We start from the raw sequence: 55,190 nt of genomic DNA, 5'->3' as shown, positions 1-55,190 counted from the left end.
CGACCTCGGCGGCATCGAGGCCAGGGCCGAGGGGCACACGCTGCGCATCGACAAGCTGTCCGCGCAGTTCCACGACGTCGGGCTGACCAGCGACTTCATGTCCATCGAGAGCGCCGCCTCGGCGACCGGTACGGCCCGGATCAGCTACGCCGACCTGACCAAAGCGGCGGGCGGCGAGGTCAAGATCACTTACGGCGGGCAGAAGAACGGCCGCAGCCAGGTCAAGATCTCACCGAACGTCCCGCTCCTCAGCTCGCTGGACGTGACGGGCTCGATCAGCATCGTGAACGGCAACACCGTCCGGCTGCGCGCCGACGGGCTCCCCGGGATGTGCCGGGCCCTGCCGGGGTGCGAGTCGAAGGTGCGCGCCCAGACCGACCACGACTGGAAGCTGGACCAGCTGCCCGGCAACCTGAAGCTGGACGAGGTGTCGACGCGCACGGACGGCATCTCGATCTCCGCCTCCGGCAAGAACGTCAAGCTCCCGGGCTGACCGGGCGCACCCGGCGGGCCGCCCCACCGGCCCGCCGGCTCGACGCAGTCCACACACTGAGACACCCCAGTCCGTACGCCAGACCCCCCACCCGCGTACGCCCTCCGGCGCCCCGCCCGTGCGCACCGCGCGCGACCTTGCATCCCGCAATGCGGACAATCTCATCTCGCCATTTGACACGCCGGTGACACGCCCCGCTCCGCGTCCCTACGATCGGGGCCATGCAGAGCGCATTGAGCCGTCCCCGCCCACGGGGACTGGCGGTACTCACGAAGCGGCGGGCAGTCGACCTGTGCCGCGTCGCCGCCATGCTCTGTCGCCCTGTCTGACGGGCCCCTGCGCCCTCCCCGCGCCCTCAAGGAGCAGGGGGTGCGTCACCGGCCCGGCCGGCCCCTCAGGCCACACCCCGCGTGTCCCGTACAGCGCCACTCCGAACCCCCACGAAAGTAAGGGGCGCCCGGAACCGATCGGCGCGCACCCGGCGTACCCGCACACCCCCCTCAACCGCCCCCGCAACTGCCCCGGAGGAGAAGAACATGAGCCGCAGCGACGTCCTCGTAGACGCCGACTGGGTCGAGGCCCACCTTGAGGACCCGAAGGTCGTGATCGTCGAGGTCGACGAGGACACCTCGGCCTACGACAAGAACCACATCAAGAACGCGGTCCGCATCGACTGGAAGAAGGACCTCCAGGACCCGGTGCGCCGCGACTTCGTCGACCAGGCGGGCTTCGAGAAGCTGCTCTCGGCGAAGGGCATCGCCAACGACGACACCGTCGTCCTCTACGGCGGCAACAACAACTGGTTCGCCTCCTACGCCTACTGGTACTTCAAGCTCTACGGCCACGACAGCGTCAAGCTGCTCGACGGCGGCCGCAAGAAGTGGGAGCTGGACTCCCGCGACCTGGTCGACGGCTCCGAGGTCCCCAACCGCCCGGCCACCGAGTACCAGGCCAAGGCCCAGGACACCGCCATCCGCGCCTTCCGTGACGACGTCGTCGCCGCGATCGGCAACCTCAACCTCGTCGACGTCCGCTCCCCCGACGAGTTCAGCGGCAAGCTGCTCGCCCCCGCGCACCTCCCGCAGGAGCAGTCGCAGCGCCCCGGCCACGTGCCCAGCGCCCGCAACATCCCCTGGTCGAAGAACGCCAACGACGACGGCACCTTCAAGTCGGACGACGAGCTCAAGGCCCTCTACCAGGAGGAGTCCGTCGACCTGGCGAAGGACACCATCGCCTACTGCCGGATCGGTGAGCGCTCCGCGCTGACCTGGTTCGTGCTGCACGAGCTGCTCGACCAGGCCAACGTCAAGAACTACGACGGCTCCTGGACCGAGTACGGCTCGCTGGTCGGCGTCCCGATCGAGCTCGGCGCCAACAAGTAAGCAAGACGGCCTCTCCCCCGAACCCCTCAAGGAAGTACCGCTATGTGTGGAGCACAGGCAGGCGGCCCGGACGCCTCGACCATCAAGCCCGGTGAGACCACGATCCAGGGCAGCGTGACCCGCGACGGCCAGCCCGTCACCGGTTACGTCCGACTCCTGGACAGCACCAACGAGTTCACCGCCGAGGTCCCGACCTCCGCGACCGGACAGTTCCGCTTCTACGCGGCCGAGGGCACCTGGACGCTGCGCGCCCTCGTGCCGGGCGGCACCGCGGACCGCACCGTCGTCGCCGAGAAGGGCGGCCTGGTGGAGGTCGCCATCGCCGTCTGACGGCGCTCGAAACGTACCTTCCGTACGGCCGGAGGGCCGCACCCCAGAGGTTTGGACGCCTTGCGCGGGGGTGCGGCCCTTCTGCTTGCCCGGCGCCGGAACCGGGGCCCTCGCGCCCGCTTCTGTCCCGCCCGCTACGGATTTACCGTGGACGTATGTACGCGCACCGCCGGTCGCCCGCAGAGCGCCGTCACCGCCAGTACTTCGCGTTGATGGGCGGGTGCCTGGTGCTGTTCGTGCTCGCCTGGAGCGTGGTGCGGCTGTGGTCGGTGCCGGCCGCGGTGGCCATGTGCGTGGTCGCCATGGTCATCCCACCGATCGCGGCGGTCATCGGCAACCGACGGGAGCCCGGTGAGCGCTGGTGGGACGAGTCGGGCGACCCCGAGTCCGACCGCTGGTGGCGCGAGCTGGACGACCGGGGCGACACCAAGCACCCGCGGTAGTCCGGGCCCGCGGCATTCCGGCCCCCGGTAGTCCGCCCCCGCGGCGGGCCCGGCCGGGCCCGCCTCCGGGCGGGCTCAGTACACCAGCGCCTGGACGTCTTCCGCCATGATCTCGCTGACGAAGACCTGGGCGCCGGCGATGCCCGCCCCCTCGATCAGGTCCTTCTCCTCGACACCACGCCGGGCCGCGCACTGGGTGCAGACCGTGATCGCCCCGCCGCCCGCGCGGATCCCGTCGATCAGCTCCGGCAGCGGCGCGGCGTGCGGCAGCTCGAACTCGGCCGCCCGCCCCGGCAGCGCGAACCACACCGACTCCCCGGTCAGCCACAGCGACACCTCGACGCCGCTGGCCACCGCCACCGCCGCCACCGTGAACGCCTGCGAGCACCGCTCGGGCGCATCGGCCCCCGCCGTCACCTTGATCACGAGCTTCTTCGCCATAAGGCAAGAGTAGGCGGCAGGGGCGGGAAGGGAGGTGCGCCCTTACTCCTTCAGGGCCGGAGTCGGACCACTCCCGCAGGGCCGCGGCGGACCTCACAGCGCCGCCGTCACCGCCGCCGACTAGACTCGCAGGCGGTCCGTTACACCCTCACTCCGTCCAAGGAGCGCGCTCGTGCTTGAGGCATTCTTCACCACCCTGTTGGTTCTGGTCGCCGTCGGCGTGATCGCGTTCGCGGGTCTGACCTGGAAGAAGCTGTACCAGGGCCAGCGCTGAACGTCCCGAGCAACCCCTCCCCACTAGAGATCGTCTGAGCTCTCATGATCGAGATCCCGTCCGACCTGAACCCGGCACTGGTGCCGCTCGCCTTCCTCCTCGGCAACTGGGAGGGCGCGGGTGTCCACGACTTCCCCGGCTCCGAGAAGTGCAACTTCGGCCAGGAGGTCACCTTCACCCACGACGGCCGCGACTTCCTTGAGTACGTCTCGCACACCTGGGAGCTCGACAAGGACGGCAAGAAGGTCCGCCCGCTGGAGAGCGAGTCCGGCTACTGGCGCATCGACGCCGACCGCAAGGTCGAGATCGTGATGGTCCGCGACCAGGGCATCGCGGAGATCTGGTACGGCGAGCTGGCCGACCAGAAGCCGCAGATCGACCTGGTCACCGACGCCGTGGCGCGCACCGCCGCCGGCGGCGCGTACAGCGGCGGAAAGCGGCTCTACGGCTACGTCAAGGGCGACCTGATGTGGGTCGGCGAGAAGTCCACGCCGGACGTGCCGCTGCGCCCGTACATGTCGGCGCACCTGAAGAAGGTCGCCGACCTCAAGGAGTGGGCCGAGAGCCTGCCCGACGACATGCCGGACGGGGTGGCCTTCTTCAACCCGGACGGCACGCCGTACCAGGGCTGACCGGCCCACACTGCACGACGCGCCCCGCGGGGGAAGTCCGGTGAGAGTCCGGCGCTGACCCGCAACGGTAAGCGGAAGCCCCTTCCGCAAGCCCGATCGCCCGCGGCGGCGCCCGCTCCTGACAACTCGCCGTGGACTGCGAGGGGACGCCGCCGTTGCCCGGGCACCTCCGCCCGGCGCTCCGGGCCGCCGCTCCTTCCCCAGACGCCGCGGCCCGAGCCGAAGGCGTCCGTCCCTTGGCAAGCCCCGTGGCGGGCCCCGCCCGAACCATCCCCCTTGTGGCCGCGCTCGGCGCCGCCCTGCTCGGCTCCGTGCTGTGCGGCGTCGGCCTCGGCGCCGCAGGGGTCGGCTGGGCGCAGGTGCTGCGCTACCTCGGCGCCGGACTGACCGGCGGCACCATCGCGCCGGACGAGGTCTCCGCGTACACCATCGTGTGGGAGCTGCGCCTCCCGCGGGCCGTGCTGGCCGCGGTCGTCGGCGCCGGGCTCTCCGCCATCGGGGTCGCCGTCCAGGCCCTGGTCCGCAATGCGCTCGCCGATCCGTTCGTGCTGGGCATCTCCTCCGGCGCGGCCGTCGGCGCCAACGCCGTCCTGCTCTTCGGGGCGCTCGGCGCCCTCGGCGTCTGGGCGCTGTCGGTCTCGGCGTTCGTCTCCGCGCTGATCGCGATGGCCCTGGTGTACGCGGCCGCCCGCACCGTCCACGGGCTCACCCCGCTGCGCCTGGTGCTCACCGGCACCGCGATGTACTACGGCTTCTCCGCGATCACCACCCTGATGGTGTTCACCGCCGACCGCGGCGAGGCGGCCCGCTCGGCGATGATGTGGCTGCTCGGCAGTCTGAGCGGGGCCGGCTGGGGCTCGCTGCCGATCGCCGCGGTCGCGGTGGCCGCCGCACTGGCCCATCTGCGGCTCTCCGCCGGCCGGCTGAACGCGCTGGCGATGGGCGACGAGACCGCCGCCGCCCTCGGGGTGGACGCCGGGCGGCTGCGGCACGAGCTGTTCGTGGTCGCCGCGGCGGTCACCGGTGCGGTGGTCGCGGTCAGCGGTGCGATCGGCTTCGTCGGGCTGATGGTCCCGCATGTGACCCGGATGCTGGTCGGTGCCGACCACCGCCGGGTGCTGGCCGTCGCCCCGCTGCTCGGCGCGGTGCTGCTGGTGTGGGTGGACCTGCTCTCGCGGGTCCTGCTGGCGCCGGTCGAACTGCCGGTAGGGGTGATCACCGCCGTCATCGGCGTGCCCTGTTTCGTCCTGCTGATGCGACGGCGCGGCTACACCTTCGGAGGCGGCGCCTGATGCGGATCGACATCGAGGACCTGTCCGTGGACGTGGCCGGCCGCCGCCTGATCCACGACATCACGCTACGAGCCGGCAGCGGCCGCCTCGTCGGCCTGGTCGGCCCCAACGGCAGCGGCAAGTCCACCCTGCTGCGCTGCGTCTACCGGGCGCTGCGGCCGGCCGCCGGGGCGGTCCTGCTGGACGGTGCGGACCTGCACGCACTCGGCGCCCGGGAGGGGGCCCGGCTGCTGGCCGCTCTGCCCCAGGAGGCCGGTACCGAGTTCGACTTCACCGTCGCCGAGATCGTCGCGATGGGGCGGCTGCCGCATCAGCGCGGTTCGGGCCGGGCGAGCGCCGCGGACACCGCGGTGTGCGAACGGGCGCTGGCCCGGGTCGGCGCCGGCCACCTGTCGGGGCGGGGCTTCCTCAGCCTGTCCGGCGGCGAGAAGCAGCGCGTCCTGATCGCCCGCGCGCTGGCCCAGGAGCCGCGGGTGCTGGTGCTCGACGAGCCCACCAACCACCTCGACATCGCCCAGCAGTTGGAGGTGCTGGCGCTGGTGCGGGACGGGGGCGCTCCCCCGGCCACCGCCGAGGGGACCACTGGGGGGACCGCCACCGGCACGGAGTCCGCAGGCGGCCGGACCGAGTCCGGAGGCGGCCTCACGGTGCTGACCGCGCTCCATGACCTCAATCTGGCCGCCGTGCACTGCGACGAGCTCCACGTCCTCGCCGACGGCCGGATCGTCGCCTCGGGCCCGCCCCACGAGGTGCTCGTCCCCGAGCTGCTGGCCGAGGTCTTCGGCGTCCGCGCCCACCGCGTCCGGCACCCCGAATCGGGCGCCGTCCAGCTGCTGTTCGACCGCCTCCCCACCGCCCCCTGAGGACCCGTCATGCCCCGCCGCACCACCCCGTCCACCGCCCTCGCCCTCGGTCTCGTCCTCGCCGCCGCACTGACCGGCTGCGGCGCCGAGGTCGCCGGCGGTCCCGGGACCGGGCACGCCCCCCGCGACCGCTCCGACCACTACCCCGTGATCATCGAGAACTGCGGGGTGAAGACGGTGTACGACAAGGCGCCGCGCCGCGTGGTCACCAACGACGTCAACACCGCCGAGATCATGTTCGCGCTGGGCCTTGCGGACCGGATGGCGGGCTACGTCATGCCCGACGACAAGGGCGACGTCGACTCCGTGCCCTGGAAGGCCGCGTACGGCAAGGTTCCCTGGCTCTCCAAGAAGGCGATCACCAAGGAGATCGCCCTCGACGCTCAGGCCGACCTGGTCTTCGCGGGCTGGAACTACGGCTTCGGCGAGGACAACGGACTGACCCCCGCCTCCCTCAAGAAGCTCGGCATCGGCAGCTACGTACTGACCGAGTCCTGCCACAACGGCCGGGACGGCAGCGCCCGCGGCGTGATGCCGCCCCTGGAGGCGCTCTACGCCGACCTCACGAACCTGGGGAAGCTCTTCGACGTCGAGGACCGGGCCGCCGCCCTGGTCGCCAAGTACCGGCGCCAGATCGCCGAGGCCGCGGCCAAGGCCCCCGCGCCCTCGCGGCGCCCCACGGTCTTCCTCTACGACGACGGCCGCGACAAGCCGCTGACCTCGGGCCGGTACGCCGCTCCGCACGACATCATCACCAGGGCCGGCGGTGAGAACGTGATGAAGGACCTCAAGGACTCCTGGACGAGCGTCGGCTGGGAGACCGTCGTCGCCCGCAACCCCGACGTCATCGTCATCAACGACTACGGCGACACCTCCGCCGCACAGAAGAAGGCCTTCCTGATGTCCTTCCGGCCGCTCGCCGACGTCCCGGCGATCAAGCACCACCGGATCTACGTCATGGACTACGCCGACCTCGTCGAAAGCCCCCGCAACCCGGCCGCGATCAGCGATCTGGCCCGCTATCTGCGCGGCGTACGGCCGGCCGGCTGACGGCGCCGCCTCCGCGGGCCGCCGCGCGCCTCCTACACTGGCTGTGTGGTGACCACCGACTGGCAGAGCGACCTCCGCAGGCGCGGATACCGCCTGACCCCCCAGCGCCAGCTCGTGCTGGAGGCTGTGGACAGGCTGGAGCACGCCACCCCGGACGACATCCTGACCGAGGTGCGCAAGACCGCGGGCGGGGTGAACATCTCCACGGTCTACCGCACCCTGGAACTCCTCGAAGAGCTCGGCCTGGTCAGCCACGCCCACCTCGGGCACGGGGCGCCGACGTACCACCTCGCCGACCGCCACCACCACATCCACCTGGTGTGCCGGGACTGCACGGACGTCATCGAGGCGGACCTGTCGGTGGCCGAGCCGTTCACCGCGACGCTGCGCGAACAGTTCGACTTCGACACGGACATGAAGCACTTCGCGATCTTCGGGCGTTGTGCGGCGTGCCGTACCAAGGCCGCCCAGGCCGACGGCTGAGGCATCCGCGTTCGAGTCGTAGGCTGGCCCCATGCTGCGACATTCACCCGCCAGCCCCCTGCTGTCGCTGCCCGGCGCCGTCCCCGCCGAGGCCCCCGACGAAGGCGTCGCCGCGCACTACGGCGACCTCTTCCGAGAGCAGCGCGCCCTCGCCGACGGCTCCGGCTTCGTGGACCTCTCGCACCGCGGCGTGGTCACCGTCTCCGGGCCCGAGCGGCTGAGCTGGCTGCACCTGCTGCTCACCCAGCACGTCAGCGAACTCCCGCCCGGCCAGGCCACCGAGGCGCTGATCCTGTCCGCGCACGGGCACATCGAGCACGCCCTCTACCTCGTCGACGACGGCGAGACGACCTGGATGCACACCGAGCCGGGCAACCAGGAGGCGGTGATCGCCTACCTGGAAAGCATGAAGTTCTTCTACCGGGTCGAGGTCGCCGACCGCACCGACGAGATCGCCGTGGTCCACCTGCCGGCCGGCTCGATCACCGAGACGCCCGCGGACGTCGTCGCCCGCGAGACCGCGCACGGCCGCGACCTGTTCCTGCCGCGCGCCGACCTGGAGTCGTTCGCCGCGGCCGCGGGACCGGCGATCGGCGTGCTGGCGTCGGAGGCGCTGCGGGTCGAGGCGCACCGCCCCCGCCTGGGCCTGGAGACCGACCACCGCACCATCCCGCACGAGCTGGGCTGGATCGGCACCGCGGTACACCTCCAGAAGGGCTGCTACCGCGGCCAGGAGACCGTCGCCCGGGTCCACAACCTGGGCAAGCCGCCGCGCCGGCTGGTCTTCCTGCACCTGGACGGCAGCGAGGTGCACCTGCCGCCGCACGGCGCCCCGGTGCGGCTGGCCGCGGACGGCGAGGAGGGCCGCCAGCTCGGCTTCGTCACCACCTCGGCCCGCCACCACGAACTCGGCCCGATCGCACTGGCGCTGGTCAAGCGGAACGTACCGGTGGACGCCGCCCTGCTGGCGGGCGGCACGGCGGCGGCACAGGAGGTTGTCGTCGAGCCGTAGGGGGCGTCGAGCCGCAGGGGGCGGGGGCCGTTGGGCGTGGCTCAGGGGGCGTGGCCCCGGGGCGGGGTCAGACCTCGACGAGCACCGTGAACGGCCCGTCGTTCGTCAGCGACACCTGCATCTGCGCGCCGAAGCGGCCGGTCTCCACTGGGGCGCCCAGCGCCCGCAGCTGTGCGACGACCTCGTCGACCAGCGGCTCGGCGACCGGCCCGGGGGCCGCCGCGTTCCAGGTGGGACGGCGGCCCTTGCGGGCATCACCGTAGAGAGTGAACTGGCTGATCACCAGCAGCGGCGCCCCGGTGTCCGAGCAGGACTTCTCGCCCTGCAACATCCGCACCGACCACAGCTTGCGGGCGAGCTGTGCCGCCTTCTGCGGGGTGTCGTCGTGTGTGACCCCCACCAGCACGCACAGGCCCTCCCCGACGATCTCCCCGACCGTTTCGCCCGCCACCTCGACGCGTGCGCCGTCGACCCTCTGCACCACAGCTCGCATACCCGCCATCATGCCGGGCGACCGGGCGGCTTCGGACCGCCGTACCCCCACGGGGGCCGTTCGGGTGCCATGGCCCTGCGGAAGGAGCGCCCAGAGTGGCACGATGCGTGCACGCGGTGTGTTTCAGGGACAACATGCCCTGGACGCGGCACCGGACGAGGGGACGGAACGATCCATGAGCACTGTCGGCGCCGGACAGACACCCGGTCCCGTACCAACCGCCCGTACGACGCCAGACGCCCGTACGACACCGGACGCCCGTACGACGCCAGACGCCCGTACGGCACCGGACGCGCGGACGGCGCCGGACAGACGAACGGCCCCGGCCTGCCCCGCGCCGGACGCCGGACGTACCCCGTCCGCCCCACCGGCGCCGCCGTCCGCGTCCACGACGAGTACCGCCACCACCTCCCCGCCCACCACCACGGCATCGGCCCGCGACGAGCCGACCGGCACCAAGGACGACCCCATGCTCCAGGCAGGCCAGGCGCACCACCCCCGCCCCCCGCAGCAGCGCGACCGCTGCCGCCCGGCCACCACCCCCGATCTCGCCGGCCTGGGGCTGCCCGACCTACGGGTACTGCGGCGCGATGCGCAGCAGGAGGAGGCCGATCTGAGCTATCTACGGCGGTTGTTGCAGGGCCGGATCGACATTCTGCGGGCCGAGATCGCGCGCCGGAGCGCCCAGCACTCGCCGCTGCTCGACCGGCTGCCGGAGATCCTCACGGATCTGCCGTCGCGGCACCGCTCCTCGGCACGGCATGTGACGCTCGGCACACCGCACAGTGAGGAGTACCGCAGGCTCGCCGAGGAAATGCTGGGTGAGGTGGAGCTGTCCGACCTCACCGCGCGTACGGACCAGGAGCTGCACGACGCGATGGGGCGGCTGATCCGCCACGAACGGCAGGTGTCACAGCGCCGCCAGTCGCTTCAGCGCACCACCGACGATTGCAGTGCGGAAATCGCCCGCAGGTACCGTGAAGGTGAAGCACAAGTAGACGACCTGCTGTCCTGAGCCGGCCACAAGCCACCGGGGCAGGGGCCGCTCCCCACACCCGGAAGGCCGCCGATGACCTCGTCCCCGCCCGTCCCGATGCCCGAGTCGACCCCGGCGTCCGCAGGGGCCGTACCCGCCGTGGTCTCCCCCGTCCTCGCCGAGGTCGTGCGCTCCGGCTTCGTGGAGGGCCGGCACCGCGGCTCGCTGGTGGTACTGGCGGCCGACGGCAGCGTGGAATCGGCGCTGGGCGATGTGAACGCCCCGGTGTTCCCCCGCTCCTCGAACAAGCCGATGCAGGCCGCCGCGGTGCTGCGGGCGGGGCTGGAGCTGTCCGGTGAGCGGCTGGCGCTGGCTGCCGCGAGCCACTCCGGCGAGGCCTTCCACCTCGACCTGGTGAAGACCATGCTCGCCGAGCACGGGCTGACCCCCGAGCACCTCCAGACGCCGCCGGACCTGCCGCTGGACCCGTCGGAGGCGGAGGCCTACCTCGCCTCGGGCGGGGTCCGTGACCGGCTCGCCATGAACTGCTCGGGCAAGCACACCGCGATGCTGGCCGCCTCCGCGCTCAACGGCTGGCCGCTGGACTCGTACCTCGACCAGGACCATCCGTTGCAGCAGCTGGTGGCCGAGGGCGTACGCAGCGCGAGCGGCGAGGACGTCGCCCATGTCGGCACCGACGGCTGCGGCGCGCCGCTGCTCTCGCTCTCGCTGACCGGCCTGGCCCGCGCCTTCCGGCACTTCGTCCTGGCGGAGCCGGGCACCCCGGAGCGGCGGGTGGCGGACGCGATGCGCGCCCACCCGGAGTACGTCGCCGGCACCCGCCGCCCCGACACCTGGCTGATGCAGGCGCTGCCCGGGACGCTGTCGAAGATGGGCGCCGAGGCCGTCCAGGCGGTGGCCCTGCCCGACGGCCGCGCCATAGCCTTCAAGATCGACGACGGGGCCACCCGCACCCTCGGCCCGATCCTCGCCCGCGTGCTGCGCGAGATGGGCATCGACTCCCCCGTCCTGGACCGCCTGGGGGACGTTCCGCTGCTGGGCGGCGGCGTACGCGTCGGGGAGATCCGGGCGGCGTTCTGACGACCGCGCCGGTGCGGCGGCCGGGTCGTGCCGCGGCTCCCGCGCCGGCCGCCGCGGCCGGCCCCGCGGGCTCCCCGCGGCCGGCCTTCGCGGGCTCCCCGTAACCGGCCCCGCCACGGCCGCCACCTTCGGCCCGCGACCGCTGCCGCAACGGCCATGGCCTGCATAAAGTGGCGATGACAGTGCACACACACCACCCACCACAGCAGGAGGCCGGCGACCATGAGCGACGCGAATCCCGAGCCGCAGGGGCCCGAGGCGATCGAGCACGCGCATGACCCCGAGGTACTGCAACTCGCGGCGAAGGTCTTCGACCTGGCGCGGCATGGTGACACCGACACCGTCGCCGCGTACGTGGACGCGGGCGTTCCCGCCAACCTGACGAACGACAAGGGCGACTCGCTGGTGATGCTGGCCGCCTACCACGGCCACGCGGCCACCGTGGAGGCGCTGTTGAAGCGCGGCGCCGACGCCGACCGGCCCAACGACCGCGGCCAGACGCCGCTGGCCGGTGCGGTGTTCAAGGGTGAGGACGAGGTCGTCAAGGTGTTGATGGCCCACGGCGCGAACCCCGCCGCGGGCACGCCCTCGGCGATCGACACGGCCCGGATGTTCCAGAAGACGGAGCTGCTGGAGCTGTTCGACGCGGGGTGACGCGGCGACGCGCGTGACGGCGTGACGGCGTGACGCGTGGCGAGGTGGCGTGCGTGGCGAGGTGACACCGTGGCGCTCGTGGCGAGGTGGGCGCGGTGGCTCGGCATCGCAGGCCGGCGGCTGGCGGCCGGCGGCCTGCGGCTGGCGCTGCCCCCCACCTCGCTTGACCTCAACCTTTCTTGAGGTCCTAGCGTCGGGTCCCGACGACGGCACCGCCGTCACCGGTCACTCCGTCACCCATGAAGGGCCCGCGCATGTCCCAGCACCCCTACCGCCTCGCAGTGATCATCGCCAGCACCCGGGAGGGCCGGTTCGCGCCCGTCATCGCGAACTGGTTCACCCGGCACGCCGAACGCCATCCCCAGATCGCCCTCGACGTCGTCGACCTGGACGTGGTCCGCCCGTACGCACTCCGCCACGGCACCGAGGAGTACGAGTCCTACGCCAAACGCATCGACGAGGCGGACGCCTTCGTCGTGATCACCCCGGAGTACAACCACTCCTTCCCGGCCCCGCTCAAGCACGCCGTCGACCTGCTGCACTCCCAGTGGCAGGCCAAGCCGGTCGGCTTCGTCTCGTACGGCGGGATCTCCGGCGGCCTCCGCGCCGTCGAGCAACTGCGGCTGGTGTTCGCCGAGTTGCACGCCACGACGGTCCGCGAAACGGTCTCCTTCGCGCTCGCCGGCGCGCTCTTCGACGACGCGGGCCGACTGCACGACCCGGCCCCCGCCGCCAAGGCCGCGGACGCCCTGCTCAAGCAGCTGAGCTGGTGGGCCGTGGCTCTGCGCGAGGCCCGAGCCACCCGCCCCTACGGGGGCTAGTACTGCAACGGCCCCTGCCGTGACAGGCGGCCAGGCAATGGGACACCTTGCTGGACAAGACGTGGCCGCCGTCGAACAGGATCCTCCTTTGCGTTCGTAGCGGCGGTGCGGGCAGCGACGACCGAAGACGATCATGAACATGATATCTTTTGTCCGATCAAGATCGTCTTGGTCAGCTTCTCTACTCACACAGGAGTAGTTGTGACCTTTGCAGTACGGGGGAAGAACACCCGCAAGCGCGCCTTCGCGCTGACGGGCCTGGCGCTCGCCGCCGCCATCGGTGGCGCGACGCTGTCCACGCCGGCCTACGCCGACGACGTCTACGGCCACTGCACCGGGGACGGTGTGCGCATCCGCTCCACCCCAAGCACGTCGGGCGCGGTTCTCGGCCTGTGCTACACCGGCGAACGGCTGGCGCACCGGGACACTTCCAGTGACGGCCAGTGGGACAAGGTCTACGACGTCGACAACGGCGTCTCCGGGTGGATATCCCACGGCTACTTCAGCTGGTGATCCACCTCTACTGAGACCACGGTCGGAGCGGTAACGGGCTGCGAACCGCGGTCAACCAACCGGGGGGTTCTGGTGCAGGCACCAGAGCTCCCCGGAGTTGTCTCGGCGTCAGTCGTCAAAGGTTCACGGGATGGGGCCCCGAGATCGAACCCGACGGAACGACGCTCCTCGGCGACTGCCCCTGAAGACCATCTCGTAGCCGTGCCGGGCCGTGGGTGCCGGCCTGGTCGTGCAGGTGTTCCGAACCGCGTCGCCAGATCCCGCCACGGGATGCCGGTCCGCTGACAGAACAGGTTCCCGTTGATCACCCGACGGCGGTTCTTCCAACGCCCTCCGCGTCCGACGTCCTTCGGCAAGTGAGGCGCCAGATGGGCGGGACGGACGGAGAACTGCCACGTCGGCGTCTTCCTCGCCTATGTCACCGAGCGCCGACGGACGCCGATCGACCGCCGGCTGCATCTGCCCACCTCCTGGACCGACACGACGCGGACACAGCCCATAAAACTGCCCAACCATCAGCACGAACACCGTTGCAGTACCAGGCCGGTCGACCGTGACCCACGCCGCGCCGCCGCCTACCCCGCGTCCCCCTCCGGGCCGATCGCGCGGTCGACGAGTGCCGCGATCACGTCGCCGGTCTCCTCGTCCGGCACCACCCCGGGCACGGTGAGCTGCTCCAGCATCAGCCCGGTCATCGCGAGATACATCAGCAGCACGGCCGTGCGGTCGCCCGGCAACCCGCCGTCCACATGGAAGCGGATGTTGTCGTCGAGCGCCGCCCGGAAGGTGCGGGTCAACGCGGCCCGCAGCTCGGGCCGTCGGGTCGCCTCCAGGCGCAGCTCCAACATCGCGAGATAGCCGGTGCGGTTCTCGGCGACCCGGCGGTTGATCCAGTGCATCAGCTCGACGACCAGCGCCCGGTCGCGTGGCGCCGCCATCACCTCGGCGACCTCGTCCGGGTCGGGCGCGATCCGCTCGTGGATCTGCGCGGTGACCTGGGCCAACAGGTCGTCCCGGTTGGCGAAGTAGTTGGACGCGGTGCCGTTGGGCACGCCCGCGGCCACATCGACGGCCCGGAAGGTCAATCCGCGGGAGCCGTCCCGCGCCAGCACCTCGATCGCGGCATCCACCAGCGCCGCACGCCGTTCGGGGTTACGCACCATGCCACGGCCCTCCTCTTCGGGCTCTTCACGCTCTTCCACAAAGAACGTTTCCATAAAGGACTTGCAACCACTACGCCCAGAGTACTACAACTGGAGTTGTTGCCGCGGCCGGACCGGCCGGCCGCGAACGGAGAGGACCACCATGCGCTTCGCCAAGCTCGGCACCGCCCTGCTCACCGACGACGTCGCCGCCAGCACCCGTTTCTACGTCGACCACTTCGACTTCAAGGCACTCGTCGAACTGGACTGGTACGCCAGCCTTCAGCACCCCCAACACCCCGACTTCCACCTGGACTTCACCCTGCGCGGCCACGAAGCCATGCCCGAGGACTTCCGCAACCAGCAGACCGGCGGGGCGCTCCTCGGCTTCCTCGTGGAGGACGCCGAGGCCGAGGCGGCCGCCCTGCGCGCCAAGGGCGTGCCGATCGCCATACCGGTACGCGACGAGCCCTGGGGGCAGCGCCGTTTCAACGTCTGGGCACCCGAGGGCACCCTCATCGAGGTACTTCAGACCATCGACCCCGACCCGGAGTGGCTGGCCGCCCAGGGCCTGTGACGCCCCGGGCCGGATACTGGTCCGAGGAAGGACGACATCAGCGGCCAGATGACGTCAGAGGCCAGACGACGCCGGAGGCCAGAGGGGGGCTGCACCATGGGCGCACGCAAGGGTCCGTACGAATGCGGACTGGACGCCGCCGTGGACGTCATCGACGGGAAGTGGAAGGTCCTGCTGCTGTGGGCACTGGCTCAACGCCCCCACCGGTTCGGCGAACTGCGGCGGGAACTGCCGAAGATCACCGAAAAGGTGCTGGCCCAGCAGCTGCGCGAGCTGGAGGCCGACGGCATCGTGCACCGCGAGAGCTTCCCCCAGGTGCCCCCGAAGGTCGAGTACTCCCTCACCGCCGCCGGCACCTCGCTCAACGAGGCACTGGCCCCCCTCGGCGCCTGGGGTCGGGCCCATATGGCACACCTGGAGGCCACCTATCCCCAGCGCCACCCGGACCAGGAAGGCGCCCCCACGCCCCAGGAAGGAACTCCCGTCACCACCTCCCTCCGGCCCGCCACCCCCTGACGACCCCCTGTCCCCTCACGGCCGGCCAGCTCCTCACGACGTGCTACCTGCGAACCGTCGAGGCGATGTGCACGTTCATCGCACACGGAATCCGACCGTCCGGCAGTACCGACGCCGCCGACTCCGCCTCGAAGCGGGCACGTAGCTCCGCGACGATCGCGGGGTCGAGCGGACCGAGGTCGTAGAGACCGCCGACGGTCGCCCAGATCCGCTCCTGCGGGCCGGTCAGGTCGATCCGTACGGTCTCCCACTCCACGGGCTCGAAACCGGCCGGACCGAACACCGCGTCAAACCCCTCACGAGTCCGCAACCGCCGGTCCCCCAGCACAGGAATCCGCTGTTCCGCCGGCGCCGCCTCGAACAGCGGTCGCGCCACCCGCTGGAACGTCTCGTACGCCTCCCCGCCGGCCGCGCCGCCCCCGAGAACGGCGGCCAGCGTGCCGCCGGGCTCCAGCACCCGCGCCACCTCGGCCGCGACCCGCTCCGCCTCACCCATCAGCATCAGCGCCATATGGGAGACACAGCCGTCGAACTGGGCGTCCTGGAAGGGCAGTTGCTGGGCGCGGCCGACCCGTAGGTCGACCCGCTCACCCCCAGGCCGTCGGCGGGCCAACGCCAGCTCCTCCGGCGACAGATCGAGCCCTGCGAGCATCCGCCCCGAGCCCGGAACGCGGGCGTCCGAGCCACCCGCGCCACTCGCGTTCCCCTCCGCGCCGAGGAGTTCCAGCAGCAGCCCGTCACCGCACCCCAGGTCCAGCACTCGCACGGCCCCCGCCACCCGGTCCCGGAGGATCTCGTAACTGGACCGGCCGTCCTCGGCCCGGCCATGGGCCATCGCCCCTACGGTCACTGCGGGATGCGCGGCGTGGAAGGACCGCAGAAAGGTTTCCTGATCCGTCACCATCCCGCGATCGTAGAGCGCTCCGCCCCGCCCGGAGTCTCGTCCGAAAGCTCGTCCAAAAGCTCGTCCGGAAGCTCGTCCGGGACTCAGCCCTCCATCGGAGCTCAGCCCTCAGCCGGAGCTCAGTCTTCAACAGGCCGCTCCTGCAACGCCCAGCCGTTCCCGTCCGGGTCGCTGAAGTAGACGAACGAGTTCCACGCCCCGCCGGGGCCGTCCGCCATCCCCCCGTCCTCCAGGTGCTGTACGGGGCCGGCCGGGACGCCCCGTTCGATCAACTGGGCTCGCGCAGCCGCGATATCGGACACCACCAGTTGCAACCCCTGCACGGATCCCGGCGGCACGTCCGTGACGCCGGCGCCCGCCCCGATGACGATCGAGCAGTCCGACCCGGGCGGCGTCAGCTGGACGATGCGCGCCGCGTCGCCGATGCACATGTCGTGATCGACGACGAAGCCCACCTGCTCGCTGTAGAAGCGCTTCGCCCGCTCCACGTCGGACACCGGAATCGGCACCAGTTCGAGCTTCCAGTCCATGGCGCGCCGTCCTTCCGTAAGAGCGACGGCCCCTGTACAGCGACCGTCGGCACCGGCCTGGTCCGCGCTGCACGCGCTCTGCTGCACAAAGTCTAGGGAGCACGGGACGGATGCGCTCAGGGACGGATGCGCGGAGGGGCGGATGCAGGGAGGGGCGGATGCGCCGACCCATTGACGGAGTGAGTACTCACTCCGTACCGTGGAGCCATGACACCACCATCCGCTCAACCTCGTCGACGCGCCCCCGGCATGAGCGTCGAGGAGCGCCGAGCCATGATCGTGGCCGCCGCGCTACCGCTCGTGGCGGAGTACGGCGCGGCCGTCACCACCAGCCAGATCGCCCGCGCCGCCGGCATCGGGGAGGCCACGATCTTCCGGGCCTTCAAGGACAAGGACGAGGTGCTGGACGCCTGCATCGCCGAGGCGACCGGCACCAACCACATCCTGCGCGAGCTCGCCACCATCTCCCTGGACGAGCCGCTCACCGTCCGGCTCACCGAAGCCGCCGAGGCGCTGAACGCCCACATGGCGCGCATGGGCACCGTCATCGGCGCCCTGCACGCCTCCGGTCACCTGCGTGGGCGCGGGCCCGGAGCACGGAGCTCTGGTGACGGGCCGCCGCCGGACGCCCGTGCGCAGTCCTTCGCGGCGCTGAGCAACGCCGTCGCCGAGCTGATCGAACCGGACCGGGCCGCCTTCCGCTTCGCCCCCGAGAAGGTCGCCGCCACCTTCCTGAGCCTCCTCTTCACCCTGTCCCAGACCCGGCTCGCCCAGGCCGGCGCCCCGCTCACACCGCAAGAGCTCCTCGACACGCTGCTGCACGGCGTACTGGAGCACGACGCGGCGGAACGGGGCGTGGCGGAACGGAGCCTTCCCGGCCACGGCCCGCAACCCGACGTCCTCGATCAGCAGCCCGGGAGTGCCTGATGCCGGTATCCCTCAACCACACCATCGTGCCGGCCGCCGACCACCGTGCCGCCGCCCGCTTCTTCGCCTCGGTCATGGGTCTCCAGGAACTCCCGCCGGCCGGCCGTCTCGGGCACTTCGCCCCGGTCCGGGTGAACGACTCGCTGACCCTCGACTTCATGACCGTCCCGGACGCCGAGGGCCACCACCTCGCCTTCGACGTCGACCCGGCGACGTTCGACGCCATCCTCACCCGCATCCGGGACGCCGACATCCCCTACGGCAATGCCCCCACCACCCCGGACAACGGCCGCATCGACCATCCCCTGTGCGCCCGTGGCCTGTTCTTCAGCGACGACTCCGGCAATCTGTACGAGGTCATGTCACCGGCGTGACGCCACCCGCACGTCTCGGCTCGGGGCTCAGCGGTTGACGAACGTCAGGCTCACCTCGTCGTAGCGCGTCCCGGCTATCTGGGCGACCGGGGCGGCCGCGTCGATCGCGGCGAGTTCGTCGGCGGTCAACTCGATCGCGAGCGCGCCGAGGTTCTCCTCCAGGTACTTCTCCCGGCGGGTGCCGGGGATCGGTACGACGTCGTCACCGCGGTACTGCACCCAGGCCAGCGCGAGCTGGCCGGCGCTGACGCCCTTCTCCGCGGCGAGGTCGTTCAGCTTCTCGACGATGGCCAGGTTCTGCTCCAGGTTGCCGTCGGCGAAGCGCGGCTGGGTGCGGCGCAGGTCGGACTCGGGCAGCCCCTCGACCGAGGTGTAGCGGCCGGTCAGGAAGCCGCGCCCGAGCGGGGAGAACGGCACCAGACCGATGCCGAGTTCACGGCATACCGGAGCGATCTCCTGCTCCAGGTCGCGGGTCCACAGCGACCACTCGCTCTGTAGCGCGGCGATCGGGTGCACGGCATGCGCCCGACGCAGCGTCGCCGCGCCCGCCTCGGAGAGTCCGAGGTGCCGCACCTTGCCGGCCTCGACCAGTTCGGCCATCGCACCGACGGTCTCCTCGATCGGCACGTCGGGGTCGACGCGGTGCTGGTAGTAGAGGTCGATGTGGTCGACCCCGAGCCGGCGCAACGAGGCGTCGCACGCCTCCCGGACGTAGGCGGCGTCGCCGCGGATCACGACCTGCTCACCGAGCCGGTTGACGAATCCGAACTTCGTCGCCAGCACCACCTCGTCCCGCCGACCGGCGATGGCCCGGCCTATCAACTCCTCGTTGTGGCCCGCACCGTAGAAGTCGGAGGTGTCCAGCAGGCTCACGCCGAGGTCGAGCGCGCGGTTGATGGTGGCGATCGACTGTGCGTCGTCCGACTCCCCGTAGCCGTGGCTCATCCCCATGCAACCGAGCCCCTGCGCGGAAACGACCAGCTCGCCGAGCTTGCGCGAGGGAATGTTCGTCGTGGTCATGCTGCTGCCTCCTGAACCGGGCCATCCTGGAATCCCGTTCGAGACGGTATGAGTTGGAGTGCGCTCGAAGTCAACAAGGTTTCAGGGAGGCCGGACGACCGGGGATTGAGGAGGCCGGACGGCTGTGGAGTGCTGCGGGACAGTTCCGGTCCTCGGACGCGCCATCGCACCCCAGGTCAGGTACTGTTGCGGTCCCAGCAGTGGCCCGTTCGAGGAGGTGAGACCGATACCCCGCCAGACCAGGCAGGCGCTCCCGTCTCACGCCGTACGGTCCACCCGATCCAGGTGACCGTCCGGCACGGGTGACCCGGGAAGCGCCCTCGGCGCCCCGAAAGGCTCACATGTCGTCACCGCACTTCCCTTCAGCGCAGTTGCCTTCAGCGCAGTCGCCATCAGCGCAGATCCGTTCACCCCGGTCCCCGCAGGGCGTCGCACCGCTGCCCCGTTCCGTCGTCGTCACCACGCTGCGCGCCGCCGGCTGCGTCTTCGCCGAGGACGAGGCCGAACTGCTCATCTCCACCGCCGGTTCACCGGGCGAACTCGCCGCCATGGTGGAGCGCCGGGCCGCCGGCCAACCCCTGGAACACGTCCTCGGCTGGGCGGAGTTCCACGGGCTGCGGATAGCCGTCGATCCCGGTGTCTTCGTGCCGCGCCGCCGCACCGAGTTCCTCGTGGGGGAGGCCATCGCGCTCGGCCGTCGAGGCGCGGATCGCCGCACCGACGAGATCGACCGCACCGGCCGCTCCTCCAGTCACAGCAGCCACACCGGCCACCCCGGCCGTTCCCAGGTCGTCGTCGACCTCTGCTGTGGCTCGGGAGCGGTGGGCGCCGCGCTGGCCACCGGACTGGGCGCCGGGCGGGAGCCGGTGGTCGAGCTGTACGCGGCCGACATCGAGCCCGCCGCGGTGCGCTGCGCCCGCCGCAACGTCGGCGGCCTGGGGGGCCGGGTCTACGAGGGAGACCTCTTCGGCCCGCTGCCCGACGGGCTCCGCGGCCGGATCGACATCCTGGTGGCCAACGTTCCGTACGTGCCGACCGAAGAGGTCGGGTTGCTGCCCCCGGAGGCCCGCGAGTTCGAGCCGCTGGTGGCCCTCGACGGCGGTGCGGACGGGCTCGACGTGCTGCGGCGGGTGACCGCTGCCGCACCGCAGTGGCTGGCACCGGGCGGCCACCTGCTGGTCGAGACGAGCGAACGGCAGGCTCCGCAGGCCGTCGAGGCGTTCGCCCGCAACGGTCTGCTCCCCCGGGTGGCCACCTCCGACGAGCTGTATGCCACGGTCGTCATCGGGACCCGGTCCGCCGAGCCGGACGGCGTCGACGGGGGCGGCTGAGGCGACCAGGGCGACTGGGGCCACGGGGGCGGCCGAAGCCACGGGGCGACGGCGGTTCCTCGCCCCACCCGAAAAGGCGCTGAAGGTCGGTCCGGCAGCCTCTACGGTGGCGGCATGCCTTCGATGAGCTATGACCGTCATTGTGCCGAAATCGTCGCGCAGGCCGCCCTGTTGACCTCACGTCTCGCGGACGCCGACCTGGCCGCGCCGGTACCCACCTGCCCGGGCTGGAACCTCGCACACCTGCTGCGGCATCTGGGCGGGGCGCACCGCTGGGTGGAGACGATCGTGCGGACCCGGGCGTCGGAGCCCGTGTCCGACGAGCAGGTCAACAACGTCTCCAGCGCCACCGACGAGGACCCCGCGGCGCTCGGTGCCTGGCTCACCAAGGGGGCCGAGCAGTTGGCGGACACCCTGCGGGAGGCCGGGCCCGAGACCGCGGTGTGGACGGTGGCGCCCGGCGGGACCCCGGTCTTCTGGGCGCGCCGGATGGTGCACGAGACGGTCGTCCACCGCGCCGATGTGACCTTCGCCGTCGACGCGAGCTCGTCGGCACGTCAGGGCCCGGCCGGCGGTGCGGAGTTCGGTGTCGCCGCGGACGTGGCCGCCGACGCGCTCGACGAGTGGCTGTCCTTCGGCCCCCTGCCGGAGGTCTTCGAGGCCGGGCCCGAGCTGCGCACGCTGATGTCCGGCGGCCGCACGCTGTCCTTCCGGGCCACCGACCTCGTCCAGCAGCCGGAGGCAGCGCGGGCGAACGGCCCGCAGAACGCGGCGGAGTGGCTGGTCGGCTTCGACGGCGACGCGCTCACCTGGCGCCGCGGTCACGCCGAGGCCGACGTCACCGTCCGCGGCCCGCTCGCCGACCTGGTGCTGTTCGTCTACGGGCGGTGCACCGCCCGCGGCTTCGCCGACGGTCCGGGACGGGTCCGCGGCCCCGGCGGCGATCGGGTCGAGGTGCTCGGGGATGCCGCGCTCCTCCGCGCCTGGCTCGACGCCACCAGCTTCTGGCTCAAGGAGTAGGCCGACTCTTCGGGGTCGAGGAGTGAGCCGACCCTGCTGGTTCACCTCAGCCGAGGCCGAGCAACTCGCTGAGGTTTCCGCCGAGCACTCTCTCGCGCACCTCGCCCGGTACGGTCACCCGCTCCACCGTCGCCCGGGCGAGAACCGGATCGCCGTAGGGGGCGTCCGAGCCGAACAGGGTCCGGTCCGGGATCTCGGTGATGGCCAGCCGGACCGCGAAGACGACGGTGGCGGTGGAGAGCTCCAGATACATGGTCGGGGTGTCGCGGACCAGCTCAACGGCCTGCATCCAGTTCAGCCCGCCGAGCTGGCTGATCACCAGCGGAACGGCCGGGTACCGGCCCGCGAGCGTCGCAAGGGTCCGCAGGTCGTCCACCGTGGTCGGGGCGAAACCGTGCACGACCACGGGCAGGCCCCCCTGATCGGCCGCTGCCCGTAGCACCGGCTCGATGGCCCCCGCCCGTCCCGGTGGCGGCGTCAGCTCGCCGATCCCGCGCATCCCGCGCCCGACGACCTCGCGCTCCACCACCTCGGCGATCTGGCCCGCCTCCAGGTCCAGCGGTACGGACGCGAACCCGATGAACCTCTCCGGGTGGGCGGCCAGCGCAGCGTCCAACTCCCGCCACGCGGCCCGGTACCCGTCGACGCCGTTGGCCCGGCCGCCGATGGCCTCGTCCAACACCGCCATCTCGTGGCGGAGCGACGTGAGGTCGGCGGCCCGCTCGGGGTGGGCCCGGGTCGCGAACAGCACCGCGCGGTCCACCCCGGCCTCGTCCAGCAGTCCCACGTGCGCCTCGACCGGATCGTGCACATGGCTGTGCGCATCGATGATCAACGATCTTCTCCCTTCCACGACGGCCGGCCAGGAATCCGGCCGGTCCGGTCACTGTTGCCCCCTGACACTGTTGGAAGGTCAAACCGCGGGCGGGGTCGCGTCAGGGAGGGCTCGCGCCGAAGGAGGGGCCGTGCTGAAGGAGGGGCCGTGCTGAAGGAGGGGTCGTGCTGATCGGGGAGCTGTCCCGTCGTACGGGCGTCAGCGAGCGCCTGCTGCGCTACTACGAGCGGATGGAGCTGATCCACAGCGAGCGCCGCGCCAACGGCTATCGCGAGTACGACGACCGGACCGTGGTGACGGTGCGGAGCATCCGGGCGCTACTCGCCGCCGGCCTGCCCACCCGGCTGATCCGGCGGGTCCTGCCCTGCACCTCCGACGGAGCGACGGTGCGCCCCTGCCCTGGCGTGCTGGACGGTCTCCGCGACCAGCTGGACGTGCTCGACCGGCGCGCCGCCGACCTGGAGGCGGCCCGCCGCCTGCTGCGCCGGACGATCGCTGCCACCGAGGAACGCGCGGTGTAGCGGTGTTCGGCTCAAGCACTGAGCCTCAACCTGTGACTTAGCGCTTGAATTGGCCCCTTAGCGCTTGAGTCGGCCCCTGTGAGCGTCGGAGGTGGCCCGCTGTCCCGTCTCCGCTGAAGGTGAGCCAGTCTCGGTCTACCTGAACCATCTGGCCGTCCGTCTCGGTCAACCTTGCACAACGTGGCCAAGCACGGCTACGCGGCCGACCGAACCGAGGCCCGTCTCGGCCTCATCGCCTCCCATGAGACCGAGATCAACCGAAGGTGCACATATCGGCAGGCTGCTCTCTTCCCGAACATCGTCGAGGCCACCAGACTCTTCGCATCGCGCTTCTGACTCAGGAAGGCCCTTGGCGGCCCGAGGGAGATCGAGCACTTTCGAGAGGAGTTCGCGCGACGGCTTCCTGCCGAGCGGAGCCTGAGAACGAGCGCGATCCTATGGTTCGCACACGCGCTGACTGACGTCGCACAACGGATCGCGGAACAGCTCGACCAGGAAGAACGTCAGCTGATGCGGATCGCTGACTCGGATCAACGAAACTTGCTGCCCTACTTCATCAGGCGCCGGATCCTGCACCGCGCACCGTCCCACGCACGATGACAACCCATCGTGATCACGTGACGCATCCAGCCGTTTGACGGGAAGTGCGCGCGGGCTCCAGAGACACCTGGTTACTACAGCCCGGGTCGGCGCTCCTCGGGCCGATCTCTGGCATGGACCGTGAGGTAATCAGTGACCGTAGGGTTCAGGGAGCGGCAGGAACCCGCCACGTGGCGCGAACAAGCTTGTTTGAAAGGGGGATTGGGCTGGAAATTGGGAATGGGGAATCGGGACCATCACGCCACGACCCGGTGGGGTCGCCCGGTCCCCGGGACTGGGGGCAGATGTGGACGCACGGGACAGCGCATCAGTACCGTCCGAGCAACCACCTCCGCAACTACCGCTTCCCTCGTACCCTTCGTTCCCACCATTTCCCCCGCAGGCGCCGCACCTCTCGCCACCGCCAGCGAGCAGTCGGGCGTCCCGGGCGGCTGGAGCGCTTGTCCGGTTGATTAAGTCCAGTCGCTGGTACTGGAGTTGGGGCGTCCTGGTGCTGGTCATGGTGCTCGTCGCCGGTCTGATGACCTTTGTGCTCTGGCCGCGTGAGAAGACGCCCCCGCCCCCGCAGCTGGCCTCGGCGGCCACGAAGAGCCTGCGTGCCTGGCGCGGGGTCACCTATGCGGGGACCACGGTGGACGGCAACGGCGCGATCATCGGCTTCCGTCTGACGGTCGCCCGCGACGGCACTGCGTACGGAACCCTGAGCCGTGACTCGGGGGCGTACGCGGAGCTCGCCGTGAGCCCCAAGCGAACCCTTCTGCGCGGCAACAGCCAGTGGTGGTTCGAGCACGAGCCGGGCAGCGCCGAAGCACTGGCCAACATCTGGATGGCCGACCCGCCGCAGGGGGTGATCGGCCTGGCCGGGCTGTCCCGGATGGCTCCGACGGCGCTCGCCGAAGCCCTCTCGGGCAAGGACACCGACGGTCCGTCCGGGCGGCCGTCCAGGTGGCGCCAGAGCGGGGCCACGTCGGTGAACGGCCGTCCGGCGAAGGTACTGACCGACGGCACCCTGCGCATCGTGGTGAGTGCGTCCCCTCCGTACCGGCCGCTCTCGGTCGGCCTGCCGGGTTCCGCTGGATCTCAAGGAGCCGCCACACCCGAACCTGCGCCGGACGCCTCGGATGCGCGCACTGCCGTCTTCCGCTCCGGCCCGCAGGACAGTGCCGCACGGTCCGCGGGCCATGTGCAGTCCGCAGGTCACGTGTCGGCGGCGGCCGGTGAGCCCGCGCCCGCCCCGGCCCTGTCGTCCGCGGTCAGCGAGCCCGACGAGGCCCAGGTGCAGAGCACAACGGAGAACGTACGCCGGGTCGGCACCTCGCACGAGCAGGCCGAACCACTGAGCCAACGTGTGGCGGCCCAGACGGACGTGGCCGTACAGCTCTCGACATCGTTCTGCAGCACTCCGAGCTGCCCGGCCACCGTGAACGTGACCAACCAGGGCACCGCTCCGGCCAGCGGCACGGTGATAGTGACCGTAGCCGGACAGACGCCCCTGAACAGTCCTGTTTCCGTGCCTCCCGGCGGAAACCGCACGCTGACGACGGCGGCGAGGAATGTGGCACCGCCCGGCCAGACGATCCGGGTGAACTGGTCCGCGGTCTTCTACGAAGCGAGCGTCATGGGCGACGACCCGGCGCTCGTCAAAAGGCTGATGGGCCGCGGCTTCAAGCTCAATGAGCCACTGGGCAACCAGCGGGCCAACGACAGCAAGGGCAAGCCCGTCCTGCAGCTCCTCGACGCCATGACGGCCGACATCGGCCCGCGGACCAGCCCCGAGGTCCGCGAGAGTCGGCTCAGCAATGTCGGCAAGACGGTGGCCAATCTGAAGCAGCAGGGAGCGTTCGAGCCGTTCTACGACCTAGCCGTGAACACCGACAACCTGAGAGTTGCCGGCGAGAGCGGCATTGCCGAACTGGCAGCCAAGACAGCCCAGCTCTCCGTCTCCGACCGGCGGACGCTGCAGTATGCGAGCGATCTGGCGCGCGCGGGGAACAAGGTCGTCTGGGGCAACACCTACAAACCCGAGGGTTCCACGGACGGGTACAAGGCCGACCTCCAGAATCTGACTGGCAAACAGACCATCCAGCGCAAGGCCGTGTCCGGGGGCACGGACGCGGTCGTGAACAACTTCGCGGCGGCGATCAACGAGCTCTCCGGTACCGGGGTGGTCCCGCCCGGCTTCGACAAGGTCGCCTGGATCGACATCGACCCGAACGCCTCCACCGTCCTGGCCGGCAGTGACCGGCAGGCGCTGGCGAAGGAGTTCAAGAAGCTCAAGCTCGACAAGTACTGCAACGGCGCGGGTGGGCCCGCTTTCGACGCGGCCGTGTTCACCACCTATCCGCCCGGCCCGGACGGCACCCCGCAGCGTACGAACAGCGTGTTCACCTGCAACGAACTGCTGAGCAGTGCCGTCGACCACCACAAGTACATCCAGGACGAGATGGTCTGGAAGGCCAACAACGACCCGGTCTGGTACTCCGGCAACTACATCAGCGACGGCCGCCGAAAGAGCACGGCCACCACGGAGAACGGCGTCGCGCTGCCGGAACTCGCCAGGGACAACGAGAACCACTGGATCTCCAAGGACAAGCTGCCCTCGGCCCCCGGCGCGAAGCTGTCCCCCGCGAAGTCCTTCGGCCCGGGCTCGCTCGGTGACAGAAAACGGAGCAGCCTGCTCAACAAGATCGCTGACCATCGCAAGACGTCGGTGGATCTCACCAACGCGGAGCGGAAGTTCCAGAAGAATAAGAGCGCGGCCAATGGGCAGACACGCGACAAGGCATTGCAGCACTACCGGAAAGAACTAGGCGTCACGCCCAACAACAGCTCCATACCCGAGCGGCTCGGCGAGAGCGCGGCACGCTACCACGTCATTCCGGAGGAATTCCCGGGAGCCCAGTGGATACCCCTGCCCAAAACCCCCAATGGTGCGGATATGTTCGACCAGCTGTACCGGCTCAGGGACGGCACGCTGCTCATCGTCGAGGCCAAGGCGCCATCGAGCAACCCCGGCTGGCGTCAGGGGAAGGGCCGTTACAAGAACAAGATGGTCCAGCAGATGACCAGGGAGTACGTGGAGACGATCATCGAGGCGATGAAGGAGCGTGCGACGGACTCCCCGCGGGACGGCGAGCTGGCGCACGACCTGAAGGAGGCGCTGGACCAAGGCAAGCTCCGCTACGTCCTCGTGAAGGCAAAGGATGGCGGCAGCTCCTACGCGGGTGCCACCCTGCAGGAAAGCGTCATCTACTAGCCCGGCGCTGCGGGCAAGTTCTGGCTGCAATGGCGCGGCGTCCACCGCTCCGTCCAGGCCCTCGAACGCGACATCAGGGCATGGCTGGCCGATTGGAACGAGCACCCCAGGCCGTTCGTCTGGATGGAAACAGCCGACGAGATCCTCGACAAGGTCGCCGCATACTGCCACCGAATCTCCGACTCAGGTCACTAGACCGCGTTCCCTGCATCAACGTCCAGGGCGAGACGGAACGCGATGCGGTCCAGGGCAGCTCTGAGCTCTGCGTAGTGGGAAGACGGGCGGGGGCGAACGAGATAGGCGCAGATCTGGCTGCGATCCTTGACCCAGGCTGTCTCAGCTTCAACGTCGCCTCGGACTTCTGGGGGACGGGGGGCGAAGCGGAATTCTCCTTGCATGGCCGTAGCCCAGACGAAGGCAGTGGCAGCCAAGCGCCTGCGGTGATCGCTGATGGTTCCGAGCCGCCTGGGTGCGCAGTCCGGGGCGGTGCCGTTGGCCCGCCCGCCGGGTGAACCCGCGTACTGGCACCGAAGCGACCGTCGGGACACCGGCAAGATCCTGGACCGAGCAGATCACATCCGCCGCCGAGGTCTTCCACCACGCCGTCCATCGCCGGGCCCACCCAGCCTCCGTGTCCAGCCTCACGGCCACCGCCGGATCGATGACGTACGGCGCGACGAGGTCATCCAGGGCGCAGCTGTGCGACCACACCGGCCGGGACTCGATCTCCGGTGTAAAGACCGAAACCTTCATGTACCCAGCACAGCCCGCCCGCGCTGCGTTCTGTACGGCTTTACGCGAAGACCCAGCAGGTAGACGGGACGACCGCTACCCTGCGGGCCACCCCAGGCGCTCACACGGGCCAACTCAAGCGCTAAGGGGCCAACTCAAGCGCTAAGTCACATCAACCCCATGGACCACTTTTGCTAGCGCTTGCTTGCAATAGTTAGCACGAGGGTGCACCATCGACGCATGGCATCACTCAACGTCGGCAACCTCGGCGAGTTCCTGCGGGAGCAGCGGCGCACCGCGCGGCTGAGCCTGCGGCAGCTCGCCGATGCCGCCGGGGTGTCCAATCCGTACCTCAGCCAGATCGAACGCGGCCTGCGCAAGCCGAGCGCCGAGATCCTTCAGCAGCTCGCCAAGGCGCTGCGGATATCCGCCGAGACGCTGTACGTCCAGGCCGGAATCCTGGACGAGCGGCACGGCCTCGACGGCGCCGAGGTGCAGACCGCGATACTCACCGACCCGGCGCTGAACGAGCGACAGAAGCAGGTCCTGCTCCAGATCTACGAGTCGTTCCGCAAGGAGAACGGGCTCGTCGGCGGTGGCAAGGACGACGCTGCGAGCGGGCACGAGGACGGGCGCGGCACGGACCCCCGTGAGACAGAGGCCGACGGCGGCCCGCACGCCACCTGAGCAACCGAATCGTTTCCAGGAGGAAGAACGCCATGGCCATCAGCACCGATGACCTCCGCAAGGCCCTGACCGACACCACCCCCCTGTACGCGCTGGCCGGCACCGTCGACCTGGCCGCGGAGAAGCTCGGCGAGGTGCCGCAGCTCGTCGAGAAGATCAAGGCCGAGGCGCCCAAGCGCTTCGAGTCCGTCCGCAGCACCGACCCCAAGGACGTCCAGGCGCTGGTCGCCAAGCAGGCCAAGGAGGCCCAGGAGAAGCTGGCCGAGCTGCTGGACTCGCTCGACGGCGACTTCAAGAAGTTCCGCGACCGGACGCAGGAGCTGGCGCTCCAGGGCGTGGGCCGGCTCGCCGAGGGCGCCGTCCAGGTGCGCGAGGGCTACGAGGAGCTGGCCGAGCGCGGCCGGGGCGCGGTGGCGACCTGGCGCGGTGAGGCCGCCGAGCGCGCCGAGGACATCGCGGTCGCCATCGAGCCGGAGACGAAGCCGACCGCCAAGGGCGGCACCAGGACCGAGGTCGCCAACGGGACGAAGGCGGAGGTCAGGTCCACGCCCTCGTCCGAGGCCAAGGCGTCCGCGCCGAAGAAGCCGGTCGCGCCGCGCAAGCCGGCCCCGGCGAAGAAGAGCACCCCGCCGTCCGCGAAGTGAGCCGGATCACCCGCCACTGAGGGCGCCGATTCACCGGCCGGGCCGGGCACACTTGACGTGCCCGGCCCGTTGTCCGGGTACGGTGGGCCGCACGGGCGGCAGCCGCCCGTCGTCGGCCGACGGGCCGACAGACCGGAAATTCCGGCAGACCGATACGAGACGACCGGCGAACGGGCGGTGGACGGCGTGCTGATCTACGGGTTCCAGAGCATTCTGAGCTGGGTGCAGCTCGCCCTGGGCGTCTACGCCGCCGTGATGCTGATCGATGCGGCGATGCGCCGCGAGGACGCCTACCGCGCCGCCAGCAAGCAGACCAAGGGCATGTGGCTGATCTTCCTCGCCATCGCCACGGCGCTGCTCTTCATCCTGCCGTTCATGTCGTTCCTGCCGATCATCGGCATCATCGCGGTGATCGTCTACACGGTCGACGTACGGCCGGCGCTGCGGGAGGTCTCCGGCGGAAGCGGCCCGCGGCGCGGCGGCTCCAGCTCGGACGGGCCGTACGGGCCGTACAACGGCGGGCGCTGAGCCGGGCGGAGCAGGGGCCGCCCGGGTTGGTCCGGGCCGGCCGCTGCGGTCAGCGGCGGTCCAGCAGCAGGACGGCCACGTCGTCCGTCAGCTCGCCGCCGTTGAGGTCGCGCACCTCGCGGACCGACGCGTCCAGCAGGGCCTCTCCGCTCAGGCCCGCCGCCATCTGCCGGCTGACCAGCTCGACCATTCCCTCCTGACCCAGGCGCTGGTTGCCCACGCCGATCCGGCCCTCGATCAGGCCGTCGGTGTACATCAGCAGGCTCCAGGAGCCGCCCAGCTCGACCTGCCGGCGCGGCCAGCGGGCGTGCGGCAGCAGGCCGAGCGCCGGGCCGCCGAACTCGTACGGCAGCAGCTGGGGGTGCTCGCCGGCACGGGCCAGCAGGGGGGCCGGGTGGCCGGCCAGGGAGAGGCCGGCGTGGTGGCCGTCGGCGGAGATGTCGACGGTGCAGAGCGTCGCGAAGATCTCGTCGTCCGAGCGCTCGTGCTCCAGCACCTTCTGGAGGGTGGCGAGCAGCTCGTCACCGGACAGCCCGGCGAAGGTCAGCGCGCGCCAGGCGATGCGCAGCTCGACGCCCAGGGCGGCCTCGTCGGGGCCGTGGCCGCAGACGTCACCGATCATGGCGTGAACGGTGCCGTCGGGGGTGCGGACGGTGTCGTAGAAGTCGCCGCCGAGCAGGGCACGGCTCCGGCCGGGCCGGTAGCAGGCGGCGAACCGCAGGTCGGAGCCGTCGAGCAGCGGAGTGGGCAGCAGGCCGCGCTCCAGGCGGGCGTTCTCCTGGGCCAGCATCCGCGACTCGGTGAGCTGGCGCTGGGCGAGGTCGGCCCGCTTGCGTTCGACGGCGTAGCGGACTGCGCGGCTGAGCGCCGACCCGTCCAGCTCGTCGCGGAAGAGGTAGTCCTGGGCGCCGACGCGGACCGCCTCGGCGGCGCGCTCGGCGTCGGTCTCGTGGGTCAGGACGAGGACGGCGTGCGAGGGCGCCATCCGCAGGACGCCACGCAGCATCCCCAGCTCGTCGGCGGGCGCGTCGGCGTGGGGGAGCTCCGTGCGCTCGTCGCGCCGTGCCGGGGGCAGGTCGAGCAGGATGCAGTGCACGTCGTCGGTGAGCAGCCGCTCGGCCTCGGTGAGGTTGCGGGCGGTGCGCAGGCGGACCTTGCGGCCCGCCCAGTCCCACACGTCGGGGACGTGGCTGTTGGGGTCCTCGCCGATGAGGAGCAGGGTCAGGCCCTGCACGGCCGGCTCCGGGTCGGCCGAAAGTCGCTCTTCGCCGACCCCCGCGACCGGCGTGCCGGCGACCTGCGCGGTGTCCGCGCAGACGTCGTCCACCGGTCCTGCCTGCTGCGGCAGCACGACCGTCCGCTGCTGCGGTACGGGTACGGGCATCGGTCTGCTTCCTTCCCTCCCCCCGAGGGGCTCATGGGCGCCGATCGGCGCCGTCAGGTCCGGCCGGCACCGTTCGCGGATCAATTGGAACGGGGCGTACTCCGGACACTGACAGGCGACCATAGCGCCAGTACGGAGAGGGATGGAATGGCCGACGGCATTCGGCCATCGTCATATGCCGCCCCCGATAAGCCATTTGACCTGGGGCGCGCCAAATGCGGAATGACGAACATCACCCCGCTTGAGTGCATTCCGCTACACCACGACAACCCTCAGATAGCAAACAATCCGGTCATTTATCGCCCGAGTGACCTGGGTCATGGTGTCAGCGGTCACCGTCGGGACGGACCACGCCGAGGATCGGCATCGAGCCGGCGCCGGTGATCGTCACCTGCCGGCCGGGCCGCGGCGCATGCACAATTGCGCCGTCTCCGAGATACATCCCGACATGGCTGGCATCGGAAAAGTAGATGATCAGGTCGCCCGGCCGCATGTCCTTGAGGTCGACGTGCGGCAACAGCCGCCACTGCTCCTGCGAGGTCCGCGGAATCGTCCGGCCACCGTGCTCCCAGGCGCGCAGGGTCAGCCCGGAGCAGTCGAAGGTGTCCGGACCCTCGGCGCCCCACACATAGTCCTTGCCGATCTGCGCGGTGGCGTACGAAATCGCCTTCTTGCCCAGCGCCGACGCTTTGCTGCCGATGTCCTTCAGAACACCCGAGTCGAGCCACTTCTGCTGCTGTCGGAATGCCTGTTCATCCTCCAGCTTGAGCAGTCGGGCCATTTCCTTCGCGGCCAGTCGGGATTCCAGCCGCTTTGCCTCGTCGATCTTTTTCTCGATGTCCCGTCGCGCGCCGTCCTTCTTCTTACGGTTCGCCTCCAGCCGTTCCCAGCGGTCGGTGGCGGCGTGCGAATAACTCTCCAAGTCGCCCTTGAGATTCGTGAGTTCGCTCACCACGCGCTTGGCGGCGAGCTGCCCTTTACGGGCCAGCGTGACATTGTCGAGGAAGGCCTCGGGGTCGGCATTGAGCACCAGCTTCGCCTCGACGGGCAGGCCGCCACCGCGGTACTGGGCACTGGCCAGCGCACCCGCCTGCCGCTTGAGGGCGGCCAGCCGGCGCTGGGTGCCGTCGATGCTGCGCGCCAGCTTGACGATCTCCTTCTGCTGGAGCTCGACCTGCTCCTCGGCGGCGTTGTAGGCGTCGGTGGCCTGCTCGGCCTTGTGATAAAGGGCGTCGATCTTCTTGCGTACGTCGTCGAGGTGCCGGGCGTCGGCGTCCGCGGCCGGGCTGCCGGGGGCGTTCGTGGGGCCGGCGGCGGGCGCGGGGTCGTCGGCGTAGGCGGTGCCCGCGGTACCTCCGAGCAGGCCCGTCGCGCACAGCACGACGGCGGTGCAGGCCACCAGGCGGCCCCCCTGGCCGCCCCGCACACGGCGCCTCGCGCCGCCCCGGCCCTGCGCCTGCGCCTCACCCCGTGCCTGCGCTTCGCCCCGTACCTGCGCTTCGCCCCCTAGGCCCTGAACGCCCTGCCGTGCCCCCTGGCTCCCCACCAGCCACCTCCGGTCGTTCCGCACCGATTCGCGTCGTATCCCGGCGCGGATGCTGCCATACCGGACGGTAATTCGACAGAGCGACGGGCCCTTTAGTACGAGCGGGCGAACACTTCTCACACCACACCCATCCGATGGCCGAGGTTCACCTTGCGTTCACTCTCCTCCATCGGCTGCTTCACCTGATCTGCCTAATTTCGGCCGTACCGAGTGCGCGCCATGCCCATGGGGGCGGCGCGGCACGGCTAGCTGACACCGCACCCCCACGGCGGACACCACCCACATCACCACTCAGCACGCCGATGATCCGGCGCGCCCCAGGAAGGAATTCCCGACAGTGAAGCTTCAGCGCAAGAACCGGGTTCGCGCCCTCGCCGTTGGCGCTCTCGCCGTCACCGGTGCCCTGGCCCTGACGGCGTGCGGGTCCGACGACACCACCGGCGGCAACGGTGGCGGCAGCTCCGCCAAGGCCTCGAACATCAAGTGTGAGGGCAAGGGCAAGCTGCTCGCGTCCGGCTCGTCCGCGCAGAAGAACGCCATGGACGCCTGGGTGCAGAGCTACTCCGGCGCCTGCAAGGACACCGAGATCAACTACCAGCCGACCGGCTCCGGCGCCGGCGTGACCACCTTCCTCCAGGGCCAGACCGCCTTCGCGGGCTCCGACTCGGCCCTCAAGCCCGAAGAGGTCACCAAGTCGAAGCAGATCTGCAAGGGCGGCCAGGCCATCGACCTGCCGATGGTCGGCGGCCCGATCGCGGTCGGCTACAACGTGCCCAACGTGGACAACCTCGTCCTGGACGCCCCGACCCTGGCGAAGATCTTCGACTCGAAGATCAGCAAGTGGAACGACGCCGCGATCAAGAAGCTGAACCCGGACGCCAAGCTGCCGGACCTCAAGATCCAGGCCTTCCACCGCTCCGACGACTCCGGCACCACCGACAACTTCACCAAGTACCTCAAGGGCGCCGCCCCGGGTGACTGGAAGCACGAGCCGGCGAAGAAGTGGGAGGGCACCGGCGGCCAGGCGGCGTCCGGCTCGGCCGGCGTCTCCTCGCAGGTCAAGCAGACCAGCGGCGCCATCTCCTACTTCGAGCTGTCCTACGCCACCTCCGGCAAGATCCCCACGGTCAAGCTGAACACCGGTGCGAAGGCGCCGGTCGAGGCGACGGTCGACAATGCCTCCAAGGCCATCTCCGAGGCCAAGCAGGTCGGCACCGGCAAGGACCTGGCCCTTCAGCTCAACTACACCACCAAGGCCGAGGGCGCCTACCCGATCACCCTGGTGACGTACGAGATCGCCTGCGACAAGGGCAACAAGGCCGAGACCCTGCCCGCCACCAAGTCCTTCCTGACCTACGTCTCCAGCAAGGACGGCCAGGCCGCGCTGAAGGACCTGGGCTACGCCCCGCTTCCCACCGAGATCGCCGACAAGGTCCGCACGACCGTCTCGTCGCTCTCCTGACCTACCAGGGCGGCGGACCCGAGTCCCCGCTGTACGGCCGAAAGGGGCCCCTGACCAGGGCCCCTTTCGGGCCGCCGCCCGTCCGGTGCACCGCCGCGCCAGGAGCCCCCACCGGCTCCGCAGACCGGAGAATCCATGAATAAAGCCTCCTCGACAACCGACAACCCGCCTGCGCCGGGGGACGGCCGCCAGTCGCCCATATCCGGCAGGTCGGTCCGCCCCGGTGACCGGATCTTCCTCGGGCTCTCCCGGGGCTCCGGTATCGCCCTCCTGGTGATCATGGCCGCCATCGCGTCCTTCCTCACCTACCGGTCCGTACTCGCCATCTCCGGTGACAAGGCCAACTTCTTCACCACGCTCGACTGGAACGCCACCGGCACGGAGCCGAAGTTCGGCATCGCGGTGCTCGCGTTCGGCACCCTCGTCAGCTCGGTGATCGCGATGCTCATCGCGGTCCCGGTCGCGGTCGGCATCGCGCTCTTCATCTCGCACTACGCCCCGCGCAAGCTGGCCTCGCCGCTCGGCTACGTCATCGACCTGCTCGCCGCGGTGCCCAGCATCATCTACGGCCTGTGGGGCGCGCTCTTCCTCGTCCCCCACCTGTCCGGCCTGTACGGCTGGCTCAACGACTACCTGGGCTGGACCGGGATCTTCAGCTACTCCCAGGGCGCGGCCCGCTCGCTCTTCACCGTCGGCATCCTGCTCGCGATCATGATCCTGCCGATCGTGACCAGCGTCAGCCGCGAGGTCTTCCTCCAGGTCCCGAAGATGCACGAGGAGGCCGCGCTGGCCCTCGGCGCCACCCGCTGGGAAGTCATCCGCATGGCCGTGCTCCCCTTCGGCCGCTCCGGCGTCATCAGCGCCTCCATGCTGGGCCTGGGCCGTGCGCTCGGCGAGACGATGGCCGTCGCGACGGTCCTGTCGCCCAGCTTCCTCATCAGCGCCAGCCTGCTGGACCCGGGCGGCGGCACGTTCGCCCAGAACATCGCCAGCAAGTTCAGCGAAGCCGACCAGTTCGGCCAGGACGCCCTGATCGCCTCCGGTCTCGTCCTCTTCGTGATCACGCTGGTCGTCAACGGCGCGGCCCGCCTGATCATCGCCCGCCGCAAGGAGTACTCGGGAGCCGCAGCATGAGTGTCGTCACGGATCGCACGGCGGTCGCCAACGGCGGCAGCCCGCTCCCGGTCTCCCTCAAGCAGGCCCGGCTGCCCCGCTGGGCCACACCGGTCCTCGCGCTGGTCGCGGCCGGCGCCGGCTGCGGCATCGGAATCGCCGCCGGCCTGGACAGCACGGTGCAGTGGGGCCTGATCGCCGCCCTGCTCTTCATCCTCGGTACGTTCGTGCTGTCCGCCGCCGTCGAGGGCGCTCGGCAGGCCAAGGACCGGCTGGCCACCTGCCTGGTCTGGGTCGCCTTCCTGCTCGCCGTCATACCGCTCGCCTCCCTGCTGTGGGAGACGATCGTCCGCGGCAGCAAGGTGCTGGACGGCTACTTCCTGTCGCACTCGATGGGCACCCTCCCGGACGCGATGCCCGGCGGCGGTATCTACCACGCGATCATCGGCACCCTGGAGCAGGTCGGCCTGGCCACCCTGATCGCCGCGCCGATCGGTCTGCTCACCGCGATCTACCTCGTGGAGTACGGCCGCGGCCGGCTCGCCAAGGCCGTCACCTTCTTCGTCGACGTGATGACCGGCATCCCCTCGATCGTGGCCGGCCTGTTCGTCCTCTCCGTGTGGATCCTGATCCTCGGCTTCGGCCCGTCCGGTTTCGCCGGCGCGATGGCCCTGGCGATCCTGATGATGCCGGTCGTGGTCCGCTCCACCGAGGAGATGCTCAAGCTCGTCCCGAACGAGCTGCGGGAGGCCTCCCTGGCCCTCGGCGTCCCGAAGTGGCGCACCATCCTCAAGGTCGTCCTGCCGACGTCGATCGGCGGCATCACCACCGGCGTGATGCTCGCCATCGCCCGTATCACCGGTGAGACGGCACCCGTGCTGCTCCTGGTGTGGGGCGCCAAGACGATCAACAACAACCCCTTCGAAGACGCCCAGCAGTCGCTTCCGCTCTATGTGTTCCAGCAGTGGCAGCAGGGTTCCGAGGCCTCCTACGACCGCGCCTGGGCCGCGGCACTGGTCCTCATCGCCTTCGTGATGATCCTCAACCTGGTGGCTCGCGGCATCGCCCGCTGGAAGGCCCCCAAGACCGGTCGCTGAGGCGACACACGGCTCCGCCGAGTGGGGCCTTAAGCGATACGAAAGAAGCAGTGATCCCATGGCCAAGCGAATCGACGTCAGCGGCCTCTCCGCCTACTACGGCAGCCACAAGGCCATCGACGACATCTCGATGACGATCGAGCCGCGCTCCGTGACGGCCTTCATCGGCCCGTCCGGCTGCGGAAAGTCGACCTTCCTGCGCACCCTGAACCGGATGCACGAGGTCACCCCCGGTGGCCGCGTCGAGGGCAAGGTGATGCTGGACGACGAGAACCTCTACGGCTCCGGCGTCGACCCGGTCGCCGTCCGCCGCACCGTCGGCATGGTCTTCCAGCGCCCCAACCCGTTCCCCACGATGTCGATATTCGACAACGTCGCGGCCGGGCTGCGGCTGAACGGCTCGTACAAGAAGAGCGAGCTGAAGGACATCGTCGAGAGGTCCCTCAAGGGCGCCAACCTCTGGAACGAGGTCAAGGACCGCCTGAACAAGCCCGGTTCGGGCCTGTCCGGCGGCCAGCAGCAGCGGCTGTGCATCGCCCGCGCCATCGCGGTCGAGCCGCAGGTCCTGCTGATGGACGAGCCCTGCTCGGCGCTCGACCCGATCTCCACCCTCGCCATCGAGGACCTGATCGGGGAGCTGAAGGAGCGCTTCACGATCGTCATCGTGACGCACAACATGCAGCAGGCCGCCCGGGTCTCGGACCGTACGGCGTTCTTCAACCTGGCGGCCGTCGGGCAGCCCGGCAAGCTGATCGAGATCGACGAGACCGAGCGGATCTTCTCCAACCCCTCGGTCCAGGCCACCGAGGACTACATCTCCGGCCGCTTCGGCTAGGCCGTCCTGCCTTCTTGGACCTGCCCTGGTCGACGCCCCTGAGCGTCCTGCGGTGCTGCATGGCGGTGCCACCGCAAGGACGAAGGGCCCGCCCCTCCTTCCCGGAGGGGCGGGCCCACTGTCGTTGTGCGGTCCGCGGTCAGCCGAAGGCCAGCCGGACCAGCCAGTACACGAACGCCGCGACCAGCGCCGCCGCCGGCATCGTGATGAACCAGCCCATCACGATGTTCTTGGCGACGCCCCAGCGCACCGCACGCGGCCGCTTGGTCGAGCCGACGCCCATGATCCCGGCCGTGATGACGTGGGTCGTGGAGATCGGCGCGTGGAACATGAACGACGCGGTGTACATGACCGAGGCGGCCGTGGTCTCCGCGGCGAAGCCCTGCGGCGGGTCCAGCTCGATGATCCGGCGGCCGAGGGTGCGCATGATGCGCCAGCCACCGGCGTACGTGCCGAGCGAGAGGGTGATCGCACAGGCCAGCTTGACCCAGACCGGGATGGCCTCGTCCTTGCCCTCGACGTCCGCGATGACCAGCGCCATGACGACCACACCCATGGTCTTCTGGGCGTCCTGGAGACCGTGGCCGAGCGCCATACCGGCGGCCGAGACGGTCTGCGCTATGCGGAAGCCGCGCTTGGCCTTGTGCGGATTGGCCCTGCGGAAGATCCACAGGATCAGGACCATGACCAGGTAGCCGAGCACCAGGCCGATCACCGGCGAGATGAACATCGGCAGGACGACCTTCTCGATCACCCCGGACCAGATCACCGTCGTGCCGCCGGCCAGCGCCGCGCCGACCATGCCGCCGAACAGGGCGTGCGAGGACGACGAGGGCAACCCGAAGTACCAGGTGACCAGGTTCCAGGCGACCGCGCCGATCAGCGCGGCGAAGAGGATGCCCATCCCCTTGCTGCCCTGGGGAGTGGCGATCAGCCCCTCACTGACGGTCTTGGCGACGCCGCTGCCGAGGAAGGCACCGGCGAGGTTCATCACGGCGGCCATCGCCAGGGCGGCACGCGGGGTCAGCGCACGCGTCGAGACCGAGGTCGCGATCGCGTTGGCGGAGTCGTGGAAGCCGTTGGTGTAGGTGAAACCGAGCGCGACCGCAATGGTCACGACAAGCGCGAAGGTGTCCATGGCCGGGGCTCAGGACTCCTTGACCGCGATGGTCTCGACCGTGTTGGCGACGTGCTCGAACGCGTCCGCCGCCTCTTCCAGGATGTCCACGATCTGCTTGAGCTTGAGGACCTCGATGGCGTCGTACTTGCCGTTGAAGAGGTGCGCGAGCAGCTTGCGGTGGATCTGGTCGGCCTGGTTCTCCAGGCGGTTGACCTCGATCCAGTACTCGGTGAGGTTCGACATCGTGCGCAGGTTGGGCATCGCCTCGGCGGTCAGCTCGGCCGCCCGCGCCAGCACCTCGATCTGCTGCTCGATGCCCTTGGGGAGCTCCTCGACCTTGTAGAGGACGACCAGATCGACGGCCTCCTCCATGAAGTCCATGATGTCGTCGAGCGACGAGGCGAGGTTGTAGATGTCCTCGCGGTCGAACGGCGTGATGAACGAGGAGTTCAGCTGGTGGAAGATCGCGTGGGTCGCGTCATCTCCCGCGTGCTCGGCCGCGCGCATCCGCTCGGAGATCTCGGTCCGCGCGGAGGCGTCCGCCCCGAGCAGTTCCATCAGGAGCTTGGAGCCCGTGACGATGTTGTCCGCGGAGGCGGCGAACATGTCGTAGAAGCTCGTCTCCCTGGGGGTCAGACGAAAACGCACGTGGAATCCTCGGGGTGCATCGGATTAGGTCGAGTTGATGCTAGGCGCATCATCCAGCCACTGCTAACCGGCATTCCCTCAGTGTCGCCCATCGGGCAGCATGCTCTGCACGGGGTACCGCAGGTGCCCGCAAAGTTCGGTACCATATACCCACTAGGGGTATATGAATCGCCTAGATACCAGGGGAGACGGCCATGACGACCATGGACGCCGACACCACCGGCAACACCGCAGCCGCCGCGGCCCGCCACACCCCGCAGCCGACATCCGACCCCCGAGGCGAAGCCCAAACCGTGACCGATACCGCAGAGACCCCGACGTCCGCCGGCGTCCACGGCTACGCAAAGCAGAAGGACGCACACATCAAGCGACTGCGCCGGATCGAGGGGCAGATCCGCGGACTCCAGCGGATGCTCGAAGAGGACGTCTACTGCATCGACATACTCACCCAGGTCTCGGCGAGCACGAAGGGCCTGCAGTCCTTCGGCCTCCAGCTCCTGGAGGAGCACCTGCGGCACTGCGTGGCCGACGCGGCGGTCAAGGGCCCCGAGGCCATCGACGCCAAGGTCCAGGAGGCGACCAAGGCGATCGAGCGGATGCTGCGCTCCTGACCCTCGAGGGCTACTCCGGCTCCCCGGGCCCCTCACCGTGGTCCCCGTCCACGTCCAGCACCTCGTCGATACGGGCCGGGCTGAGCCGATCCTCGCTGGCAGCCGCGGCCGCGATCATCAACTCACCGGTCAGGTCGATCTCGACGAGGGCCACGTGGTCCTGGACCGACGTACGGCGGTGGCCGGCCACGTACAACACCTCCTGCTTCGAGCGCCTTCCCACGCCTGGGGCGGTCACCGCCAGCGTAGGGAGGGTCGCGCGCTCCGCGCATGGCACGGATGGACCATTTCCGCCCTCCGGCACGCGCCCCCGTCACATGTCCCGCCGGCCCTGAGGACACCCCTAGGGGGCGGCGGAAGCGATCTTCCCGGCATAGATGTCCCGCCGGTCCGGCAGCCGCACCGCCACCCCGGCGCCGAAGCCGGACAACTCCGTCGTGGAGGTCACCGACGCCCCCGCGGGCGCACCGTTGGCGAAGTGGAACCGCTGGCACACCTTGCGCAGCCGCCCGGCCTCGTCGAGGTACGCGTCGAACGGCACCGCGTCGGTGGTGAAGCCTTTCTCCGCGGCGACCAGTGCCGGCCTGGTCCGCGGCGACGCCGCCCGGGCCGCCGCCCCGATGTCCGTCGTCCCGCGGTAGTGCCGCACCACGACGCCGTCCCACCGCTCCTCGCCCACGTACGCCACGTCCCGGGCGCCGCGCAGCAGTTCCGCGGCGGCCAGCGGGTCGGTGGCGCCGCCGGTGACCAGGTTGCCGTCGGCCAGCGAGGCGGTCTCCACCCGCACCCACTTGTCGGCGGGCACACCCGCGCCGCGGTTCTTCATGAACAGCGCACCGGGCGCCAGGATCTCGGTGATCGGCTCGCGGCCCCCGCCGGGCTCGCCCGCCGGATCGGGCAGCAGGAGCCGCAGCTGCCCGCTGCTGGTGGTGAAGTCGTAGCCGCCGGAGCCCCGGATGGCGACGCGGGTGCCGCCGCTCACCGTCTCCATCGCCGTACGGACCGCGGCGGACCGGGCCCGCACCAGGGCGTCGGCGCTGGCGCGGACGTCCTCGCCGGCCGCGGCGGTGGGCCGGCCGGGCGGCTCCTGGTCGTCGGCCGCCGCCCCCTCCGAGGAACAGCCGGTCGCCAGCAGCCCCACCGCCAGACCCGTCCCGCACGCCATGGCCACGGCCGCCGCGCCGCCTCGCCTGCCCTGCACCACCATCGCGTACGAGCCCCCTCGGCCGCTGTCTTCGGAGCCGGCCTGGACGGCCGGTCCGCTCGGGAGGGTCGGACGTCCCGCCCACGCGGTGTCTGACGTTCCGTCGACCGATCCGTTCAACGACCGTTGCGGGGGCTCGTCACGCAACGGCGCCGGGAGCGCGTAGCGTGGACGGGTGCCCGACCGAACCCCTCATACGACCTCCACCACCGAGCGCGGGTCCTTCTGCACGGCCCGCTGCGACTGCGGCTGGCGGGGGCCCGCCCGTCGCGCCCGCTCACAGGCGCGCACGGACGCACAGCGCCACCTGGTGGAGGCCGGGATCGCGTCCGGGCCCGAGCACCCGTCGGAGTAGCGCAGGAATCCGGGAGTCCGTTCCGGGAACCCCCAACGCCCGTACGGCATCTGCCTAATGAGAGAAGCCACGGCACCGCGCCGCCCCGGGACGCAAGACCAGAATCGGACACTTCCGGACAGTGCGGATCATGCCGGACGGAGCGGTGTGCGGGGGATGCATACGGCCGCGCCGCCCGGTGCCACGGCTCCGGCACACCCCCGCACGACCGCGGTCGGCGGCGTCGGCCGCGCCCGTACCGGCGCCTCGACCCGCTCCGGCCGTCGCGCACGCGGGGCGAGACCGTACGACATCGAGGGGGACTCATCCCAGTGAAGCGGCGCACACTCCTGCAAGCCGGCACCGGACTGGCGGCGACCTCGGTCGCCCTGGCCACCGGCTGCGACAACAAGACCGGCGGGGCGGGCGCGGCGCCGGACGCCTCCGGGGCCGCGGCCGGCGCCGGAACCGCGCAGAACACCGCGGCGTCCGGCTCGGCGGCGGCCGTCCGGTCCCGCGCCACCCAGGCCAACTGGACCGCGCTCGGCAAGAGCCTGGACGGCCAGCTGATACGGGCCTCGGACGCCGCGTACGCGGCCGCCCGCCGCCTGTACAACACCCGCTACGACACGCTGAAGCCGTCGGCCGTCGCCTACGTCAAGCACCCGTCCGACATCGCCGAGTGCCTCGCCTTCGCCCGGCGCTACGACGCCCCGGTCGCCATCCGCAGCGGCGGCCACTCCTACGCGGGCTGGTCCAGCGGCAACGGCCGGCTCATCATCGACGTCTCCGCCCTGGCCAAAGTCGGCGCGCCGTCCGGCGGGGTCACCCGCATCGGCGCCGGCGCCAAGCTGATCGACGTCTACCGGGGGCTGGCGGCGCACGGCGTGACGATACCCGGGGGCTCCTGCCCCACCGTCGGCATATCCGGCCTCACGCTCGGCGGCGGCCACGGCGTGGTCTCCCGCGCCTACGGCCTGACCTGCGACAGCCTGGTCGGCGCCACGGTGGTCACGGCCGACGGCAAGACCGTCGACTGCGACGCCAAGCAGCACTCCGACCTGTTCTGGGCGCTGCGCGGGGCCGGCAACGGCAACTTCGGCGTGGTCACCGAGCTCCGCTTCCGTACGCATCCGGCGCCGCGCGCGGTGATGGCGTACATGACCTGGCCGTGGGCCAAGGCGGCGAAGGTGCTGGGGTCCTGGCAGACGTGGGGGCCGGCGCAGGCCGACGAGATCTGGTCCGCCTGCCACCTCGACGCCCGGCCCGGTGGCACCCCCGCGGTCTCGGTGGCCGCGTTCTCCCTGGGCTCGTACCGCGACCTGCAGAACGCCGTCGACAAGCTCGCCGACCGGCCGGGCGGCCCCGGCCCCGCGTCGACCGTCCGCCTGACGCCCATCGGCTACCTGGACGCCATGGAGGCCTACGCGGGCTGCTCGTCCAAGTCCGGTGCGCAGTGCCACATGCCGGGTTCGCTGCCCGGGCACACCGGCACCGGGCAGCTGGGCCGGGAGACCTATGCGGCCCGCTCGCACTTCTACGACCGCGCGCTGACCGCGGCCGGCATCCAGACCATGCTGGCGCAGATCGAGCGCGGCGGCCGCCAGGGCGTCACCGGCAACGTGGCGCTGACGGCGCTGGGCGGGGCGATCAACCGGGTCGGCCGCACCGACACCGCCTTCGTGCACCGCGGATCGCGGTTCCTCGCCCAGTACTTGGCGTCCTGGCCGGCGTCCGGCTCCGCCGCCTCCCGCACGGCATGGCTGAATTCCTTCCATGACGCGATGCGTAGGCATGCGTCGGGCGCCGCGTACCAGAACTACACCGACCCCGGGCTGACCGACTGGAAGTCCGCCTACTACGGCGCCGCCGCCGGCCGCCTCGCCCAGGTCAAGCAGGCCTACGACCCGCAGCGGCTGTTCAGCACCTTCCCGCAGGCGCTCTGAGTCCGCCCGGCGCGGCCGCGGAAACACGGACGGCCCGGCCCCTCGAAGGGGGTCCGGGCCGTCCGCATCCGCCAGGTCTTCGTCCGCCTCCCGGGGGAGGCGACCGTCCTCGGTCCTACAGGCCGTCAGCCGGTCCGGCCGTCAGGCCGCGAGGTCCTTGTCCCGCTCCTTGTCACGCTCGGCGTGCCCACGCGGCACCGCCGTCCCCGTGGCCACCACCCGGCTGCCCTCGGCGTCCTGGCCACCACGGCCGGCGCCGCCGTCCGGCTCGACGCCCGGGGCCCGCACCAGCCACGCCACCTTCGACCGGCCGATCGCGGTCGTCAGCGGCACCAGCAGCGCCTGGGCGAGCGGCGCGAGCAGCAGCGCCACGGCGGTGCCCAGCGCGAAACCGCCGATCACGTCGGTCGGGTAGTGCACGCCCATGTAGACCCGGCAGAAGCCCTCGGCGAGCGCCAGCGCGATCCCGATCAGGCCGTACTTCCGGTGGGCGATGAACAGGCCGACGCCGACCGCCATCGTGAGCGTCGCATGGTCGCTGACGAACGAGAAGTCGCTCTTGCCGGGGATCAGCACCTCAAGCCCGGCGTGGTCCTTGAAGGGCCGCGGCCGCTCGACGAACGCCCGGATCGGGATGTTGGCCAGCAGCGCGATGCCGGCGGCCAGCGGCGCCCAGACCAGACCCGCGATCGCGGACGGCGCACCCGGCTTGCGGCGCGCGGACCACCAGGCGATCAGACACAGCACCGCGAGGCCGGCGATGATGCCGTACTCGCCGATGTACTCCATGGCCGTGTTGACCCAGCGGGGGGCGTCCTTCGCGAGGCCGTTGATGCCGTCGAGCACGTCGACGTCGGGGTTCGGCCCCTCGAATGCGAGTCCAGCCATCTACCACGACCCCTATCTTTCGCGCGCGCGAGCGCCTTACGTGTGCTGCCAACCCCCGTGGTCGTCGAGCGTGTGCTGCTGCGAGCGCTGCTACGTCCCCACGCATAGGAAACGTGATCGCCCACCCGGTCGTTCCACTCTCCACCGGAAGATCACCAGGACGTTATCGAAGCTTGACTCATCGCCGCAGTTCAGGGCCCTATGTTCACGCAGCGTTCGCAGCGGGGAGCGCTTTTGCGCCATCCGAGGTGACCCGCGTCGCACCGATGTAGTCGGGTGTGTCGATCTTGTCGAACCGGATCACGGCCCCGGTGTAGGGCGCATTGATCATGTACCCGCCGCCGACGTAGATCCCCACGTGGTGGATCGACCGCGGATCGTTCAGGTCGTACGCGAAGAACACCAGGTCCCCGGGGAGCAACTGGTCCCGCTTGGGGTGCGCGCCGGCGTTCCACTGGTCGTTGGCCACCCGGGGCAGTTCGATGCCCACCGAGTGGTACGCGGCCTGGGTGAGGCCGGAGCAGTCGAACCGCCCGCCCTGCGCGGCCGTCCCCGTCCCGCCCCACAGGTACTGCGTCCCGAGCCTGTCCTGCGCGAAGTAGATGGCGCCCGCGGCCTGCCGCGACGGTGCCACCGGCCCGACCGGCGCCTCGAAGCTCTTCGCCAGGGTCGTGATCGTCTTCACGTAATTCTGGGTCTCGCGGTAGGGCGGCACGCCGTCGTACTGGATGACGCGGTACGCCCCGGCGTTGTACGCGGCGAGCATGTTGTGCGTGGCGTCGCCCGAGGCCTTCTTCACATAGCTGGCCAGTTCGCAGTCGTACGACGCCGCCGACGCGATCGCGTCCGCCGGGTCCCACACGTCCCGCTTGCCGTCGCCGTTCCCGTCGACGCCGTGGGTGGCCCAGGTGCCCGGGATGAACTGGGCCATCCCCTGCGCGGCCGCCGGGCTCTGGGCCTTCGGGTTCCAGCCGCTCTCCTGATAGAGCTGGGCCGCCAGCAGCGCGGGGTTTATCGCCGGACAGAGCGTCCCCCACTTCTGCACCAACGACTGGTACGCGGCCGGCACCGCACCCTTGGCGAGCCCGACCGCCCGACCGCCGGCCCCCGCGAGCCCGGCCGCCGCCATGTACGTACCGATCACGAGCAGCCCGAGCAGGCAGAACACCAGTCCCGTCCCGAGCCCACCGGCCACCCAGAATTTCCGCACGCCCCAACCCTCCCCCATTCAGCCCCGGTTCACCGCCTTTTTCCGGCCGCTGGGTGCACATGGCGTGGCAGGAACGGCGCAGGGGACGCTCCCCCCGGGGCGCGATTCCGCTCACACCGGCGCCCGGCGCCCCGCCGGATGCGCGACACTGGAGGGGACCGCACGGCAGGACGAGAGCCATGGACCCGAACGACCAGAAGCAGCTGAGCCGTCACCTGTGGTGGCGTGTGGCGTACTTCCTCTTCGCCATCCACCTGGTGGCACTCGTCATGATCTTCGCCATGTCCCACGCCCCGAAGTAGCCCGGAAGCACCCCGCAACCAGCCCGTCCGGCCCCACTCCCGGCGCTCCCCGACCACGTCCGATCGAACCCGTGTCGGCCGCTGCGTCACCGCCCGACGATCATTGCTCAGGGTTATCCCCCGTGATACACACGGTGAGACCAGTCGATTCCATGGGCGGCGTGTGCCCACGGGCACGCCCCACCTCCATCGGATCCGTCAAAGAAAGCCGCCAAGTCGACTTCTGACGGCGTCTTCGTCGGCGAAGATAGAGGCCGGCCCGTGTCGCGCAGACACGGGATCGACGGACAACTCCCATACCCGCAGCTCCCACGGAGCTCGTACACAACTACCCATTAGGGGCGGTGAGTTCACACATGGCGCACATGTCACACATGTTCCTTGCGGCCGAAAAGGGCGACATCACCACCATCATCGGCGGAATCGCCCCGGACTGGGGCCCGTTCGGCAGCCTGGGCAACGAAGCCCGCGTGATGGTCGAAGTGGTCATGGCAGTGGCGATCCTGCTGTGCCTCGGCATCGCGATCTGGGGCGCCGCCAAACAGCGCATCGGCGCCACCGCGCTGCGCGACACCTTCAGCGCCGAACAGGGCAAGGGCCTGATCGTGGCCGGCCTGACCGGCGTCTTCATCATCGGCTCCCTGGGAACGCTGTTCACCATCGTCTACGGAATGGCCGTCTAGGCGGCGCGGCACGGCGGCAGGGAGCCACGGGGGCGGCGCTCCACACCCTCGCGACCACCACCACTCCGGGACGGGAGTCACGGACACCCGCGACTGCCCACTGCCACCGCCGTCGCCGCACCGCCCGCGTACCCGGACACGCGCCCGTCCCCGCGCTTCCCGCCATGCGCCCCGCCCACCCTCCCCCTGCTTCTCTCTGCCTCCCCCCGCCACCCCGTGCCCCCACTCGGCCCCACCCGGCCGCACCTCCCCTGCCGAGGCCCCATGCTGACGCCCACTCACCCCGGCCCGACGGGGTCCGCACCATGCCCGCAGCACGCCCGTCACCAGCGGGCCGATTGGGCCGCCCGCCGCGCGGGGACAGGTGGATCCGGGGACAAGCAGGCGCCGGACGGCGCAAGAGGGCGACAGCAAACGTGGAGCGGGCAATGAGCACAAACAACCCAGAGTCCCCCATTCGCCTCCGCCGCACCGCATCTGAGGACCCGTCACGGTGAGATGTACTCGTACCACTGCGCCCGAGCCGCCGCCCACGCGGCTACGGTCATATGAGGGCGGCACAACAACGGCACCGACGGCGACGGCGGCAGAGGGGGCACAGGCGCGATGAGTCTCAGTGAGGACGGCGGCTACGGCGGCGACGGCCACCGCGGTCCCGAGACGGGGCAGACCCGGACCAGACTTCCCGACAGCGGCGGCGATCCCTACGGCTCGGCGCGCCGGTCCCGGACCGGCATGTCCAGCCGCAACCTCGTCACGATCGTCGGGGTGATCGTCCTGCTGCTCGCGGCCATCGCCTTCGCCAACCGCGGCGGCAGCGGCAACAACGAGTCCCCCACCGACTCCCCCAAGGACTCCGGCGCCGGCGCCGCCCAGCCCACGGCCCCGACCGGCACCAAGCCGGTCGGCGGCAAGAGCGGGGGGATCGCCACGGGGTTCGCGAAGACGGAGCAGGGGGCGCAGTCGGCGGCGGCGAATTATGCGGTGGCGCTCAACAGTGACGGTATGTACAAGAACGAGAGCCGACACGCGATTGTCGACACGGTCTACGCGCCCTCGGTAGCAGCGTCGCGCAAGAACGGCCTCGACAAGGCGTACTCCGACGCAGCCGCCCTGGGGCGGGCCGGCCTCAAGCCGGACGGCACCGTCCCCAAGGGCATGACGTTCGTTTCACGCGCCACCCCTGTCGGCACAAAGATCGAATCGTTCAAGGGCGACACAGCCAAGGTCTCGGTCTGGTACTCCGCGCTCTTCGGCCTGGCAGGCGCGCGGTCGCAAAACCCCGTGACGGAGAGCTGGTACACGAGCACCTTCGACCTGCTGTGGACGGGTGGGGACTGGAAGGTCAGCAACTCCACGCAGAAGGACGGCCCTGCGCCGATCGGGCGCGACCAACCTGCCGCATCGGCGGAGGACATGACCAAGGCAGTCCAAGGCTACGGAGGTTTCACGTATGCCCGGTAGGACCAAGCAACGCCGTGTGATCTCGGTCGCCGCCGTGCTGGGAGGCGTACAAACCTTCACCCTCATGCTGGCGACACGCGCCGTGGCCGCACCGTCCCCGGGGCCGGGCGACAAGAACTGCGGCCTCCTCAGCGGCCCCTTCGCGCACTCCTGTACAGAGGGCAACCAATCCGGGGGCAACACAACCCCCAGCAGCCCCTTCGACAACAACCCCCTCGACCCCCTCTCCTCCCTCGCCAAAGGCTGCGCCAAAGCCGCCGCATGGATCGTGGACAAGCTGTCCGATGCGGTGAACGCGACGTCCCAGGTGGACTTCACCAACGCGGCGTTCCTGCGGCAGTACGCCGTGGTGTTCGCGGCGTCCACGGTGCTGACGCTGGTGCTCTGGCTGCTGGCCGTGGCGAAGCGGGCGGTGCGCGGGGTGCGGCTCACGGAGGCGATCAGTGAGGCGGTCGGGTTCCTCTGGCTGACGGTGCTGGCGTCGGCGTTCACACCGCTGATCCTGTACACGATCGTCTCGGCGACGGACGGGGTCACCGAGATCATCGCGAAGGGGACGGGGGCGCAGACCGACACGTTCTTCGGGGGGTTCTCGCAGGCCCTCACGAAGGGCACCGACATCGGCGGCGGGCCGATCATGCTGATCGTGGTGTCGCTGGTCTCCGTGCTGGCCGCCGGCGTGCTGTGGCTGGAGCTGGTGATCCGGGCCGCGCTGCTGTACGTCGGGGCGCTGCTCGGGACGGTGGTGTACGCCGGGCTGGTGGACAAGAACATGTGGGGGCACGTACGCCGCTGGGCGGGCATCATGATCGCGGTGATCATGGTGAAACCGGTCATCGTGATCGTGCTCGGCATCGCCGGTGCGCTGTCCAGCAACAAGGGGCCGAACGCCATCTCCGCCGTGGTCTCCGGCCTCGCGATCATCCTGCTGGCCATCTTCGCCAGCGCGATGATCTACCGCTTCGTCCCCGGGTTCGGTGACGAGATCGCGGCGTCGCGGAACAACCGGATGAGCCGGGGCGCCGAGAACGCCGCGGCGGCGGTGCTCAGCTCCCCGGCCGCGCTGGTGTCACAGGGCATCAAGACGCACAGCTCCCGCCGGTCGGACGGCGACGGCGGGGGCCAGGCGCAGGGCGGCCAGTCCCGGCCGGCCGACGCGGTCTCCGGCGGCGTCGCCGCCCACGGCTCCCGCTCCCCGTCCTCCGCCGCCCCCGCCCCCCGTACGAATCCCAACCCCGGCAGCAGCGCCCGCACCGGCAAGACAGCAGGAGGTGAGGGGCGTTGAGCATCCATTCCCATCCGATCGCGCCACGTCGCACCTATCTCATCGGCCGCGCCCGGCCGAACGCGATCGTCGGCAAGAACCGCGAGACCGGCGAGATCGCACTGATCATCGCGGGCGCGTTCCTCGGCATGATGTGCGGGCTGTTGGTGCCCATGCTGCCGCTGCGGATCGCGTCGCTGACCGGCTTCCCGATGCTGGGGCTGGCCGCCGTCTACGTCCCGTACAAGGGCCGGACGTTCTACAAGTGGTTCGAGATCCGGCGCAGTTTCCGCCGTACGCTCCGGCAGGGCGCGGTCTACCGTTCGGGCGCCGCGGAGGCGGGCACCCGGCTGGACGGGCGGGAGGTGGAGATCGGGCCGCCGCCCGGCATCGGACGGATCAACTGGCTGTCGGCGCCGTTCGGACCGGACGAGATCGCGGTGCTGCTGCACGCCGACCGCCGGACGGTGACCGCGGCCATCGAGATCGAGGGGCCGGGCGTCGGGCTGCGGGACAGCGAGGACCAGGAGGCGCTGGTCGACCGGTTCGGGACGCTGCTCAAGCACGTCGCCAACGGCGACGGTTTCGTCACCCGGCTCCAGATACTGGCGCGCACCCTGCCGGCCGACCCGGACGCACACGCCAAGGACGTCGCCCAGCGGGGAGACGCCCGGGCGCCGCGCTGGCTCCAGGAGTCCTACGACCAGCTCCAGTCGATGGTCTCGACGTCGTCCGAACAACACCGCGCCTACCTCGTCGCCTGTATGCACTACACCCGCGAACTGGCCTCCGAGGCGCACACCATGGCGCGGGCCGCGCGGATGCACCAGGGCGGGCTGCTGCGCAAGAAGCTGGACCGGGACGCCGGGCTCGCCGTGGTCATGGCCCGTGAGCTGACCGACATCTGCGCCCGGCTCGCCGAGGCCGACATCCGGGTGCGCCAGCCCCTGGGGCAGGCCCGGCTGGCCTCCCTGGTGCACTCGATGTACGACCCGGACCACCCCATCGACCACATCCAGGCGATGAGCAAGCGCAACGCCTGGCCGGCCGAGCTGGATGCGATGGAGCCGACGTACCTCCAGGCCAAGACGCGGGAGTCGTCGACCCGCGCACCGTGGTGCCACTCCACGGCGTGGATCAAGGAGTGGCCGCTGACCCCGGTGGGCGTCAACTTCCTCGCGCCGCTCCTGGTGCACACCCCGGACGTGATCCGTACGGTCGCGGTCTGCATGGACCTGGAGCCCACCGAGGTCGCCATCGAGCGGATGCTGACGGAGAAGACGAACGACGACGCCGAGGCCAGCCGGGCGGCGAAGATGAACCGAGTGGTCGACCCACGGGACGTGGCGCACCACGGACGGGTGGACCAGCGCGGTGAGGACCTGGCGTCCGGCGCGGCGGGGGTCAACCTCGTCGGCTACCTCACGGTCTCCTCCCGGTCGCCCGAGGCACTCGCCCGCGACAAGCGCACCATCCGCGCCTCGGCCGGCAAGTCCTATCTGAAGCTGGAGTGGTGCGACCGCGAGCACCACCGGGCGTTCGTCAACACCCTGCCGTTCGCGACCGGGATCCGCCGCTAAAGCCGCTGGGAGGCGCGTACGTCATGGCCATGCTCGATCCGCTCGGGGCGCTCACCGACGCGTTCACCAGCTTCCTGTTCGGGAAGGTGGAGACGACCCGGCTGCCCGTGCGCACCTCCACCGGCCAGGCCCAGGCGGTCTACCTGCCCACCGCGGCGCCCGGTCTCGGCGACTCCGGCGTGATCATCGGGCGCGAGGTCTACAGCGGCAAGGGCTACATCTACGACCCGTTCCAGCTGTACGGGCAGCAGCTGCCGGCCCCGCACTGGCTGGTCCTCGGCGAGTCCGGCAACGGCAAGTCGGCGCTGGAGAAGACGTACGTACTGCGGCAGTTGCGGTTCCGCGACCGGCAGGTCGTGGTGCTGGACGCGCAGGGCGAGGACGGCGTCGGCGAGTGGAACCTGATCGCCCAGCAGCTGGGGATAGTGCCCATCCGGCTGGACCCGACCGCGGCCCTCAACGGCGGCATCAAGCTCAACCCGCTCGACCCGTCGATCACCACCACCGGCCAGCTGGCCCTGCTGCGCACGATCATCGAGGTCGCGATGGGGCACGGCCTGGACGAGCGCTCCGGCTTCGCCCTCAAGGTCGCGCACGCCTATGTGAACGAGACCATCACGGACCGGCAGCCCGTCCTGACCGACATCGTCGAGCAACTGCGGCACCCCGAGGCGGAGTCGGCCGAGGCGATGAACGTCGACATAGACGACGTCCGAGCCTGGGGTCTGGACGTGGCACTGGTCCTGGACCGCCTGGTCGACGGTGACCTGCGCGGGATGTTCGACGGGCCGACGTCGGCGGGCATCGACCTGGACGCTCCGCTGATCGTCTTCGACCTGTCGCACATCGACCGGAACTCCATCGCAATGCCGATCCTGATGGCGATCGTCGGGGTGTGGCTGGAGCACACCTGGATCCGCCCCGACCGGAAGAAACGCATCTTCCTGGTCGAGGAGGCCTGGCACATCATCAACTCGCCGTTCGTGGCACAGCTCTTCCAGCGGCTGCTGAAGTTCGGCCGGCGGTTGGGCCTGTCGTTCGTGGCGGTCGTCCACCACCTGTCCGACGTGGTGGACGGCGCCGCGGCGAAGGAGGCCGCGGCGATCCTCAAGATGGCCTCGACCCGGACGATCTATGCGCAGAAGGCGGACGAGGCACGGTCCACGGGGCAGGTGCTGGGCCTGCCGCGCTGGGCGGTGGAGATCATTCCGACGCTCACGCCCGGTATCGCGGTCTGGGACGTCAACGGCAACGTCCAGGTCGTCAAGCACCTGATCACCGAGGCCGAACGCCCGCTGGTCTACACCGACCGGGCGATGACCGAGGCGTCCGCGATGCCGACGGACCAGGCGCGCGCCCTGGAGGCGGCGGCCGACGCGGAGGCCGAGGCGCGCGCCGAGGCCATCGCGATGGAGCGCCGGTGGAGAGACGAGTCGAGCGAGACGGTGGCGTGAGACGCGGATACGACGACGCGCGGGGCGAGCTCCGCGGCCACCCCGACCGGCCCGGCGGCCGGAGCCGCGGCATCCCCGACTCCCTGCTGGTCGGCCTGCTCGCCTTCCTGCTGGGCCTGACCCTGCTGGTGTGGACGGCGACCGGGCTGGCCGGCCTGTTCGCGCACGGCGCCTGGCCCGACGGCGTCGACTACCCGGGGACACCGATGGCGCTGCGCCATCTGGTCTCCGCGCCGCACGACATGGCTGCCGCCTGGCCCGACACCCCCAAGGCCCAGCTCTCCGGCTACGGCCTGTTCTGGGGCATCCTCATCGGCGAGCTGATGGTGCTGCTGGTCCTGACCGTCTTCACACTGGGGACGATCGCCCGCTACCGCGCGGTACGGGCGGTGCGGCGGGCGAAGGCCCGGGAGGCGAGGAAGGCACGGGAGGCGGCGGAGGCCGGGGAGCCGGCGCGGGCCACGGGCGGCGCCAGGGAGCCGGTGCCGGCCGTCGGGACGGCACCCGCCGTGCCGGCCGTGCCGAGCGTTCCCACCGCTGCGCCCGTCGCCCCGCCGCCCCCGCCCGTCGCCGAAACCGCGCCCACCGGCCCGGTTCCCGAGCAGCGCACCGCCTCCCCGGCCGGCCAGCTCTCCGAACTCCCGCTGCCCCGCGTCCAGTTCGCCACCGCGGGCCGGTCCGCCAGCCGCGCGGAGGCCGTCGCCACCGCGACCTCCGCCCCGGGCCCGCTGGTCGTCGCCAGCACGGACCCCGCGCTGTGGTCCGACACCAAGGACGCCCGGGCCAAGCTCGGGCCGCTGCTGACCTACGATCCGACGCACCGCCTCGACACCCCGGCCCGACTGCGCTGGTCGCCGACCTCCGGGTGCGAGGACCTGGCCACCGCCACGACCCGGGCCGCCGCGCTGCTGGCCCCCGTACGGCCGTCCGGTGCGGCGGACTCGGCGGTCGCGGACGCCGCGCAGACGCTGCTGCGCTGCTGGCTGCACGCCGCCGCGGTGGACGGTCGGCCGTTCCGGCAGCTGCACCGCTGGGCGCATGCCGCGGGCGGGGCGCAGGAACCGGTGCGCATCCTGCGGACCAGCCCGAAGGCGTCGGCCGGCCAGGCCGGTGAGCTGGAGTCGGTGCTGACCGCGCACGCCGAACGCCGGGAGCTCGCCAAGGAGTTGGTCGGCCGGGCGCTGACCGCCCTGTCGTCCCTCCACATCCGGGACGCCTGTACCCCACTTCGAGCGGATTCGGTCAATCTCGAATCATTTATCGATGAGGGGGGAACGCTTTACGTGGTAGGCGAGCCCATCGAGGATCCGCGTACCGACCCGGGTGCGATGCCGCTGCTCACCGCACTCCTCTCCAGCGTGGTCGAGCACGGCCGCCGCATGGCCGAACGGTCATCTGACGGTCGGCTCGACCCACCACTCACCCTCGTCCTGGACGACATCGCGGCGCTCGCCCCGTTGCCCGCGCTCCCCGACCTGCTCGAAACGGGCCGCAACCGCGGCCTGTTGACACTGGCGACGATGCGCTCCCAGGAACAGGCCCGGGCCCGCTGGCCCCATCGCTCCCTCCCGGTCTGACCGGCGGATACCGGGCACAACGCCGGCACCGCGGCCGGCACCCGGCGGGTGCCTCGCCGGGTGCCGGCCGCGGTGCCGGTCGGGTACCGCCCTCACTCCCGGAGCAACCGCACGGCAAACGCTGCCAGTTGTTCATCCATCGCGGCCGAACGGCCGCCGGCAATGCCCGAGCGCAGCAGCGCCGCCCCCTCGACCAGCGCGACGAACGTCTCGGCCCTGGCCCGGCAGAGGTCACCCGGCCAGTCCGGCCGCCCCTGCTGGACGAACGCCTCCACATGGGCCACGTACTTCCGGTAGAACTCCCGGACCACGGCGGCGATCTCGTCGTCCCGCGCCGCCAGCGCCCACACCTCGACGTAGAGCCGCACGAGCTGGGGATCGTCCTGCTCGGCGAGGACCACCCCCACCACCTCGTCCGGGTCCGCCGGTGGACCGATCGGGGTGCCGATGCCGGACGGATCGTCCCGCACCATCCGCAGCCCGGTCGTCTCCGCCAGCCGCTCCAACGACCGGTCCAACGCCCGCTCCAGCACCGCCTTGATCAGGTCGGCCCGGCTCGGGAAGTAGTGCTGTAGATGCCCGATCCGCACCCCGGCCTCGGCGGCGATGGCCCGCAACGAGACCTCCGCCCCCTTGGCCACCAGCACGGCCTCGGCCGCATCGAGCAGGCTCGTCCGGCGGATGCTCCCCTGCCGGGTCAGCGTGGCGGCCTTGCCGGTGCCCGGCTCCTTCCCCGTCATGACACCTCGACCTTCACGCCCGCCTTCGCCAACGCCGAGAGGGTGTTCTGCGGCACCGGCGTCATCTCGGGGAAGACCACCCCGCGCGGCGCCGCGGCACCGTCCTCGCCCAGCACCCTGCGCAGCCCCAACAGCCCGCCCAGCGCCGTCAGATGGGCCTGGCCGGCCGGATCGTCGACCGTCCCCGTACGCCGCTCACCGCTCTTCCCCCGGACGTCGATCCGCACCAGGGCGCTGCCGCCCTCCCCGGGCGCATACAGCACCGACCGACGGGCATTCTCGAAGCGGTCCCCGCGCCCCCACCGGAAGAACCCGGTCCGCTTGAGCGCCAGCAGTGTGGACGTCGACGAGTTGGCGCTGAATCCGATCCGGGTGACGGCGGTGTCCACCCCGAGCACCAACGGCAGGGTGAACTGCTCCGGAGTGTCGATCCGGGCGACCTTCGTCCGGTGCTCGCCGATCATGACGTAACCGGCCCCGGTCAGCGGCATGATCGTCCGCCGCCGCCCGTCCTCGGTCACCTCGTAGTCGAGCCCCAACCGGTCCATGAACTCCACCGAGTCCGCACCCGCCCGGTCCTCGAGGTCGTACCGGACGGCGATCTCCACCCCTGCCGCCCCACCGAGCTCGGCCGACAGCGCCGCGGCGACCAGCGCGGTCACCCCGCCCATCCAGCTCGACGACAGCAGCACCGGCGCCCTCGGGGGCTCCACCGCCGCCACCGCGGTGGCACGCTGCAATCGCGCCGTCCACCGCGTGATGTCCACATACGGCACACCACCCCGGATCGCCGCCAACAACACCCGGTCGTCGGGATCGTTGACCGTGCTGATCACGGCCCGCACGCTAGCGGTAAAGGGCTCCTGATCGCTCAGGTCCCAGCGCCGCACCGAGGCACCGACCTCGTCGGCGAGCACCCTGCCCCGCTCCGGAGTACGCCCGGTGAGCAGCAGGGGCCACGAGGAAGCCGCCAGTCGGGTCAACTCCCCACCGACGGTCCCATATCCGCCCACCACCAGGACCGGACCCGTCACATCGAGCTGGATGTCATCGTCCACACGGACCAAACTAGGTCACGTGACCTAGAAGCACAACGGCGACGTGCCCGCCGTCACCCCGCCGTGGGCACGAACGCCTTCGGCGCCCCACCCGTGAACGCACACCGCAAACACACACCACAAACGCAAAAAAGCCTCGTTCCCCGAGTCGAAACTCGGGGAACGAGGCTTTATCAAAATTAGTTCGGCGGCGTCCTACTCTCCCACAGGGTCCCCCCTGCAGTACCATCGGCGCTGAAAGGCTTAGCTTCCGGGTTCGGAATGTAACCGGGC

The 55,190-nt window shown here is 70.7% G+C and carries 59 protein-coding genes, 1 rRNA gene, 2 pseudogenes and 1 riboswitch (1 of these 63 running past the window's edge); of the genes and pseudogenes, 43 read left to right on the top strand and 19 right to left on the bottom strand.

The annotated features are described in order from the left end of the window. The 5 genes from AB0C96_RS35460 to AB0C96_RS35440 form a co-directional block, all read left to right on the top strand. A protein-coding gene (locus tag AB0C96_RS35460) for a DUF2993 domain-containing protein (RefSeq protein WP_362923348.1) crosses the window boundary here: on the top strand, nt 1-493 show its 3' portion. 209 nt of this gene lie to the left of the window's left edge; the window shows 493 of its 702 coding nt (coding positions 210-702); the start codon falls outside the window, past its left edge; its stop codon occupies nt 491-493. A gap of 221 nt (nt 494-714) precedes the next feature. Further along, nucleotides 715-822, top strand: a complete 108-nt coding sequence (locus AB0C96_RS35455) for a putative leader peptide (protein ID WP_362923347.1) — start codon at nt 715-717, stop codon at nt 820-822. Nucleotides 823-1,029: 207 nt separating this feature from the next. After that, on the top strand, nt 1,030-1,875 hold the full coding sequence (locus AB0C96_RS35450; protein WP_362923345.1) for a sulfurtransferase: 846 nt from the start codon (nt 1,030-1,032) through the stop codon (nt 1,873-1,875). A 42-nt stretch (nt 1,876-1,917) separates the two neighbouring features. Beyond that, on the top strand, nt 1,918-2,205 hold the full coding sequence (locus tag AB0C96_RS35445; protein WP_362923343.1) for a DUF1416 domain-containing protein: 288 nt from the start codon (nt 1,918-1,920) through the stop codon (nt 2,203-2,205). Nucleotides 2,206-2,360: 155 nt separating this feature from the next. Continuing rightward, nucleotides 2,361-2,648, top strand: coding sequence for a DUF3099 domain-containing protein (locus tag AB0C96_RS35440; RefSeq protein ID WP_362923342.1), 288 nt, complete (start codon nt 2,361-2,363; stop codon nt 2,646-2,648). Between the two features lie 75 nt (nt 2,649-2,723). On the opposite strand, the gene AB0C96_RS35435 is transcribed toward AB0C96_RS35440, so the two are convergent. Next, entirely contained in the window at nt 2,724-3,089 is a 366-nt protein-coding gene (locus AB0C96_RS35435) for a DsrE family protein (protein ID WP_362923340.1), read from the bottom strand. A 318-nt stretch (nt 3,090-3,407) separates the two neighbouring features. Here AB0C96_RS35435 and AB0C96_RS35430 point away from each other — a divergent pair, with 318 nt between their 5' ends. From AB0C96_RS35430 to AB0C96_RS35405, 6 genes are all read left to right on the top strand, one after another. Further along, nucleotides 3,408-3,995: an FABP family protein gene (locus AB0C96_RS35430; RefSeq protein ID WP_362923338.1), complete on the top strand. Its 588-nt coding sequence runs from the start codon at nt 3,408-3,410 to the stop codon at nt 3,993-3,995. 29 nt (nt 3,996-4,024) lie between these two features. Next, a riboswitch (cobalamin riboswitch) is annotated at nt 4,025-4,097 on the top strand. Nucleotides 4,098-4,243: 146 nt separating this feature from the next. Further along, nucleotides 4,244-5,287: an iron ABC transporter permease gene (locus AB0C96_RS35425; RefSeq protein ID WP_362923361.1), complete on the top strand. Its 1,044-nt coding sequence runs from the start codon at nt 4,244-4,246 to the stop codon at nt 5,285-5,287. Next, nucleotides 5,287-6,150: an ABC transporter ATP-binding protein gene (locus AB0C96_RS35420; RefSeq protein ID WP_362923337.1), complete on the top strand. Its 864-nt coding sequence runs from the start codon at nt 5,287-5,289 to the stop codon at nt 6,148-6,150. The genes AB0C96_RS35425 and AB0C96_RS35420 overlap by 1 nt, the downstream gene beginning before the upstream one ends. Before the next feature lie 9 nt (nt 6,151-6,159). Next, complete coding sequence (locus AB0C96_RS35415) at nt 6,160-7,200, top strand: ABC transporter substrate-binding protein (protein WP_362923335.1); 1,041 nt, start codon at nt 6,160-6,162, stop codon at nt 7,198-7,200. A 45-nt stretch (nt 7,201-7,245) separates the two neighbouring features. Then, nucleotides 7,246-7,683, top strand: coding sequence for a transcriptional repressor (locus AB0C96_RS35410; protein ID WP_362923334.1), 438 nt, complete (start codon nt 7,246-7,248; stop codon nt 7,681-7,683). A 31-nt stretch (nt 7,684-7,714) separates the two neighbouring features. Then, nucleotides 7,715-8,695 carry a folate-binding protein gene (locus AB0C96_RS35405; RefSeq protein WP_362923332.1) on the top strand — a complete coding sequence of 327 codons (981 nt, stop codon included), beginning with the start codon at nt 7,715-7,717 and terminating at the stop codon, nt 8,693-8,695. A gap of 67 nt (nt 8,696-8,762) precedes the next feature. Here AB0C96_RS35405 and dtd read toward each other — a convergent pair whose 3' ends face one another. Continuing rightward, nucleotides 8,763-9,188 (bottom strand): D-aminoacyl-tRNA deacylase, encoded by a 426-nt coding sequence (gene dtd / locus AB0C96_RS35400; protein WP_362923331.1) that lies wholly within the window; start codon nt 9,186-9,188, stop codon nt 8,763-8,765. Nucleotides 9,189-9,657: 469 nt separating this feature from the next. On the opposite strand from dtd, the gene AB0C96_RS35395 reads away from it, so the two are divergent. The 5 genes from AB0C96_RS35395 to AB0C96_RS35375 all read left to right on the top strand — a co-directional run bounded on the left by AB0C96_RS35395 (nt 9,658) and on the right by AB0C96_RS35375 (nt 13,253). Beyond that, nucleotides 9,658-10,203 carry an ABC transporter substrate-binding protein gene (locus AB0C96_RS35395; protein WP_362923359.1) on the top strand — a complete coding sequence of 182 codons (546 nt, stop codon included), beginning with the start codon at nt 9,658-9,660 and terminating at the stop codon, nt 10,201-10,203. Nucleotides 10,204-10,281: 78 nt separating this feature from the next. Beyond that, a complete protein-coding gene (locus AB0C96_RS35390; RefSeq protein ID WP_362923357.1) occupies nt 10,282-11,265 on the top strand; it encodes an asparaginase in 984 nt (327 codons plus the stop codon). A gap of 222 nt (nt 11,266-11,487) precedes the next feature. Next, the gene (locus tag AB0C96_RS35385) at nt 11,488-11,919 is read left to right on the top strand and encodes an ankyrin repeat domain-containing protein (protein ID WP_362923329.1); all 432 of its coding nucleotides are present in this window, start codon (nt 11,488-11,490) and stop codon (nt 11,917-11,919) included. Between the two features lie 254 nt (nt 11,920-12,173). Beyond that, entirely contained in the window at nt 12,174-12,740 is a 567-nt protein-coding gene (locus AB0C96_RS35380) for an NAD(P)H-dependent oxidoreductase (protein WP_362923328.1), read from the top strand. Between the two features lie 201 nt (nt 12,741-12,941). Then, nucleotides 12,942-13,253, top strand: a complete 312-nt coding sequence (locus tag AB0C96_RS35375) for an SH3 domain-containing protein (RefSeq protein ID WP_362923327.1) — start codon at nt 12,942-12,944, stop codon at nt 13,251-13,253. A 239-nt stretch (nt 13,254-13,492) separates the two neighbouring features. Here AB0C96_RS35375 and AB0C96_RS35370 read toward each other — a convergent pair. After that, nucleotides 13,493-13,621 (bottom strand): annotated as a pseudogene (locus tag AB0C96_RS35370) (transposase); the annotation flags it as partial. A 207-nt stretch (nt 13,622-13,828) separates the two neighbouring features. After that, nucleotides 13,829-14,416, bottom strand: coding sequence for a TetR family transcriptional regulator (locus AB0C96_RS35365; protein WP_362923325.1), 588 nt, complete (start codon nt 14,414-14,416; stop codon nt 13,829-13,831). A gap of 142 nt (nt 14,417-14,558) precedes the next feature. Between AB0C96_RS35365 and AB0C96_RS35360 the strand changes: the two genes are divergently transcribed. Then, nucleotides 14,559-14,972: a VOC family protein gene (locus AB0C96_RS35360; protein WP_362923323.1), complete on the top strand. Its 414-nt coding sequence runs from the start codon at nt 14,559-14,561 to the stop codon at nt 14,970-14,972. 96 nt (nt 14,973-15,068) lie between these two features. Then, on the top strand, nt 15,069-15,488 hold the full coding sequence (locus tag AB0C96_RS35355; protein ID WP_362923322.1) for a helix-turn-helix domain-containing protein: 420 nt from the start codon (nt 15,069-15,071) through the stop codon (nt 15,486-15,488). Between the two features lie 43 nt (nt 15,489-15,531). Here AB0C96_RS35355 and AB0C96_RS35350 read toward each other — a convergent pair whose 3' ends face one another. Together AB0C96_RS35350 and AB0C96_RS35345 are read right to left on the bottom strand one after the other, a co-directional pair. After that, nucleotides 15,532-16,392 carry a class I SAM-dependent methyltransferase gene (locus AB0C96_RS35350; protein ID WP_362923320.1) on the bottom strand — a complete coding sequence of 287 codons (861 nt, stop codon included), beginning with the start codon at nt 16,390-16,392 and terminating at the stop codon, nt 15,532-15,534. A 119-nt stretch (nt 16,393-16,511) separates the two neighbouring features. After that, nucleotides 16,512-16,922 (bottom strand): VOC family protein, encoded by a 411-nt coding sequence (locus AB0C96_RS35345; protein ID WP_362923318.1) that lies wholly within the window; start codon nt 16,920-16,922, stop codon nt 16,512-16,514. A gap of 273 nt (nt 16,923-17,195) precedes the next feature. On the opposite strand from AB0C96_RS35345, the gene AB0C96_RS35340 reads away from it, so the two are divergent. Continuing rightward, nucleotides 17,196-17,849 (top strand): TetR/AcrR family transcriptional regulator, encoded by a 654-nt coding sequence (locus AB0C96_RS35340; RefSeq protein ID WP_362923356.1) that lies wholly within the window; start codon nt 17,196-17,198, stop codon nt 17,847-17,849. After that, nucleotides 17,849-18,223, top strand: coding sequence for a VOC family protein (locus tag AB0C96_RS35335; protein ID WP_362923316.1), 375 nt, complete (start codon nt 17,849-17,851; stop codon nt 18,221-18,223). The genes AB0C96_RS35340 and AB0C96_RS35335 overlap by 1 nt, the downstream gene beginning before the upstream one ends. A 27-nt stretch (nt 18,224-18,250) precedes the next feature. Here AB0C96_RS35335 and AB0C96_RS35330 read toward each other — a convergent pair whose 3' ends face one another. After that, nucleotides 18,251-19,243, bottom strand: a complete 993-nt coding sequence (locus AB0C96_RS35330; protein ID WP_362923314.1) for an aldo/keto reductase — start codon at nt 19,241-19,243, stop codon at nt 18,251-18,253. A gap of 341 nt (nt 19,244-19,584) precedes the next feature. Here AB0C96_RS35330 and AB0C96_RS35325 point away from each other — a divergent pair, with 341 nt between their 5' ends. Then, on the top strand, nt 19,585-20,574 hold the full coding sequence (locus tag AB0C96_RS35325) for a putative protein N(5)-glutamine methyltransferase (protein ID WP_362923312.1): 990 nt from the start codon (nt 19,585-19,587) through the stop codon (nt 20,572-20,574). A gap of 114 nt (nt 20,575-20,688) precedes the next feature. Next, nucleotides 20,689-21,594, top strand: a complete 906-nt coding sequence (locus tag AB0C96_RS35320; RefSeq protein WP_362923311.1) for a maleylpyruvate isomerase N-terminal domain-containing protein — start codon at nt 20,689-20,691, stop codon at nt 21,592-21,594. A gap of 46 nt (nt 21,595-21,640) precedes the next feature. On the opposite strand, the gene AB0C96_RS35315 is transcribed toward AB0C96_RS35320, so the two are convergent. Further along, the gene (locus AB0C96_RS35315) at nt 21,641-22,429 is read right to left on the bottom strand and encodes an amidohydrolase family protein (protein WP_362923309.1); all 789 of its coding nucleotides are present in this window, start codon (nt 22,427-22,429) and stop codon (nt 21,641-21,643) included. A 164-nt stretch (nt 22,430-22,593) separates the two neighbouring features. On the opposite strand from AB0C96_RS35315, the gene AB0C96_RS35310 reads away from it, so the two are divergent. The 7 genes and pseudogenes from AB0C96_RS35310 to AB0C96_RS35280 all read left to right on the top strand — a co-directional run bounded on the left by AB0C96_RS35310 (nt 22,594) and on the right by AB0C96_RS35280 (nt 29,397). Then, complete coding sequence (locus tag AB0C96_RS35310; RefSeq protein ID WP_362923307.1) at nt 22,594-22,950, top strand: MerR family transcriptional regulator; 357 nt, start codon at nt 22,594-22,596, stop codon at nt 22,948-22,950. A 180-nt stretch (nt 22,951-23,130) separates the two neighbouring features. Beyond that, on the top strand, nt 23,131-23,286 hold the full coding sequence (locus AB0C96_RS35305; RefSeq protein WP_362923305.1) for a hypothetical protein: 156 nt from the start codon (nt 23,131-23,133) through the stop codon (nt 23,284-23,286). A 712-nt stretch (nt 23,287-23,998) separates the two neighbouring features. After that, complete coding sequence (locus AB0C96_RS35300; RefSeq protein ID WP_362923303.1) at nt 23,999-26,806, top strand: hypothetical protein; 2,808 nt, start codon at nt 23,999-24,001, stop codon at nt 26,804-26,806. A 33-nt stretch (nt 26,807-26,839) separates the two neighbouring features. Then, nucleotides 26,840-27,001: pseudogene (locus tag AB0C96_RS35295) on the top strand (IS630 family transposase); the annotation flags it as partial. A 777-nt stretch (nt 27,002-27,778) separates the two neighbouring features. After that, a complete protein-coding gene (locus AB0C96_RS35290; RefSeq protein WP_362923301.1) occupies nt 27,779-28,225 on the top strand; it encodes a helix-turn-helix transcriptional regulator in 447 nt (148 codons plus the stop codon). Between the two features lie 32 nt (nt 28,226-28,257). Further along, nucleotides 28,258-28,869: a hypothetical protein gene (locus tag AB0C96_RS35285; RefSeq protein ID WP_362923300.1), complete on the top strand. Its 612-nt coding sequence runs from the start codon at nt 28,258-28,260 to the stop codon at nt 28,867-28,869. A 186-nt stretch (nt 28,870-29,055) separates the two neighbouring features. Beyond that, the gene (locus tag AB0C96_RS35280; RefSeq protein WP_362923298.1) at nt 29,056-29,397 is read left to right on the top strand and encodes a DUF2516 family protein; all 342 of its coding nucleotides are present in this window, start codon (nt 29,056-29,058) and stop codon (nt 29,395-29,397) included. A 49-nt stretch (nt 29,398-29,446) separates the two neighbouring features. Here the strand turns inward: AB0C96_RS35280 and AB0C96_RS35275 are convergent, their stop codons facing one another. Both AB0C96_RS35275 and AB0C96_RS35270 read right to left on the bottom strand, forming a co-directional pair. Continuing rightward, the gene (locus AB0C96_RS35275) at nt 29,447-30,781 is read right to left on the bottom strand and encodes a SpoIIE family protein phosphatase (protein ID WP_362923296.1); all 1,335 of its coding nucleotides are present in this window, start codon (nt 30,779-30,781) and stop codon (nt 29,447-29,449) included. Nucleotides 30,782-31,106: 325 nt separating this feature from the next. Continuing rightward, nucleotides 31,107-32,180: an NlpC/P60 family protein gene (locus AB0C96_RS35270; protein ID WP_362923294.1), complete on the bottom strand. Its 1,074-nt coding sequence runs from the start codon at nt 32,178-32,180 to the stop codon at nt 31,107-31,109. A gap of 484 nt (nt 32,181-32,664) precedes the next feature. Between AB0C96_RS35270 and pstS the strand changes: the two genes are divergently transcribed. The 4 genes from pstS (at nt 32,665) to pstB (ending at nt 36,834) form a co-directional block, all read left to right on the top strand. Then, entirely contained in the window at nt 32,665-33,789 is a 1,125-nt protein-coding gene (gene pstS / locus AB0C96_RS35265) for a phosphate ABC transporter substrate-binding protein PstS (protein ID WP_362923293.1), read from the top strand. Between the two features lie 135 nt (nt 33,790-33,924). After that, entirely contained in the window at nt 33,925-34,923 is a 999-nt protein-coding gene (gene pstC, locus AB0C96_RS35260; protein WP_362923291.1) for a phosphate ABC transporter permease subunit PstC, read from the top strand. After that, complete coding sequence (gene pstA, locus AB0C96_RS35255) at nt 34,920-35,999, top strand: phosphate ABC transporter permease PstA (protein ID WP_362923289.1); 1,080 nt, start codon at nt 34,920-34,922, stop codon at nt 35,997-35,999. Before pstC ends, pstA begins: the two co-directional genes overlap by 4 nt. 58 nt (nt 36,000-36,057) lie before the next feature. Next, a complete protein-coding gene (gene pstB, locus AB0C96_RS35250) occupies nt 36,058-36,834 on the top strand; it encodes a phosphate ABC transporter ATP-binding protein PstB (RefSeq protein WP_362923287.1) in 777 nt (258 codons plus the stop codon). A gap of 139 nt (nt 36,835-36,973) precedes the next feature. Here pstB and AB0C96_RS35245 read toward each other — a convergent pair whose 3' ends face one another. Together AB0C96_RS35245 and AB0C96_RS35240 are read right to left on the bottom strand one after the other, a co-directional pair. Beyond that, nucleotides 36,974-37,972 (bottom strand): inorganic phosphate transporter, encoded by a 999-nt coding sequence (locus AB0C96_RS35245; protein WP_362923285.1) that lies wholly within the window; start codon nt 37,970-37,972, stop codon nt 36,974-36,976. A gap of 9 nt (nt 37,973-37,981) precedes the next feature. Continuing rightward, nucleotides 37,982-38,602, bottom strand: coding sequence for a DUF47 family protein (locus tag AB0C96_RS35240; protein ID WP_030415904.1), 621 nt, complete (start codon nt 38,600-38,602; stop codon nt 37,982-37,984). A gap of 194 nt (nt 38,603-38,796) precedes the next feature. Here AB0C96_RS35240 and AB0C96_RS35235 point away from each other — a divergent pair, with 194 nt between their 5' ends. Further along, nucleotides 38,797-39,213, top strand: coding sequence for a metal-sensitive transcriptional regulator (locus AB0C96_RS35235; RefSeq protein ID WP_362923282.1), 417 nt, complete (start codon nt 38,797-38,799; stop codon nt 39,211-39,213). 10 nt (nt 39,214-39,223) lie between these two features. On the opposite strand, the gene AB0C96_RS35230 is transcribed toward AB0C96_RS35235, so the two are convergent. Together AB0C96_RS35230 and AB0C96_RS35225 are read right to left on the bottom strand one after the other, a co-directional pair. Next, nucleotides 39,224-39,436 carry a hypothetical protein gene (locus AB0C96_RS35230; protein ID WP_362923280.1) on the bottom strand — a complete coding sequence of 71 codons (213 nt, stop codon included), beginning with the start codon at nt 39,434-39,436 and terminating at the stop codon, nt 39,224-39,226. Nucleotides 39,437-39,556: 120 nt separating this feature from the next. Beyond that, on the bottom strand, nt 39,557-40,420 hold the full coding sequence (locus tag AB0C96_RS35225; protein WP_362923278.1) for a hypothetical protein: 864 nt from the start codon (nt 40,418-40,420) through the stop codon (nt 39,557-39,559). A 172-nt stretch (nt 40,421-40,592) separates the two neighbouring features. Here AB0C96_RS35225 and AB0C96_RS35220 point away from each other — a divergent pair, with 172 nt between their 5' ends. Together AB0C96_RS35220 and AB0C96_RS35215 are read left to right on the top strand one after the other, a co-directional pair. Beyond that, nucleotides 40,593-40,772, top strand: coding sequence for a hypothetical protein (locus AB0C96_RS35220; RefSeq protein ID WP_362923276.1), 180 nt, complete (start codon nt 40,593-40,595; stop codon nt 40,770-40,772). Between the two features lie 311 nt (nt 40,773-41,083). Then, complete coding sequence (locus AB0C96_RS35215; protein WP_362923275.1) at nt 41,084-42,697, top strand: FAD-binding oxidoreductase; 1,614 nt, start codon at nt 41,084-41,086, stop codon at nt 42,695-42,697. A gap of 141 nt (nt 42,698-42,838) precedes the next feature. Here AB0C96_RS35215 and AB0C96_RS35210 read toward each other — a convergent pair whose 3' ends face one another. Both AB0C96_RS35210 and AB0C96_RS35205 read right to left on the bottom strand, forming a co-directional pair. Then, on the bottom strand, nt 42,839-43,585 hold the full coding sequence (locus tag AB0C96_RS35210; protein WP_362923273.1) for a phosphatase PAP2 family protein: 747 nt from the start codon (nt 43,583-43,585) through the stop codon (nt 42,839-42,841). A 205-nt stretch (nt 43,586-43,790) separates the two neighbouring features. Continuing rightward, nucleotides 43,791-44,795 (bottom strand): bifunctional lytic transglycosylase/C40 family peptidase, encoded by a 1,005-nt coding sequence (locus AB0C96_RS35205; RefSeq protein WP_362923271.1) that lies wholly within the window; start codon nt 44,793-44,795, stop codon nt 43,791-43,793. Between the two features lie 179 nt (nt 44,796-44,974). On the opposite strand from AB0C96_RS35205, the gene AB0C96_RS35200 reads away from it, so the two are divergent. From AB0C96_RS35200 to AB0C96_RS35170, 7 genes are all read left to right on the top strand, one after another. Further along, entirely contained in the window at nt 44,975-45,097 is a 123-nt protein-coding gene (locus tag AB0C96_RS35200) for a hypothetical protein (protein ID WP_362923269.1), read from the top strand. A gap of 374 nt (nt 45,098-45,471) precedes the next feature. Further along, nucleotides 45,472-45,780: a hypothetical protein gene (locus tag AB0C96_RS35195; RefSeq protein ID WP_046930918.1), complete on the top strand. Its 309-nt coding sequence runs from the start codon at nt 45,472-45,474 to the stop codon at nt 45,778-45,780. Between the two features lie 606 nt (nt 45,781-46,386). Then, nucleotides 46,387-47,244: a hypothetical protein gene (locus tag AB0C96_RS35190; protein ID WP_362923268.1), complete on the top strand. Its 858-nt coding sequence runs from the start codon at nt 46,387-46,389 to the stop codon at nt 47,242-47,244. Continuing rightward, nucleotides 47,234-48,529: a hypothetical protein gene (locus tag AB0C96_RS35185; RefSeq protein WP_362923266.1), complete on the top strand. Its 1,296-nt coding sequence runs from the start codon at nt 47,234-47,236 to the stop codon at nt 48,527-48,529. The genes AB0C96_RS35190 and AB0C96_RS35185 overlap by 11 nt, the downstream gene beginning before the upstream one ends. Further along, a complete protein-coding gene (locus AB0C96_RS35180; RefSeq protein ID WP_362923264.1) occupies nt 48,526-50,088 on the top strand; it encodes an SCO6880 family protein in 1,563 nt (520 codons plus the stop codon). The genes AB0C96_RS35185 and AB0C96_RS35180 overlap by 4 nt, the downstream gene beginning before the upstream one ends. A 29-nt stretch (nt 50,089-50,117) precedes the next feature. Then, complete coding sequence (locus AB0C96_RS35175; RefSeq protein WP_362923354.1) at nt 50,118-51,542, top strand: ATP-binding protein; 1,425 nt, start codon at nt 50,118-50,120, stop codon at nt 51,540-51,542. Continuing rightward, entirely contained in the window at nt 51,539-53,119 is a 1,581-nt protein-coding gene (locus tag AB0C96_RS35170; protein ID WP_362923262.1) for a type VI secretion protein, read from the top strand. Before AB0C96_RS35175 ends, AB0C96_RS35170 begins: the two co-directional genes overlap by 4 nt. 92 nt (nt 53,120-53,211) lie before the next feature. On the opposite strand, the gene AB0C96_RS35165 is transcribed toward AB0C96_RS35170, so the two are convergent. The 3 genes from AB0C96_RS35165 to rrf all read right to left on the bottom strand — a co-directional run. Continuing rightward, nucleotides 53,212-53,859, bottom strand: a complete 648-nt coding sequence (locus tag AB0C96_RS35165; protein ID WP_362923260.1) for a TetR/AcrR family transcriptional regulator — start codon at nt 53,857-53,859, stop codon at nt 53,212-53,214. Beyond that, complete coding sequence (locus AB0C96_RS35160) at nt 53,856-54,917, bottom strand: saccharopine dehydrogenase (RefSeq protein WP_362923258.1); 1,062 nt, start codon at nt 54,915-54,917, stop codon at nt 53,856-53,858. The genes AB0C96_RS35165 and AB0C96_RS35160 overlap by 4 nt, the downstream gene beginning before the upstream one ends. A 182-nt stretch (nt 54,918-55,099) precedes the next feature. Further along, nucleotides 55,100-55,190 (bottom strand): 5S ribosomal RNA (gene rrf, locus AB0C96_RS35155); the annotation flags it as partial.

The organism is Streptomyces sp. NPDC048506, from assembly GCF_040651315.1.
GTDB lineage: Bacteria > Actinomycetota > Actinomycetes > Streptomycetales > Streptomycetaceae > Streptomyces.
The sequence above is the reverse complement of the archived record's forward strand: the minus strand, read 5'-3'. Positions and strand labels throughout refer to the sequence as shown.

Coding starts and splice junctions, on each gene's coding strand:
- AB0C96_RS35325 (WP_362923312.1), top strand. CDS start 19,585: ATGTCGTCACCGCACTTCCCTTCAGCGCAGTTGCCTTCAGCGCAGTCG.
- AB0C96_RS35200 (WP_362923269.1), top strand. CDS start 44,975: ATGGACCCGAACGACCAGAAGCAGCTGAGCCGTCACCTGTGGTGGCGT.
- AB0C96_RS35320 (WP_362923311.1), top strand. CDS start 20,689: ATGCCTTCGATGAGCTATGACCGTCATTGTGCCGAAATCGTCGCGCAG.
- AB0C96_RS35175 (WP_362923354.1), top strand. CDS start 50,118: ATGCTCGATCCGCTCGGGGCGCTCACCGACGCGTTCACCAGCTTCCTG.
- AB0C96_RS35350 (WP_362923320.1), bottom strand. CDS start 16,392: ATGGTGACGGATCAGGAAACCTTTCTGCGGTCCTTCCACGCCGCGCAT.
- AB0C96_RS35395 (WP_362923359.1), top strand. CDS start 9,658: ATGCTCCAGGCAGGCCAGGCGCACCACCCCCGCCCCCCGCAGCAGCGC.
- AB0C96_RS35430 (WP_362923338.1), top strand. CDS start 3,408: ATGATCGAGATCCCGTCCGACCTGAACCCGGCACTGGTGCCGCTCGCC.
- pstB (WP_362923287.1), top strand. CDS start 36,058: ATGGCCAAGCGAATCGACGTCAGCGGCCTCTCCGCCTACTACGGCAGC.
- AB0C96_RS35275 (WP_362923296.1), bottom strand. CDS start 30,781: ATGCCCGTACCCGTACCGCAGCAGCGGACGGTCGTGCTGCCGCAGCAG.
- AB0C96_RS35330 (WP_362923314.1), bottom strand. CDS start 19,243: ATGACCACGACGAACATTCCCTCGCGCAAGCTCGGCGAGCTGGTCGTT.
- AB0C96_RS35420 (WP_362923337.1), top strand. CDS start 5,287: ATGCGGATCGACATCGAGGACCTGTCCGTGGACGTGGCCGGCCGCCGC.
- pstA (WP_362923289.1), top strand. CDS start 34,920: ATGAGTGTCGTCACGGATCGCACGGCGGTCGCCAACGGCGGCAGCCCG.
- AB0C96_RS35190 (WP_362923268.1), top strand. CDS start 46,387: ATGAGTCTCAGTGAGGACGGCGGCTACGGCGGCGACGGCCACCGCGGT.
- AB0C96_RS35210 (WP_362923273.1), bottom strand. CDS start 43,585: ATGGCTGGACTCGCATTCGAGGGGCCGAACCCCGACGTCGACGTGCTC.
- pstC (WP_362923291.1), top strand. CDS start 33,925: ATGAATAAAGCCTCCTCGACAACCGACAACCCGCCTGCGCCGGGGGAC.
- AB0C96_RS35185 (WP_362923266.1), top strand. CDS start 47,234: ATGCCCGGTAGGACCAAGCAACGCCGTGTGATCTCGGTCGCCGCCGTG.
- AB0C96_RS35235 (WP_362923282.1), top strand. CDS start 38,797: ATGACGACCATGGACGCCGACACCACCGGCAACACCGCAGCCGCCGCG.
- AB0C96_RS35365 (WP_362923325.1), bottom strand. CDS start 14,416: ATGGTGCGTAACCCCGAACGGCGTGCGGCGCTGGTGGATGCCGCGATC.
- AB0C96_RS35405 (WP_362923332.1), top strand. CDS start 7,715: ATGCTGCGACATTCACCCGCCAGCCCCCTGCTGTCGCTGCCCGGCGCC.
- AB0C96_RS35355 (WP_362923322.1), top strand. CDS start 15,069: ATGGGCGCACGCAAGGGTCCGTACGAATGCGGACTGGACGCCGCCGTG.
- AB0C96_RS35345 (WP_362923318.1), bottom strand. CDS start 16,922: ATGGACTGGAAGCTCGAACTGGTGCCGATTCCGGTGTCCGACGTGGAG.
- AB0C96_RS35335 (WP_362923316.1), top strand. CDS start 17,849: ATGCCGGTATCCCTCAACCACACCATCGTGCCGGCCGCCGACCACCGT.
- AB0C96_RS35445 (WP_362923343.1), top strand. CDS start 1,918: ATGTGTGGAGCACAGGCAGGCGGCCCGGACGCCTCGACCATCAAGCCC.
- AB0C96_RS35390 (WP_362923357.1), top strand. CDS start 10,282: ATGCCCGAGTCGACCCCGGCGTCCGCAGGGGCCGTACCCGCCGTGGTC.
- AB0C96_RS35455 (WP_362923347.1), top strand. CDS start 715: ATGCAGAGCGCATTGAGCCGTCCCCGCCCACGGGGACTGGCGGTACTC.
- AB0C96_RS35380 (WP_362923328.1), top strand. CDS start 12,174: ATGTCCCAGCACCCCTACCGCCTCGCAGTGATCATCGCCAGCACCCGG.
- AB0C96_RS35360 (WP_362923323.1), top strand. CDS start 14,559: ATGCGCTTCGCCAAGCTCGGCACCGCCCTGCTCACCGACGACGTCGCC.
- AB0C96_RS35195 (WP_046930918.1), top strand. CDS start 45,472: ATGTTCCTTGCGGCCGAAAAGGGCGACATCACCACCATCATCGGCGGA.
- AB0C96_RS35450 (WP_362923345.1), top strand. CDS start 1,030: ATGAGCCGCAGCGACGTCCTCGTAGACGCCGACTGGGTCGAGGCCCAC.
- AB0C96_RS35340 (WP_362923356.1), top strand. CDS start 17,196: ATGATCGTGGCCGCCGCGCTACCGCTCGTGGCGGAGTACGGCGCGGCC.
- AB0C96_RS35435 (WP_362923340.1), bottom strand. CDS start 3,089: ATGGCGAAGAAGCTCGTGATCAAGGTGACGGCGGGGGCCGATGCGCCC.
- AB0C96_RS35290 (WP_362923301.1), top strand. CDS start 27,779: ATGGCATCACTCAACGTCGGCAACCTCGGCGAGTTCCTGCGGGAGCAG.
- AB0C96_RS35165 (WP_362923260.1), bottom strand. CDS start 53,859: ATGACGGGGAAGGAGCCGGGCACCGGCAAGGCCGCCACGCTGACCCGG.
- AB0C96_RS35440 (WP_362923342.1), top strand. CDS start 2,361: ATGTACGCGCACCGCCGGTCGCCCGCAGAGCGCCGTCACCGCCAGTAC.
- AB0C96_RS35415 (WP_362923335.1), top strand. CDS start 6,160: ATGCCCCGCCGCACCACCCCGTCCACCGCCCTCGCCCTCGGTCTCGTC.
- AB0C96_RS35245 (WP_362923285.1), bottom strand. CDS start 37,972: ATGGACACCTTCGCGCTTGTCGTGACCATTGCGGTCGCGCTCGGTTTC.
- dtd (WP_362923331.1), bottom strand. CDS start 9,188: ATGCGAGCTGTGGTGCAGAGGGTCGACGGCGCACGCGTCGAGGTGGCG.
- AB0C96_RS35225 (WP_362923278.1), bottom strand. CDS start 40,420: ATGGTGGTGCAGGGCAGGCGAGGCGGCGCGGCGGCCGTGGCCATGGCG.
- AB0C96_RS35385 (WP_362923329.1), top strand. CDS start 11,488: ATGAGCGACGCGAATCCCGAGCCGCAGGGGCCCGAGGCGATCGAGCAC.
- AB0C96_RS35285 (WP_362923300.1), top strand. CDS start 28,258: ATGGCCATCAGCACCGATGACCTCCGCAAGGCCCTGACCGACACCACC.